This window comes from Planococcus sp. TJ-201, from assembly GCF_058268495.1.
Window position 1 is genome coordinate 1 of the sequence record NZ_JBZDOG010000010.1, and the last position, 57671, is coordinate 57671.

At 43.8% G+C, this 57671-nt stretch carries 57 protein-coding genes and 1 other annotated feature (1 of these 58 running past the window's edge); of the genes, 43 read left to right on the forward strand and 14 right to left on the reverse strand.

The features are described 5' to 3' along the window. Positions 1 to 165: 165 nt before the first annotated feature. The gene (locus AC4EG4_RS17425; protein ID WP_490988534.1) at positions 166 to 369 is read right to left on the reverse strand and encodes a hypothetical protein; all 204 of its coding nucleotides are present in this window, start codon (positions 367 to 369) and stop codon (positions 166 to 168) included. Between the two features lie 54 nt (positions 370 to 423). After that, a complete protein-coding gene (locus tag AC4EG4_RS17430) occupies positions 424 to 1128 on the reverse strand; it encodes a type 1 glutamine amidotransferase domain-containing protein (RefSeq protein ID WP_490988535.1) in 705 nt (234 codons plus the stop codon). A gap of 105 nt (positions 1129 to 1233) precedes the next feature. Between AC4EG4_RS17430 and ytvA the strand changes: the two genes are divergently transcribed. The 4 genes from ytvA to AC4EG4_RS17450 all read left to right on the forward strand — a co-directional run bounded on the left by ytvA (position 1234) and on the right by AC4EG4_RS17450 (position 3862). Next, the gene (gene ytvA, locus AC4EG4_RS17435; RefSeq protein WP_490988536.1) at positions 1234 to 2079 is read left to right on the forward strand and encodes a YtvA family blue-light photoreceptor; all 846 of its coding nucleotides are present in this window, start codon (positions 1234 to 1236) and stop codon (positions 2077 to 2079) included. Positions 2080 to 2142: 63 nt separating this feature from the next. After that, positions 2143 to 2562: an organic hydroperoxide resistance protein gene (locus AC4EG4_RS17440; RefSeq protein WP_490988537.1), complete on the forward strand. Its 420-nt coding sequence runs from the start codon at positions 2143 to 2145 to the stop codon at positions 2560 to 2562. A gap of 169 nt (positions 2563 to 2731) precedes the next feature. Beyond that, positions 2732 to 3001: a hypothetical protein gene (locus AC4EG4_RS17445; RefSeq protein ID WP_490988538.1), complete on the forward strand. Its 270-nt coding sequence runs from the start codon at positions 2732 to 2734 to the stop codon at positions 2999 to 3001. Positions 3002 to 3043: 42 nt separating this feature from the next. Next, positions 3044 to 3862 carry a manganese catalase gene (locus AC4EG4_RS17450; RefSeq protein WP_490988539.1) on the forward strand — a complete coding sequence of 273 codons (819 nt, stop codon included), beginning with the start codon at positions 3044 to 3046 and terminating at the stop codon, positions 3860 to 3862. Between the two features lie 139 nt (positions 3863 to 4001). On the opposite strand, the gene AC4EG4_RS17455 is transcribed toward AC4EG4_RS17450, so the two are convergent. The 5 genes from AC4EG4_RS17455 to AC4EG4_RS17475 form a co-directional block, all read right to left on the reverse strand. Continuing rightward, positions 4002 to 4877 carry an SDR family oxidoreductase gene (locus AC4EG4_RS17455; RefSeq protein ID WP_490988540.1) on the reverse strand — a complete coding sequence of 292 codons (876 nt, stop codon included), beginning with the start codon at positions 4875 to 4877 and terminating at the stop codon, positions 4002 to 4004. A gap of 181 nt (positions 4878 to 5058) precedes the next feature. After that, a complete protein-coding gene (locus tag AC4EG4_RS17460) occupies positions 5059 to 5700 on the reverse strand; it encodes a superoxide dismutase family protein (RefSeq protein WP_490988541.1) in 642 nt (213 codons plus the stop codon). 99 nt (positions 5701 to 5799) lie between these two features. Then, complete coding sequence (locus AC4EG4_RS17465) at positions 5800 to 8379, reverse strand: YfhO family protein (protein WP_490988542.1); 2580 nt, start codon at positions 8377 to 8379, stop codon at positions 5800 to 5802. Between the two features lie 19 nt (positions 8380 to 8398). Continuing rightward, on the reverse strand, positions 8399 to 8794 hold the full coding sequence (locus AC4EG4_RS17470; protein WP_490988543.1) for a GtrA family protein: 396 nt from the start codon (positions 8792 to 8794) through the stop codon (positions 8399 to 8401). Continuing rightward, complete coding sequence (locus tag AC4EG4_RS17475; RefSeq protein ID WP_490977198.1) at positions 8784 to 9722, reverse strand: glycosyltransferase family 2 protein; 939 nt, start codon at positions 9720 to 9722, stop codon at positions 8784 to 8786. The genes AC4EG4_RS17470 and AC4EG4_RS17475 overlap by 11 nt, the downstream gene beginning before the upstream one ends. A 279-nt stretch (positions 9723 to 10001) precedes the next feature. On the opposite strand from AC4EG4_RS17475, the gene AC4EG4_RS17480 reads away from it, so the two are divergent. The 12 genes from AC4EG4_RS17480 (at position 10002) to AC4EG4_RS17535 (ending at position 23434) form a co-directional block, all read left to right on the forward strand. Next, on the forward strand, positions 10002 to 10616 hold the full coding sequence (locus tag AC4EG4_RS17480; protein WP_490977199.1) for a TerD family protein: 615 nt from the start codon (positions 10002 to 10004) through the stop codon (positions 10614 to 10616). 15 nt (positions 10617 to 10631) lie between these two features. Beyond that, on the forward strand, positions 10632 to 11210 hold the full coding sequence (locus tag AC4EG4_RS17485; RefSeq protein ID WP_142826889.1) for a TerD family protein: 579 nt from the start codon (positions 10632 to 10634) through the stop codon (positions 11208 to 11210). Between the two features lie 107 nt (positions 11211 to 11317). Continuing rightward, a complete protein-coding gene (locus AC4EG4_RS17490; protein WP_490977200.1) occupies positions 11318 to 12463 on the forward strand; it encodes an HpcH/HpaI aldolase/citrate lyase family protein in 1146 nt (381 codons plus the stop codon). Next, on the forward strand, positions 12396 to 13766 hold the full coding sequence (locus tag AC4EG4_RS17495) for a phosphoribosyltransferase family protein (protein ID WP_490988544.1): 1371 nt from the start codon (positions 12396 to 12398) through the stop codon (positions 13764 to 13766). Before AC4EG4_RS17490 ends, AC4EG4_RS17495 begins: the two co-directional genes overlap by 68 nt. Next, complete coding sequence (locus AC4EG4_RS17500; RefSeq protein ID WP_490988545.1) at positions 13763 to 14872, forward strand: cysteine protease StiP family protein; 1110 nt, start codon at positions 13763 to 13765, stop codon at positions 14870 to 14872. Before AC4EG4_RS17495 ends, AC4EG4_RS17500 begins: the two co-directional genes overlap by 4 nt. After that, complete coding sequence (locus tag AC4EG4_RS17505; RefSeq protein WP_490977203.1) at positions 14869 to 15684, forward strand: HAD family hydrolase; 816 nt, start codon at positions 14869 to 14871, stop codon at positions 15682 to 15684. The genes AC4EG4_RS17500 and AC4EG4_RS17505 overlap by 4 nt, the downstream gene beginning before the upstream one ends. Positions 15685 to 15708: 24 nt before the next feature. Next, entirely contained in the window at positions 15709 to 17322 is a 1614-nt protein-coding gene (locus tag AC4EG4_RS17510; RefSeq protein ID WP_490988546.1) for a YceG family protein, read from the forward strand. Positions 17323 to 17342: 20 nt separating this feature from the next. Then, positions 17343 to 18425, forward strand: a complete 1083-nt coding sequence (locus AC4EG4_RS17515; RefSeq protein WP_490988547.1) for a toxic anion resistance protein — start codon at positions 17343 to 17345, stop codon at positions 18423 to 18425. An 18-nt stretch (positions 18426 to 18443) separates the two neighbouring features. After that, positions 18444 to 19022: a TerD family protein gene (locus AC4EG4_RS17520; RefSeq protein WP_490977206.1), complete on the forward strand. Its 579-nt coding sequence runs from the start codon at positions 18444 to 18446 to the stop codon at positions 19020 to 19022. 263 nt (positions 19023 to 19285) lie between these two features. Then, the gene (locus tag AC4EG4_RS17525) at positions 19286 to 20452 is read left to right on the forward strand and encodes a M20 metallopeptidase family protein (protein ID WP_490988548.1); all 1167 of its coding nucleotides are present in this window, start codon (positions 19286 to 19288) and stop codon (positions 20450 to 20452) included. A 124-nt stretch (positions 20453 to 20576) separates the two neighbouring features. Next, a complete protein-coding gene (locus AC4EG4_RS17530; RefSeq protein ID WP_490988549.1) occupies positions 20577 to 22106 on the forward strand; it encodes an AbgT family transporter in 1530 nt (509 codons plus the stop codon). A 29-nt stretch (positions 22107 to 22135) separates the two neighbouring features. Further along, positions 22136 to 23434 (forward strand): amidohydrolase, encoded by a 1299-nt coding sequence (locus AC4EG4_RS17535; protein ID WP_490977209.1) that lies wholly within the window; start codon positions 22136 to 22138, stop codon positions 23432 to 23434. 52 nt (positions 23435 to 23486) lie between these two features. On the opposite strand, the gene AC4EG4_RS17540 is transcribed toward AC4EG4_RS17535, so the two are convergent. Beyond that, a complete protein-coding gene (locus AC4EG4_RS17540) occupies positions 23487 to 24920 on the reverse strand; it encodes a M20 family metallopeptidase (RefSeq protein WP_490977210.1) in 1434 nt (477 codons plus the stop codon). A 236-nt stretch (positions 24921 to 25156) separates the two neighbouring features. Continuing rightward, positions 25157 to 25384: a binding site (T-box leader), on the forward strand. Between the two features lie 89 nt (positions 25385 to 25473). Between AC4EG4_RS17540 and AC4EG4_RS17545 the strand changes: the two genes are divergently transcribed. Together AC4EG4_RS17545 and serA are read left to right on the forward strand one after the other, a co-directional pair. Further along, a complete protein-coding gene (locus AC4EG4_RS17545) occupies positions 25474 to 26637 on the forward strand; it encodes a pyridoxal-phosphate-dependent aminotransferase family protein (protein ID WP_490988575.1) in 1164 nt (387 codons plus the stop codon). Continuing rightward, positions 26634 to 28220, forward strand: coding sequence for a phosphoglycerate dehydrogenase (serA, locus tag AC4EG4_RS17550; RefSeq protein WP_490988550.1), 1587 nt, complete (start codon positions 26634 to 26636; stop codon positions 28218 to 28220). Before AC4EG4_RS17545 ends, serA begins: the two co-directional genes overlap by 4 nt. A 40-nt stretch (positions 28221 to 28260) precedes the next feature. Here serA and AC4EG4_RS17555 read toward each other — a convergent pair whose 3' ends face one another. Continuing rightward, positions 28261 to 29046, reverse strand: coding sequence for an HAD family hydrolase (locus AC4EG4_RS17555; protein WP_490977212.1), 786 nt, complete (start codon positions 29044 to 29046; stop codon positions 28261 to 28263). Between the two features lie 138 nt (positions 29047 to 29184). Between AC4EG4_RS17555 and AC4EG4_RS17560 the strand changes: the two genes are divergently transcribed. The 10 genes from AC4EG4_RS17560 (at position 29185) to AC4EG4_RS17605 (ending at position 38762) form a co-directional block, all read left to right on the forward strand. Then, a complete protein-coding gene (locus tag AC4EG4_RS17560) occupies positions 29185 to 30288 on the forward strand; it encodes a nitric oxide synthase oxygenase (protein WP_490988551.1) in 1104 nt (367 codons plus the stop codon). A 13-nt stretch (positions 30289 to 30301) separates the two neighbouring features. Further along, positions 30302 to 30517 (forward strand): hypothetical protein, encoded by a 216-nt coding sequence (locus AC4EG4_RS17565; protein WP_490988552.1) that lies wholly within the window; start codon positions 30302 to 30304, stop codon positions 30515 to 30517. A 213-nt stretch (positions 30518 to 30730) separates the two neighbouring features. Continuing rightward, complete coding sequence (locus tag AC4EG4_RS17570; RefSeq protein ID WP_490988553.1) at positions 30731 to 31450, forward strand: YebC/PmpR family DNA-binding transcriptional regulator; 720 nt, start codon at positions 30731 to 30733, stop codon at positions 31448 to 31450. Between the two features lie 205 nt (positions 31451 to 31655). Then, entirely contained in the window at positions 31656 to 32882 is a 1227-nt protein-coding gene (locus tag AC4EG4_RS17575; protein WP_490977216.1) for an acyl-CoA dehydrogenase family protein, read from the forward strand. 212 nt (positions 32883 to 33094) lie between these two features. Next, entirely contained in the window at positions 33095 to 34498 is a 1404-nt protein-coding gene (locus AC4EG4_RS17580) for an MBL fold metallo-hydrolase (RefSeq protein ID WP_490988554.1), read from the forward strand. Between the two features lie 58 nt (positions 34499 to 34556). Then, entirely contained in the window at positions 34557 to 34931 is a 375-nt protein-coding gene (locus tag AC4EG4_RS17585; RefSeq protein WP_490988555.1) for a rhodanese-like domain-containing protein, read from the forward strand. 165 nt (positions 34932 to 35096) lie between these two features. Continuing rightward, the gene (locus tag AC4EG4_RS17590) at positions 35097 to 36341 is read left to right on the forward strand and encodes a dicarboxylate/amino acid:cation symporter (protein ID WP_490977219.1); all 1245 of its coding nucleotides are present in this window, start codon (positions 35097 to 35099) and stop codon (positions 36339 to 36341) included. A gap of 160 nt (positions 36342 to 36501) precedes the next feature. Next, on the forward strand, positions 36502 to 36771 hold the full coding sequence (locus AC4EG4_RS17595; RefSeq protein ID WP_490988556.1) for a hypothetical protein: 270 nt from the start codon (positions 36502 to 36504) through the stop codon (positions 36769 to 36771). Between the two features lie 245 nt (positions 36772 to 37016). Continuing rightward, the gene (locus AC4EG4_RS17600) at positions 37017 to 37970 is read left to right on the forward strand and encodes a dipeptidase (RefSeq protein WP_490977221.1); all 954 of its coding nucleotides are present in this window, start codon (positions 37017 to 37019) and stop codon (positions 37968 to 37970) included. 24 nt (positions 37971 to 37994) lie between these two features. Beyond that, the gene (locus AC4EG4_RS17605; protein ID WP_490988557.1) at positions 37995 to 38762 is read left to right on the forward strand and encodes a class I SAM-dependent methyltransferase; all 768 of its coding nucleotides are present in this window, start codon (positions 37995 to 37997) and stop codon (positions 38760 to 38762) included. Between the two features lie 55 nt (positions 38763 to 38817). Here the strand turns inward: AC4EG4_RS17605 and AC4EG4_RS17610 are convergent, their stop codons facing one another. The 3 genes from AC4EG4_RS17610 to AC4EG4_RS17620 form a co-directional block, all read right to left on the reverse strand. Then, positions 38818 to 39723, reverse strand: coding sequence for a YihY/virulence factor BrkB family protein (locus AC4EG4_RS17610; RefSeq protein WP_490988558.1), 906 nt, complete (start codon positions 39721 to 39723; stop codon positions 38818 to 38820). Between the two features lie 137 nt (positions 39724 to 39860). Beyond that, positions 39861 to 41165 (reverse strand): hemolysin family protein, encoded by a 1305-nt coding sequence (locus AC4EG4_RS17615; protein WP_490977224.1) that lies wholly within the window; start codon positions 41163 to 41165, stop codon positions 39861 to 39863. A gap of 88 nt (positions 41166 to 41253) precedes the next feature. After that, entirely contained in the window at positions 41254 to 41883 is a 630-nt protein-coding gene (locus AC4EG4_RS17620; RefSeq protein ID WP_490977225.1) for a YfbR-like 5'-deoxynucleotidase, read from the reverse strand. A 128-nt stretch (positions 41884 to 42011) separates the two neighbouring features. Here AC4EG4_RS17620 and AC4EG4_RS17625 point away from each other — a divergent pair, with 128 nt between their 5' ends. The 3 genes from AC4EG4_RS17625 (at position 42012) to AC4EG4_RS17635 (ending at position 44566) form a co-directional block, all read left to right on the forward strand. Then, the gene (locus AC4EG4_RS17625; RefSeq protein WP_490988559.1) at positions 42012 to 42488 is read left to right on the forward strand and encodes a metal-dependent hydrolase; all 477 of its coding nucleotides are present in this window, start codon (positions 42012 to 42014) and stop codon (positions 42486 to 42488) included. Between the two features lie 63 nt (positions 42489 to 42551). Continuing rightward, on the forward strand, positions 42552 to 42740 hold the full coding sequence (locus AC4EG4_RS17630) for a hypothetical protein (protein WP_490977227.1): 189 nt from the start codon (positions 42552 to 42554) through the stop codon (positions 42738 to 42740). A gap of 179 nt (positions 42741 to 42919) precedes the next feature. Further along, positions 42920 to 44566 carry an SLC13 family permease gene (locus AC4EG4_RS17635; protein WP_490977228.1) on the forward strand — a complete coding sequence of 549 codons (1647 nt, stop codon included), beginning with the start codon at positions 42920 to 42922 and terminating at the stop codon, positions 44564 to 44566. A 26-nt stretch (positions 44567 to 44592) separates the two neighbouring features. Here the strand turns inward: AC4EG4_RS17635 and AC4EG4_RS17640 are convergent, their stop codons facing one another. Together AC4EG4_RS17640 and AC4EG4_RS17645 are read right to left on the reverse strand one after the other, a co-directional pair. Next, positions 44593 to 45792 carry an MFS transporter gene (locus tag AC4EG4_RS17640; RefSeq protein WP_490988560.1) on the reverse strand — a complete coding sequence of 400 codons (1200 nt, stop codon included), beginning with the start codon at positions 45790 to 45792 and terminating at the stop codon, positions 44593 to 44595. Positions 45793 to 45968: 176 nt separating this feature from the next. Next, on the reverse strand, positions 45969 to 46400 hold the full coding sequence (locus AC4EG4_RS17645; protein WP_191715016.1) for a hypothetical protein: 432 nt from the start codon (positions 46398 to 46400) through the stop codon (positions 45969 to 45971). A 317-nt stretch (positions 46401 to 46717) separates the two neighbouring features. On the opposite strand from AC4EG4_RS17645, the gene AC4EG4_RS17650 reads away from it, so the two are divergent. From AC4EG4_RS17650 to AC4EG4_RS17705, 12 genes are all read left to right on the forward strand, one after another. Continuing rightward, entirely contained in the window at positions 46718 to 47395 is a 678-nt protein-coding gene (locus tag AC4EG4_RS17650; protein ID WP_490977237.1) for an SOS response-associated peptidase, read from the forward strand. 22 nt (positions 47396 to 47417) lie between these two features. Next, positions 47418 to 48266, forward strand: coding sequence for a patatin-like phospholipase family protein (locus AC4EG4_RS17655; protein ID WP_490988561.1), 849 nt, complete (start codon positions 47418 to 47420; stop codon positions 48264 to 48266). Between the two features lie 145 nt (positions 48267 to 48411). Further along, the gene (locus AC4EG4_RS17660) at positions 48412 to 48768 is read left to right on the forward strand and encodes a GNAT family N-acetyltransferase (RefSeq protein WP_490977239.1); all 357 of its coding nucleotides are present in this window, start codon (positions 48412 to 48414) and stop codon (positions 48766 to 48768) included. A gap of 52 nt (positions 48769 to 48820) precedes the next feature. Beyond that, positions 48821 to 49270 (forward strand): Lrp/AsnC family transcriptional regulator, encoded by a 450-nt coding sequence (locus tag AC4EG4_RS17665; protein WP_490977240.1) that lies wholly within the window; start codon positions 48821 to 48823, stop codon positions 49268 to 49270. A gap of 405 nt (positions 49271 to 49675) precedes the next feature. Beyond that, on the forward strand, positions 49676 to 50617 hold the full coding sequence (gene nikB / locus AC4EG4_RS17670; protein WP_490977241.1) for a nickel ABC transporter permease: 942 nt from the start codon (positions 49676 to 49678) through the stop codon (positions 50615 to 50617). A 15-nt stretch (positions 50618 to 50632) separates the two neighbouring features. Then, a complete protein-coding gene (locus tag AC4EG4_RS17675) occupies positions 50633 to 51520 on the forward strand; it encodes an ABC transporter permease (RefSeq protein WP_490977242.1) in 888 nt (295 codons plus the stop codon). A gap of 22 nt (positions 51521 to 51542) precedes the next feature. Beyond that, positions 51543 to 53102, forward strand: coding sequence for an ABC transporter substrate-binding protein (locus AC4EG4_RS17680; protein ID WP_490988562.1), 1560 nt, complete (start codon positions 51543 to 51545; stop codon positions 53100 to 53102). Between the two features lie 7 nt (positions 53103 to 53109). After that, on the forward strand, positions 53110 to 54126 hold the full coding sequence (locus AC4EG4_RS17685) for an ABC transporter ATP-binding protein (protein ID WP_490988563.1): 1017 nt from the start codon (positions 53110 to 53112) through the stop codon (positions 54124 to 54126). Then, a complete protein-coding gene (locus tag AC4EG4_RS17690) occupies positions 54089 to 55087 on the forward strand; it encodes an ABC transporter ATP-binding protein (protein ID WP_490977245.1) in 999 nt (332 codons plus the stop codon). Before AC4EG4_RS17685 ends, AC4EG4_RS17690 begins: the two co-directional genes overlap by 38 nt. Before the next feature lie 62 nt (positions 55088 to 55149). Beyond that, complete coding sequence (locus AC4EG4_RS17695; protein WP_490988564.1) at positions 55150 to 56754, forward strand: gamma-glutamyltransferase family protein; 1605 nt, start codon at positions 55150 to 55152, stop codon at positions 56752 to 56754. Positions 56755 to 56795: 41 nt separating this feature from the next. Further along, positions 56796 to 57347, forward strand: a complete 552-nt coding sequence (locus AC4EG4_RS17700) for a chromate transporter (RefSeq protein ID WP_490977247.1) — start codon at positions 56796 to 56798, stop codon at positions 57345 to 57347. After that, positions 57344 to 57671, forward strand: partial view of a chromate transporter gene (locus AC4EG4_RS17705; RefSeq protein ID WP_490977248.1) — the 5' portion only. 206 nt of this gene lie beyond the right edge of the window; 328 of the gene's 534 nt are visible here — the first part of the coding sequence; it begins with the start codon at positions 57344 to 57346; its stop codon lies beyond the right edge, outside the window. The genes AC4EG4_RS17700 and AC4EG4_RS17705 overlap by 4 nt, the downstream gene beginning before the upstream one ends.

The window sequence follows — 57671 nt, forward strand, 5'->3', positions numbered from 1 at the left end:
GCGTAAGCGCCCGTGTAGCTCTGCCGGGCATAAGGCAGACCGGTGAAGCGGCATGTTTTCGGCCGCACTGTGTTAAAAATGAGTATTATAAAAATTTAAAAAAGGCTTCCCGAGTAGTGGGAAGCCTTTTTTATGGGAAAAATTAAAAATTATGCACTTCGGAACTTAGCTGAAAACACCGAACCAATCAGTAGCAATCCCAAATCCGACAATGATAAGAATCACAACAACAAAGATAATAATGCCGAGCTGCAATGGTTTGTAACCGGTAGTTCTTGGTTCTTGGATTCCTTCTTTGTCTTCAGGCGGACGGCTTTTGGCCTCTGCTTCGGTTTCTTTCATGTAATCTTCTTTATCGCTGTTGCTCATTTAATTGCCTCCTCGAACTTACTTATAGTTATATTTACCCCAAATAGCTGAGGGTTAATCCTGAAACTTTTCTTCTGTCTGCAATTCACGTTGAGATAGCTTTTGTGCCAACTCACGGCCAAACAGCTGAGAAGATTGTGGATCGCGTCCCGTAAGAATTTGTTTGCTGCCCCAGACAACATAAGCGTCCTGTTCTTTTTCTTCGTGGTAGTCTGCAATTTTTTTCAATTCATCTTCTAAGCTAAATGGCAATAGATCGACCACTTCTTCCGGCTCATTGTCGTTTGGATAGCCAGTGACTTTAAGTCCATCGAGAATTCCGCGGCCTTCTTTGGTTTTTGTATATACAAGAGGTGCTGGGCCATGGCAAACTGCCGAGACAATCCCACCTAAGTCGTGGACGATGTTGATGACTGCATGCAAGTCTTCGTTATGTGCCAGGTCAAACATCGCGCCATGTCCGCCAACTATCATGATGGCATCGTATTCACTGGCCTTAACGTCAACAATTGGCGTTGTTTTATCTGCCATGCCTGACTCGTATTGCTTTTTATAAATGCCATCTGGATCGTAATCTGCGCTAAGGCTGATTGGGTCAACAACAGGCTTGCCGCCGTTGATGGATGCCAGTCGAACAACATGCCCTTCTTTTTCAAGTTCTAACGCAGGCGCAAAAAGTTCTTCTGCCCACCAGCCGGTCACGTAATTATTTTCTTCATCCGTATAGCCATTTGATAAAACTGCTAATACTTTTGCCATCATATCTTCCTCCCACTAATAAAACATCCTTGTTTCTTCATTTACCCTGTAGGAAAAATCTTGAAACGTCGCAGTTAGCATGGACTTGGAAATGAGTGAAAAATTATGCTACATTTATTAAATGAAACGAAAGAAGAGGTGGACCGCTTGAAAGAGCTAACCCAAGAAACCCAAGTAACTTTGCTTGAAGCAATGATCGATGGAAGTAAAGTAGGTACAATAGTGACGGATCCATCACAACACGACAATCCAATTATTTATACAAATAAAACTTTTATTGAAATGACAGGATATACTCAAGAAGAAGTGATTGGGCGCAACTGCCGGTTTTTGCAGGGACCTGATACAGCCAGAGAAGATATCGAAAAGATGAAAAAAGCAATTGCCAATGAGGAAAAAATTATACTGACTCTACTAAATTATCGGAAAGACCAAACTCCGTTTTGGAATCGGTTGGCAATGGAGCCTGTCCGAATAGATGGCAAGCTTTATTTTATCGGCACGCAAACTGATATTACCTTGGAGCGTTCTCAGCAGCAGGCCATTATGGCCAGTGAAAGCGAAATTGAGAAACTCATGCTGCCTATATTATCTATTCAGGAGAATGTTGCGACTGTTGCGCTAGTCGGTACGATGAATTTCCAGCGCTTTGAGACGCTGAAAGTGAAAATTTGTGAATATGTTCAAGAACATCGAATTGAACATGCCATCATTGATATTACTGGTTTGTCATGGACAGAAAAATCACCGCTTTACTGGTTTACACAAATTTATGATGCGCTGCGTATTATGGGAAGCAAGCTTTATGTAACAGGCATTTCCCCAGCAGCGGCCCAGCAATTCGCGACTGATTTAGATCGCGATAGCCGACTGATTACGTTCTCGACAATTGAGAAAGCATTAAACTTTATTACACTACAATCTGTTGAAGAAAACATATCAGTTGACTAAGGATTGTGATAAGAGGTAAGTTTTACCTGTTCCCAAATACAAATCAGGAAAGAGGTTGGAAAAATGTCAGCATTATTTACAACAACAGTTACAGCAACTGGCGGCCGTGAAGGCAGAGTGATTTCCGAAGACAATGTATTGGATCTTCAATTAGTATCGCCAAAAGAATTGGGCGGTCCAGGCGGAGAAGGCACGAATCCTGAACAATTATTTGCAGCAGGTTATTCAGCTTGTTTCGATGGTGCATTAAACTTGATCATCAAAAGAGAAAAAGCGGAAGTTTCCAGCACTTCGATTAAAGCCGACGTTCATTTCTTGAAAGACGAAGCTGATGGCGGATTTAAAATTGGTGTTACTTTGAATGCCCATTTAGAAGGTGTGGACGAAGCGACAGCAAAAGATCTTGTTGAAAAAGCTCACGCGTTTTGTCCATATTCCAAAGCGACTAGAGGCAACGTTGACGTAGAATTGAAAATAGTATAAGAAAGCCGAAAAAAGCCGGAAAGCAAAATCTTTCCGGCTTTTTTTTATGGGCAATCATAAAAACACATGTTGAGAAAAACTGGGAAAATACAAAATATGGTTTTAAAAAGAAACAGCTGGGTAAAAAAAGAGTGCAGAGTTATTAAGTTTTGAGGAGGAGGATGGCGGAATGGGTGAAAAGCAAAACAAACAGCAGAATTCCCTGGAAAGTGAACCTGCTTCAACAAATTCGAAACACAATGATCGACAATTTAATGCAGGCGGAAACGGGTCTGATTACGACGGCGGACATCCTGAGGATGCTTCAGCTCAAAAAAACAAATCCAATAACAAACAGCAAGAACATTCGACCAGCAATTCCTACAACTCAGGTGGAAATGACTCTGATTATGATGGTGGGCATCCAAAAGGTGCCATTCCAAAGAACGAGGACAAGTGAGCTCCAACGATAAAAACTAAAATCAAACAGGAGGTTTTATTTATGTTTTTTCACACAGGAGAATTACAATATCATGCTAAACCGGACTCTCCAGATCCGGTATTCGCAAAGCAAGTACAGGAACTGATTGGTGGACAATTTGGTGAAATGTCAGTTGCCATGCAATATTTATTCCAAGGGTGGAGCACAAGAGGAAACGAAAAATATAGAGATTTACTGATGGATACAGGAACACAAGAGTTGGGGCATATTGAAATGCTGGCGACTTTAGTAGCAAGACTCCTTGAAGGGGCACCTGTTTACGAGCAGGAAAAAGCTGCAAGCGATCCGATTGTTGGTGCCATCATGGGCGGCATGAACCCTCAGCACGCCATCGTTCATGGTCTAGGTGCTTCTCCAAAAGACAGTAACGGTGTTCCTTGGAACGCTGGATATATCGTAGCGAGCGGAAACTTATTGGCTGATTTTCGTGCCAACGTCAATGCTGAATCACAAGGCCGTCTGCAAGTAGCTCGTCTTTATAGCATGACAGACGATAAAGGCGTAAAAGACCTGTTTTCATTCTTATTGGCGCGTGACACGATGCACCAAAACCAGTGGCTCGCAGCTATTAAAGAACTAGAAGCAAAAGAAGGCCCAATTGTGCCTGGCACGCTTCCGCCGGAATGGGAAGCAACCGAATATTCACATATTCTTTACACGAATTCTGAAAGCAGCAAAGATTTGAAATGGATGCATGAGCCTGCACCAGATGGCCATGAATTCACATTCGGCAAACCAGAACCGCTTAGCGTGAAGCCAGAACTAAAACCGGCACCGTCACAAGCTCACAATTCATTGCCTGAAGACAAATTAAAATAATTTTTTGAGAGGCTGTCCCTAAGTCACGAACAATGGCTTTGGGGCAGCCTTTATTTTTGGGGTCATAGGCTTAAGAGTTAAGTGTTGGTTCTGGAACAAAGCGAAAAAAACCCCTGGCAAATTGCCAGGGGTTTTAAAATTATGAGCTGATAAAATCTCCGCCGTTTATATGAATGGCCTGTCCTGTCACATAAGTCGAATCTTTTGAAGCTAGATAAACATAAGCAGGCGCTACTTCAGATGGTTGGCCGCGCCGTTCCATCGGAGTGTCCCCACCGTGCTTGCCGACTTTTTCAGCCCCGAAAGTTGCCGGAATGAGAGGGGTCCAAATAGGGCCTGGCGCAACAGAGTTTACACGGATTCCCTGCTCCGCAATGTTCGCTGATAAAGAGCGGGTAAAACTTGTAATGGCACCTTTGGTCGCTGAATAATCAATCAGCTCTGGAGAGCCTCGGTAAGCTGTTACAGAAGAAGTGTTGATAATGCTGTCTCCTTTTTGGAGATGCGGCAAAGCTGCTTGTGTTAAATAGAACATGCTGAAAATATTGGTTGAAAAAGTTTCCATTAATTGATCAGGACTGATGGCTAAGAAATCATCCTGCGGGAATTGCTTTCCGGCATTGTTGACTAGAATATTCAATTGGCCGAATTCAGAAATAACGTCCACTACCAATTGGTTGCAATTTTCTACGTCGCTGAGATCAGTAGCAAATTTTACCGCTTTGACAGCATAGCCTTCAATTGCTTTTATTGTTTTGTCGGCATCTTCGTGTTCATCCAGATACGCAATGGCGATGTTTGCGCCTTCTTTTGCATAAGCCACTGCTACTGCACGGCCAATTCCGCTGTCACCGCCAGTGATAATGGCAACTTTTCCTTCTAATTTCCCAGAACCTTTATAGTCTTTATCATCATAAATCGGTTCAGGGCTCATTTGCTCCTCCGAACCGGGTTGTTGAGACTGTTCTTGTGGATCGACTTGCTCGTCAATTTCTTCGAATTTATCTTTAGTCATGTGAATCCTCCTCAGAATGTAAGTAGCTTTATGTTCCTTATTCCCGTTGAAGTTTCACTTAAACACATCTAAAACCTATTTGAATTTTATCAAAGGGATGTTGCTTTTTAAAAAAATATAAAACGAAAACCCCTTAATGGATAAGGTGTTTTCGTTTTATAGGAAAGTAAGTTCACCGTCGTTACGATTCTCCCGTGACGACACCACAAGCAATTCGATCTCCAGACGGGTCTGTTGCTTGATCATCTTCACTCTCGTGAATGACAGGCGCCGTACCGCCTTCTTTAAGCAAAGAATTGTCTTCGCCGGTAGCCAGTGTTACGTTCTCAGCTATAAATTCCTGCATAGCGGTGCCGTCATCTCCGACTTCAATATTTGGAAGATCCCCGGCATGTGGGCCATCGGAGTTGTCCATACCATGCATGGCATCAGTTGGATTAAAGTGGGCGCCTGCTGTTTCAAAGTCAGGAACTTCACACATTCCAGCCTCATGAAAATGAATGCCGTGAATGCCCGCTTCTAAATTTTCAACTTCAAGTACTACGCCAACTCCAGCGTCTTCCTGAGATAATTCTGCAGTGCCTATAGCCTCGCCGTTACTGTCCATCATCTCCACAGTCAACAGCAGTATTTTTTCTCCGCTATCTTCTGACTCTTCATCCACTTCATCTCCGAGCTGTGGCAAGTCGTCCCCATCCTCTTCAGGTTCTTGTTCTGTTGCTCCATCTGATTCTGTCGGTGGATCTTCTGTGCTCTCATTTCCGCAAGCTGCCAGAAACAATAAGAAGACCAGTGCAAAAACAAGTAAAAGCCAACGCTTCATTTGAACTCCTCCCTTGAAATCGTGTTACTCTACATTACACCCATCCAAAGTTAAATAAACGCAATTTTCTGTAAACGATTCTTTTGTAGGAGAAGAATCTTATATTTTTCTATTTCGGAAAATAAACCAAACGCCAAGCAGTGCAGAAAAAACACTTAAAATTAAAGTGGATTTAAAAAATGGCGGCCGGTAAGTTAAGGAAATCGTGTTGTTTCCTTCCTCTAAAGGAACAGCTGTAAACCCATAATCGGCTTTTAGCACCTCAGTTTCTTGGCCATTTACAAAAGCCCGCCAGCCCTGTTCGTAAGGAATCGACAACTTTAAGTATTCATCGTTTTCAGTGTTTGCATAATCGAGGCTGACTTTGCTGCCATCAATTAGCAGATTGCTGGATTTATCCGGCTTGTCAGCTTGATCCAATAGAGTTTCGTAAGTCTCTGAATAAAGCTCGATTTCGGATAATTCATATACGCCCTTAGGCAGTCGTATTTCAATTTGTTCATCGGCAGAAACACGGATCGTGAGATCATCAACAAATGTCTTGTAGACAGATTGATTGGACTTTCTGGTTGTTTCATAGTTGTTGACCATGAGCGTAAACCCTTCGTCAGCAGCTTGATTTTCCAAGTGGAAGGAGACAAACAAATCAATAATGGAGTCATCCAAACTCTCCACATTCAAGTCCAAGCCACCGAGTTCTTCTGTGACTTCAAGCGTGCTGCCGTTATAGGAGGCGCCAACTTCTGTTATTTCATAGCCGACTGTAATCTCTTCTGTTGCGCTTATGGTCCCAGTACCTTGCGTCTGGTCAAGCACCATACCTGTGAGCATTGCCTGTTCACGTATCAGCACAGACATCTCAGCCAGCTGTTGCTCCTGATAAACAGTGGAAGTAGAACGCGCAAACGGCAAAACGTATTCATTTTCATAGACGGTGTAATTTTCGGATGCCTGAATTTCTGTAAAGCCAAATGGAATATTGTCATCATCAGTTGGCCGGATCAAGTATTTGCCTTGCAGCATACTGTAAAGGTTTGCCCGATTTCCCAATGTGGCATAACGGCTGACGCTTTCGCGTTTCATATCGATTTCGAGATCATACAGATAAAAGAACAGTAAATTTTTATTTAAAATACTGGAATAAGCACTCAACCCCTGAAAATCTTGAACAATTGGTGTGTTATTGCGCACACCTTCCATCCATTCAATACGGTAAGGGCTGCCAGTTTCTTTAGTATGAATAAAATCTAGAAGTTCAACGATTTCCGGATCGTCATATTCATCACCGGTTATCAATTCCTCATTAACTTGAGCAATATCTCCATCCTCCAGAATTTTCTCCAATTGATAGAGGTTAGCAAACAGCAAAGCCCATGCAAATAAGGACGTCATCAATAATGCTTTGAGTGCGGGCTTTTTGTATTGGATATACAAAGATAGCAGTAAAATCGTCAGCAACAGACTGCCGACCGCAAGAAATGAAAATTGCGAATCAATTTCAAAATATTCATCTTTGAAGGCATACAATTTAAAAACAAAAGCGGCAAAAGCTGATGCAGTCAATAAACGCAGAATCGTGAATTTATGAAGTTGGTCGAGTGCAACAGCTACAGCCCCTCCAACCATCAAGGATAAAAAGTATTCCCATCGGTATTGAGGAGCAGAAAATCCATTAAAGGCACTGCCGATCAACGGACTATGGTGCATCATAATCCCGGCAATTCCGAGAAGTGCAAAGAGGCGGAAAGTTTTGTGGCGATACAAAAAGCCGCAAAACAACAGCAGCACAAAAATGGCTGGCAGGACAATCAAGCTGCTGTCGAACAAAATATTGTCCGTCACATCAATCCATGGGATTTCCTGTTGAAAAGCAGGCCTATGATTATTCAAGTATGCATAGACAGCAGGTATAAAGGAAACTGCACTGATACCAGCACCGATTAGGCCGGCAATTCCAAAACTCATAATCGCTTTCATTTTGTCCTGCTCATTGGGTTGAAGCGGGATGAACAACCTGAAAAGAATATAGAGGGCAGTAAGCAAAAAATTGATGTAAGCAAAATAGAAATTGTCGATCATCGACACAGCGACAGCCGTTAAAAACCAACCAGGTTTTTGTTCACGAAAAATCTTTTCGACCCCAAGCAAGAGAAGCGGCAGCCATAGAAAAGCATCAGCGAAAAATTCCCAATACGTGACATGCCGGAAATACATGCCGGAAATTCCATAAAGAGATGCCCCAAGCAAAGCTGCCGGTTTTGAAATGTTCATGTACATGAACAAACGTGTTGTGATGAACAAGACGGCAGCCAAACGAATCACGCTAATAAAGACGGCTGCGTTTGCCCAAAACAGTACATCTGTTGTCTGAACAATGTTGGCTATTTCCAGCACGAACACAACGAGTACAGAAATCAGGAATACGATGGATGTTGAAAAATAATAAGACAGTTCACTGAATGTACCCGCTCCTAAACCAAAGTCAAACGAATAGAAAAATTCTCCTTGGGTATATTGCGTATATAAAAGATGCTTAAAGGGCATCATTTGGGAAAGACCGTCATTAATTCCCACCATGAAATGGCCACGTGACCATTGAAAAAGAAAAACAGCGTGTCCAATTGCTGAGAGTAGCACGCTAAAGAATAACAGCAGAAGGGCAGAGCGTAACTTGTGCATAGGGTCACCGTCTTTTTGCTTATTTTGGATGTGCTGTATCTTTAAGAATTTTTCCGGATACGACAAAGGTTATGGGAATCGTAAACAGCACTGCCGCAAAAGGTGCGATATTGCTGTTTAGATGAAAAAATTCAACGAACATAAAAATCAGAGCAGTAGATACAGATATATTAACGACCTGTGTTAAAGGAAAGTACAAGTACTTTTTGAAAGTGGGCTTAATTCGGTAAGTGACATAGCAGTTCAAGAAAAAAGAAATGTTCAAACTGATCAAAAACCCAATGATATGCGCTGCTAAATAAGACCAAGACAACACATTATGAAGCAGCAGGTAAATGCTGTAATAACTTACTGTATTCACGACACCGACAAAAATAAAACGGGTAAATTCAGTGTTTAATACCTTAACGTTCATCGTATTCATCCACATTGCTGATATCCACCAGAAAATGCGGGCGTTGTTTGGTTTCGTTGTAAATGCGTCCAATATATTCCCCGATGACGCCAAGGCTGATTAATTGAATGCCTCCAAGTAAGAGAATTGCCGTAATTGTTGTAAAGTAGCCTGGAGCTCCGACGCCTTCTTGCATAATGTTATAGAGCGTGAAGAAGATATAGATAAGTGACAGGAACAGAACCAGAAACCCTGTATAAAAACAAATGCGCAAAGGCTTCATATTAAATGAAATGATTCCGTCAATTCCATAGTTGACAAGACTGTTAAATGACCATTTTGAATCGCCATCAGTGCGCAGCACATTTTCGTAGTTGATCGTTTTTTTGCTGAGCCCGATCCATGAGAACAGCCCTTTGGAAAAGCGGTTGCTTTCACTCAATGCCAAAATTGCGTTGATGGCTTTTCGGCTTAATAGACGGAAATCGCCTTCCCCATCTTGCAGGTCGACATCGGTAATCGAGTTAATCAGTTTATAATAGAGGGAAGAAAACAAGGAGCGAACTTTGGAGTCACCGGTGCGGGACCGTCTAGCGACAACTTGGTTAAAGCCTTCTTCGTATCCTTCCACCATTTCCTTTATCAGAGTGGGCGGATGTTGCAAGTCACTGTCCATGACAATAGCAGCGTCTCCTTTGATGCGTTTTAAACCGGCGAGCATCGCGGATTCTTTCCCAAAATTCCGGGTCAACGAAATATATTTTACGCTATCGTGTGCTGCGGCCAGCTTTAAAATTTCCTCGAGTGTCCCGTCGTTGCTGCCATCATTGATGAACATAATTTCATAATGGTATGGAAGCGAATCAAGTTCTTGCGCCAACCTTTCGTACATAGAAGCAATATTTGCTTCTTCGTTATAGGCTGGAACAATGATGGATATAAGTTTCATTCGTTTGCCCCCTTTCGAGCTATCAATAAAATCTCTTCATGCTGTATTTACCCGTGCCATTTAAGAAGTATGCCTTGCGAAAATGAAACTTCCCAGCGTTACATACGTATTAGTATACGACAGGTGTTTTAAGAAAACATTTGTCTGAAAATTCAGCGTGAGCGGGCTCCTATTAGCGTTTCTTAACACCAGATTTACAAGACCTTATTCGTTGAATTTTACATGTTGGACCTATACCTTTAAAATAGAATACATACTGATGAATGGAGAGTGTTAAGAATGGCGATTAATCTCGTAAAAGGTCAAAAGATCGATTTAACAAAAGGACGTTCATCTCTTTCAAGCATTATGGTTGGCTTGGGCTGGGACCCTGTTGCAACCAAAAAAAGTGGAGGCTTTCTAAGCGGCCTATTGGGCGGCGGAGGCGGCGGTGCTGATGTTGACTGTGACGCATCCGTCTTGTTGCTTGATGAAAACGGCAAGCTGACGGCAAAAGAAAACCTCATTTATTTCGGCAATAAGAAAAGCAAAGACGGCAGTGTTGTCCACTCAGGCGACAACTTGACTGGCGAAGGCGAAGGCGACGATGAAACGATTAATATCGACTTAAAGCGCATTTCACCTTCTGTTCATCGTTTGGTCTTCGTCGTTAACATTTATAATGCGAAACAAAAGAAACAAGATTTCGGCATGATTGAAAATGCGTTTATTCGTTTGGTTGATAATCAGTCGAAGGAAGAACTTGTCCATTATAATCTGACGGACAATTATGCAGGACAAATGTCGCTGATTACTGGTGAGCTTTATCGCCAAGGCGCAGAATGGAAGTTTTCTGCAGTCGGTGAAGGCGCATCAGAACCAGATATTGGCTCAATTGCAAACAAATATTCTTAAGGAGTGATTGGAAAAATGGCTATTAACTTATCAAAAGGACAAAAAGTAGATTTAACGAAAACTAATCCTGGTTTATCTAAAGTAATCGTAGGTTTAGGTTGGGATACCAATAAGTATGATGGAGGACAAGATTTCGATTTGGATTCTTCCGTGTTCCTTCTAAATGGTGAAGGCAAAACAGCTTCCGAAGCTGACTTTATCTTCTATAACAACACAACAGGTGCTGCTGGAGCTGTGGAACACACTGGCGATAACAAAACCGGTGAAGGTGATGGCGATGATGAGCAAGTAAACGTTAACTTATCTGCTATTCCAGCTTCGATTGAAAAAGCGACTTTTGCCATAACAATTCACGATGCAGAAGGACGGAGCCAGAACTTTGGCCAAGTAAGCAATTCATATGTCCGTATCGTCAATGGGGACACAAACGAAGAATTGATCCGCTATGACTTGGGTGAAGATTTTTCAATTGAAACGGCAGTCGTAGTCGGGGAACTTTACCGCCACGGTTCAGAGTGGAAATTCAATGCCATTGGCAGCGGTTATCAAGGTGGCTTAGAGTCTCTTGTGAAAGACTTTGGCTTAAACAGCTGAGTAAACGATGGAAAAGCAAGGAGACTGTCTCCTTGCTTTTTCTCCATTCATATACGAAATGATAATTTGAACGGGCTGTAGCAGCAGCATGCCGGGAGGGACCACGCATGAGACATTTTAGCGGATTGACAGATTCTGATTTAAAAACTTTTTTTAAATACTACCCGGCAGAATTTAACCGTGATACGGAACGGGAAACCCTAGGCCTGGCATTAGGTGCAGCACTTTATACACCAGGATCCAGATTGAATTTTGCGCAAAAAATAATAAGCGGAGATTATAGCAGTGGTGCGTTTTCCGGTTTAACCACATTGATTATCTGTTTGGAAGACGCAGTAGCCGACTCAGAGTTGGAACAAGCAGAAAAGAATGTGGTGAGCGAGTTTAAAAAACTGGCCGAGGCAAGTGCGGAACAGCTGGCATCCGGTCCAGCCTTGTTTTTGCGAATTCGTACGCCCAAACAACTAGATAAATTAATCAAACAGGCAGGCGTGTCATTGAACATATTGACTGGCATTGTATTCCCGAAATGCTTGCCCGCTACGTTGCCGTTGTTTTTTGATGCATTGGATCGTGCCAGTGCAGCGGCTGGGAGAGAGTTATATGCACTGCCCCTGCTTGAAACGAAAGAAGTGCTGTACAGTGAATCGCGTGAACAAACTTTAGCGGAATTGCACAAAATTATGAAATCTGAAGCTTACCGTGTTTTGACTGTTCGTGTAGGCGCAACAGATTTTTCCAGTCTTTATGGCTTACGTCGTCCCGCAGAGCGGACCATTTATGATGTTCATATCATCCGTGATTGCCTGACCTCTATTTTGAACCGTTTCAATCGTGCAGAAGATGGTTTTACGGTTTCTGGTCCAGTATATGAACATTTTTCAGGTGGGGAGCGGTTATGGCTTTCCTCAAAACCAGAGCAAACGCTATGGGAAGAAGTTCAATTGGATGTTCTGAACGGTTTTAAAGGAAAAACCTGTATCCACCCGTCTCAAATTTCCATCGTCAATGCCGGCCATATTGTATCGCTTGAAACTTTTGAAGATGCCAAATTGATCCTCAATCAAAGTGGCAAGCGGAACGGTGTCCTGCAAAGTCCTAAACGAAACAAAATGAACGAAGTAAAACCGCATTTGAGTTGGGCAAGAAAAATCGCTGCTCAAGCGGAAGTCTATGGGGTGCTCAATGAAAACTATCAACAAATCGACGTCCTTAACCACATCCGGGCAAACCAACTTTCAACTCAATACTAAGTTGTGGGACAACCTGGATATTCGTATTTCGATCGCAAGTTCCTATGCTGAACTTTCACCGGAATCGCTTTTTTCGGTAGCTTTACGTGTCAATAAAAAGCGCCAATTCCTCTTCGTCAGCAAACTTATTGCAAAACACCTCGCTGTTGATCCAGCTGTGGCTCTTGGAACTGGCACGTTGTTAGCTTCGTTGCTGATGGAAAGAGCAGGGCTTGAAGGGCATCCGGATGCAGCCGCATTGGTTGAAATGATTGAAACTGGGAAAATAGATCGAAAAGCAAGTGTGAAATCGCTCCAATTTAAAAAAGCGCTGCCTCAAAAAACAGTGTTCATTGGCATGGCAGAAACCGCAACGGGCCTTGGGCACTCGGTTTTTCAGCATTTTGAGGACGCGGCTTATATTCATACAACACGTGAAGAGATTGTTGGGATTACCCCGTCTTTTGTCTTTGAAGAAGAGCATTCCCACGCAACGTCCCATAAAGTATATGCACCTGCTGGTATGCTTGAAGAAGCAGAAGCCATTGTTTTAATCGATGATGAAATTTCGACTGGCAATACCCTGCTGAATCTGGTTTGTGCATTGGACGAGCAATTCCCTGGAAAGCATTACGCTTCTCTTTCTATTCTTGATTGGCGAAATGATATACAGAAAGAGAAGTTGGAAAAAATGGCGGACGATCGGAATATCAGTCTGAAAATTATGTCTTTAATGGCTGGCGAGTTTGAGCTGGTTCACAGTAAAGCCCCTGAAGAACCTGAACTGGTTTCATTGACTAGTTTAGGCTCCAGGTTGCCGGATATTGAATTGCCAGGCGAGCAATTGGCTGCTCGTTCGAAAACGGCACAGCAGTATATATCTCATACAGGCCGTTTCGGCATTACCAGCAAGGAGCACGATGAAATAGAAGGCTGGGCAGAATCGGCAACCAAATTGCTTGAACAAAAAAGCGATAAGGCGTTAGTTATTGGTATGGGAGAAAATATGTACCTGCCATTGCGTTTTGCTTCAGCTTTAGGAGGCAACCCGGTTGTACAGACTACAACACGCAGTCCGATTTTCGCTTCTCTGACAAATGGCTATCCGATTAGGGAAAAAGCCAGATTTGAACTGCCAGATGCAGAGGGCATTAGCCAGTTTATCTACAATCTCAATGAATTGGATATTGACCGCATTTATTTGCTTGCAGAATCTGTCATTGAGAAATCTGACTGGCAACCACTGCTTACATATCTGGAGAAAAAAGCACCAGTAGAATGGATTTCCCTGACAACCAGTAAAAGGAGTGAAAAGATCGAATGATAGCAACGGGTTTAGTGAAAACGAGTTATCCGAAAAGAGACATCACCTTCCTATTGAAAGACGTCAGCGATGAATTTGTTGAAAGTACCTTGGAGGAACGGGAAAAAGCGGTCCAGACGGGTGCACATTACGCAGAGCGGCTGCCGATGGAATACCGTCCTTCTGATGAGTACACAAATCTCTATCATGAAACGGTAAAGAAGACCAAGCAGCAATTAAGCTATTTGGTGGGATTAGTAACACGCCGTATTTTCATGAATGCAGGCACAGATGACGTTGTTCTAGTATCTTTAGCGCGTGCTGGCAGCCCAATTGGCATCCTTATCCGCCGTTACGCCGAACAAGTGATGAAAATGGACTGGCCGCATTACAGTGTTTCTATATTGCGGGATAAAGGAATTGATGAAAAAGCGATCGACTCGATTCGGGCTGCACATCCGGTAAGCCGCATCCAATTTGTGGACGGTTGGACCGGAAAAGGAGCCATCCAAAAAGAATTGACCAAATCGGTCAACAGCCTTAATAAAGAAAAAGGCCTAGACCTGCACGATGATATGGCGGTGTTGGCTGATCCTGGTGCCTGTGCAGTATTATTCGGGACACGTGACGATTTTCTTATTCCGAGCGCTTGTCTGAATGCAACGGTATCCGGTTTGGTGAGTCGAACCATTCTTAACAAGTTGTATATTGGCAAAAATGATTTTCACGGAGCCAAGTTTTATGGCGAGTTGCTTGAAGAAGATTTGTCCAATGATTTCGTCGATCAAATTACAGAGTGCTTTGCGGAGACGCGTGAAAGAGTCGAGAAAGACGCGGTTTCGACTCCCGTGACAGCTGAAAGAACTTGGCAGGGCATGAAGGAAGTTGAAGCAATCGGCCAGCAGATGTACAGTGAAACGGACTACCACCTAATCAAACCGGGAGTTGGCGAAACAACTCGTGTTCTGCTTCGCAGAAGCCCGTGGAAGATTTTGGTCAACAGTTTGGATAATCCGGATGTCCATCATATTTTGATGCTGGCAGAAGAAAAAGAGGTGCCGGTGGAAGTCGTTCCCGACTTGTTCTATCGCGCAATCGGCTTGATCCGATCGGGTAAAGAAATATGACGGTTTTATTCGCCAGTGATTTGGATCAGACTTTAATTTATTCCCGCAATTCCATGGGCATGGACGTGACAGAAGAAGAATTGGTCGAAGTTGAGCGTTACGAAGGCAAACCGTTATCCTTTATGACCCAAAAAAGCCAATCTGAATTGTGGAATATTAGTGATTCTGCATTCTTTTTGCCGGTTACTACGCGTACACAGGCTCAATACGAACGGGTGACAGGGATTTTTAAAGGGCAGCAAGCGCCGCGTTTTGCAGTCATATCCAACGGTGCGGTCATATTGGAAAATGGTCAACCAATCAAGGAGTGGTCGGACGGGATTCGTCAGCAATGCGTTAGCCGCAAAACGATTATTCAGGAATTGCTTCCAGAAATTGAACGCCATTTCTCAGAAGACTGGGTGTTGAAAGTGCGGCAGGCGGAAGATTGGTTCGTTTACCTGATTGTCGACCGGGACCGTTTTCCTGAAAACAAACTTGAATTTTACACAACAACCTTCAAAAAGCTCGGATGGGGAATGTCTTTGCAGGGCCGGAAACTTTATTTTATGCCGGAAAGCATCACAAAAGCAGCAGCTATGGAATACGTGAAAGAACGATTGGGAGCAAGCTATGTCTTTGCTGCCGGAGATTCATTGCTGGATCTCGATCTACTGGAAAGTGCAGACTACAGCATGCTGGCTTCCCATGGTGAAGCAGTGAGAAGTGCGATTCCGGTATCTGAGCATATTCGCAGAACCGATTATCACGGCATTAAGGCAGGAGAAGAAATCTTGGCTCGTGTTGCTGAGATTTCATTGCAACGCAAGTAAGCAACAAAGCAAGGAGAGATTCCGATGGTTCAATTGCATCCGATCCCCGCAAAAACCTGGGATCCGGAAAAAATCGGGGAATGGCTGAAAAAACCGATTGTGGATCACAGCGAAACCAAAATTGAAGAAAATCAGATTACGTATCCACAGTTGCTTGGACAAGTCACAGGCATGCCGCTTGATAGCGACGAGTATTTTGCCGGCATCTACGATGTCATCGAAGCTGCGGATGGACGATTAATTCGGCTTTCCGATAAGATGAACAAACATATCGAACAAGATCGTCTCCGGACATTACAGGATTTGTTCGAAATGAATAAAAAAGAAAATGGATTGTCGCCAAACCGTATGGTGGCATTTCTCGATGGTAAAGGACTGCTGCCCCGATTGAAAGATTCTGATTTGAATCGGCGCCTTCGGGTAGTACTGATTGATATTTTAAAAGCTTTTCAGGAGCAATCGGGAGGAAGTACCACCCATTCTTCTTTCCGGCGCGTTACGACTGACTTGGTCAAGTGGATGTTCAATCACTTGGAACCTGAAATTGAAAAATTGTCGTTGGAAAAAGGACTGCCAGGCTTTTTGTGGTATGGCAGCGCTTCAGAAAGTGAAACTTGGTTTTTGAAGCTTTCCGCAACTTTTGGTTTTCATATCATCGTTTACGATCCTAAAGGAGAAGGCTGGTTCGAGCTGGCAGTTGGAAAAGAAGGGCTTCACAGCCACAGTTTCCAAGTAAATGCTCCAACACTCTTGCCTTTTCCGGAAGAAAAGCCGAAACGTGTTGGGACGGTTGCCTACCGCGCAACTCAGGAAGTGGACCGGTTGTTGCATCACGATGATTCAGGGCTTTATAAGCCCTTCCAGTTCAAAGCCTATTTGACCCGTTCGGTCCGGCTTAAAACGACAATGGATGAAGCGTTCATGCTGGCCAAAGAGCGTGCGATGGTTCGGCCATCGTTTTCGGTTGCGGGAGGCAGCGTTAACATTCCAGTCGTTTTCTCCAAGCTCATGGGCATCGAGAAAGACCGAAGACGCTTTTGGGAAAACGTCCATAATTTAACTGAGCGTGAAGATACAAAACTAATCCGAAGCTTTCCGTTTATCGAAGAGCGAAAAGGCAATCAGCAATTCCATTATCGTGCTGCTCTTGGAAGAGATGGCCTTCTGGATCCGGAAAAAATGAAAGCTGCACATTGGTGGAGATATAATAAATTGCCGGATGGTGTTCAAACTGCGATTGCAGCAGCGATTGCCCGACATGTAGAAAAGCCGATCTTGTTGCCTCAGAACAATGAGTCGCACGAAGAATTACAACTTTATGCTTTTTCACAATGCATGTCGCTGCCGGATTCGGTGATTCAATTGATCCAACTGTTTGATTATCCGCAGTTTGTACCGACCATGCTGTTTTATAACGAAGAAAAAGACGGTGAGTTGAGCCGTGCAGATGCCAATATGATCGCCTTGATCCACATATTCGGACTTGATGTCATCATCATTAACCCACAAGGGCATCAGGATATCGAACGTTGGGTAGATCCCGAATCATTTGATACGCATTGGCTGGACGAACGCAGCTTTAACGAGCCTTATCGTGAACCCTCAGTGGTGAAAAAGATATTCAGAAAATGGCTTTAGCCAAAAAGGAGTGAAATCGGATGACCAATATGCCAGATCAAATTGAACAACAGGAATTGGTAATGAAAGATGAAAATCAATTAAAGGTTCAGTTGAAAAAAGATCCTGAAGTTCTCCAGCTAGCTGCCAAGATTGATCCGAAAAACCAAATCGCTTTATTGGAATTTGGCCGCGAACCTGCAAATGAGATTTCGGCCTTTACAGGAAAAGTCTTAAATTCTGTCCAGGCAAGCAGCATGGAAGAGTCCAGTGAATTGCTGAAGCAACTCGGCAAAATTATGGATAAGTTCGATAAGAAAGATTTTGTTGAAAAGAAAGGCTTTCTCAGCAAAATGTTCAACAAAGGCAATAAAGTGATTGAACAGCTCTTCAACAAGTACCAGACCATGGGGAGTGAAATCGACAAAGTTTATGTCGAAATCACAAAGTATGAAGGCGAAATGAAAAAATCAACCACAACATTGGAAGAGCTGTACAACCAGAACTTCAATTACTTTATGGAACTGGAAAAGTATATTGCTGCAGGTGACATTAAAGTAGAAGAACTGAGAGCTAAGGAGCCTGATGTCCGGGCAAAAGCAGAGTCAGGCGATCAACTGGCACTTATGGAATTGAACTCGCTGCAAAATGCCATCGAGCTTCTGGAACAGCGCGTCTACGATCTTGAAATGGCCAAGCAGGTTTCTTACCAGTCAGCACCACAAATCCGTATGCTGCAGCGTGGGAATACGAAGCTGATTGGAAAAATCAATTCGGCTTTCGTTACTACCATTCCAATTTTCAAAACTGGCTTGATCAATGCCATCGCAGCAAAACGCCAAAACTTGGTAGCTGAGTCAATGAGCGAATTGGATCGCCGCACCAATGAAATGTTATTGAACAATGCCAACGACATTTCCCGCCAAAGTGTTGATATCGCAAGAATGTCGGGACAACCGAGCATCAAGATTGAAACCATTGAGCAAACATGGGAAACTATTATGCAGGGGATGAATGACACGCGCGAGATCGAGCAGGAAAATCGCAAAATGCGTGAAGAAGGACGTCTCCGCATCGAAGAATTGCAGAAGAAATACGAAGACACGCAACGTAAAGCTAATTAATCGGAGGAGGAAATCAATATGTCAACAATCAACCTTTCAAAAGGACAGAAGATCGACTTAACGAAAACAAATCCGGGCCTAACAAAAGTGGTCGTCGGTTTGGGCTGGGATACCAATAAATACAGCGGTGGCGGAGATTTCGATTTAGACGCTTCAGTCTTCCTTGTAGGAGAAAATGGCAAATCACGCGGACCTGAAGATTTTATCTTTTACAACAATCTTGTCGGGGCGAATGGTTCGGTTACCCACACTGGCGACAACTTAACAGGCGAAGGCGAAGGCGATGATGAGCAAGTAATTATTGATTTGCCAAATGTACCTGCTGATGTCCATAAAATCAGTTTTACCGTAACGATCCACGAAGCAGAAAGCCGCGGACAAAACTTTGGCCAGGTTTCAAATGCCTTTATCCGCATTGTTAATGAAAGCTCAAACGAAGAATTGATCCGCTATGATTTGGGGGAAGATTTCTCGATTGAAACAGCGTTAGTGGTTGGTGAATTGTACCGCCACGGCAGCGAATGGAAATTCAACGCAATCGGCAGCGGCTACCAAGGCGGCCTTGCAGCATTAGTAAATGATTACGGCTTAGGTTGATCGTAATTAAAAAACCGTTTATCAGTTTGCAAACTGATAAACGGTTTTTTGGGTTTAAAAATGAAAGAGTAGCTATATCTGACTAAATCTAGTTTACAACACAATATTAGTAGGATTCAGTGGTCCTGCTTATGCATAGTTTTGATTAAGTGATAGCGCTTCAGTGTAGTAAAATTGTCATTAAATTATGAATACTCGACATAGATTTTTTTATCTATGCTATCCTCAAAAGAAGATATAAAACTAGAGAGGATGAAAAAACGATGGCAATTATCGATCATGTAAAAGAAATTAGAAGAGCGTTGCATCAAAATCCGGAATTGGGTGGAGAGGAATGGGAAACGTCAAAACGGATACAGGAAGAGCTGCAAAAAGCAGGAATTTCCTTCAAAACTGGTTTTGCGAAAACGGGTGTTCTCGGTGTGATTGAGGGCAGCGGTGAAGGTGGAACAGTAGCATTGCGGGCTGATATTGATGCGCTTCCGATTTTAGAAAAGACGGTTGTCGATTTTAAATCCAAAGTGGACGGAAAAATGCACGCCTGCGGACACGACGCACATACTTCAATGCTGCTTGGGACAGCGTTCAAGCTACAAGAAATGAAAGAACAACTTTCAGGCCGTGTCCTGCTTGTTTTTCAGCCAAATGAAGAAGCATCGCCGATTGGAGGAGCAAGACCAATGATGGAAGATGGGCTTTTTGATGAATTTAAGCCCGATGTTATCTTTGGCCAACATGTTTGGCCAGATTTGCCTGTCGGCCAGATTGGTGTGCGCGACAAAGAAATGATGGGTGCATCTGATACCTTGTCTTTCACCATCAAGGGAGCAGGCGGACATGCCAGCATGCCACATCAAGGAAAAGATGCGATTGTTGTAACAGCTGAGTTTATCTCAAGTCTGCAGTCGATTGTCAGCCGCAATATAAACCCACTGGAATCTGCTGTCATTACCATCGGCACAATCAACGGAGGTTACCGCTATAACGTGATAGCGGATCAAGTAGTGTTAAAAGGGACTGTCCGAACTTATAGCGAGAAAGCCAAAGCAACCGTAAAACGCCGACTGGAAAATCTTGTGAAGGGCTTCGAAATGGCTTATGAAGTAGAAATCGAATTTGATTATGTTGACGGTTATGGTGCTACGATCAACACTCCTGAATGGGCAGAGTTGGTACGAGGCAGTGCGACTCAATTGTTGGGAGAAGGCGCATTGCCAGAAGTAGACCCTTCGATGGCGGGAGAAGATTTTTCACGATTTTTGGAAAACATTCCGGGTGCATTTTATTGGCTTGGCTGCTCGAAAGCAGACGAAGAATCTCCCAAACCCCTGCACGATCCCGAGTTCTTTTTTGACGAATCTGCTTTGGAAGTAGGAGTCGAAACCATGGTGAAAGTAACTGTAGATGCACTGAATAAATTAAAAGGATAATTAAGGGAAATGCGTATAATTATTAATAAAAGTGAATTAATTATCGGAATCGCTTGATTATTAGCTGTTTTTTTGCCTATAATATTAAAAAAGTTAAGATTTTAAAAGAGTGAGGAGGAGAATTATGAAAAAGCCAGAGCAAAATGGAGAAAAGAAAGGGTTTTTTATTCGTTTCTTGAATGTTGTCGAAAAACTGGGCAACAAGTTGCCAGATCCATTTATGATTTTTGTCTATTTGGCAGGTTTCGTCATAATTGCATCATTTATTTTTAGTTTGTTTGACGCTTCTGTTGTTCATCCAGGAACTGGAGAAACCTTGGCAATTGAAAATTTATTGTCTTGGGCAGGGTTGCAGTACATAATCACTTCCATGTTGACCAACTTTACTGGTTTTGCTCCTTTGGGAACTGTTTTGGCCATCATGCTCGGAATTGGACTTGCAGAGAAAGTAGGATTATTGGAAGTTGCTATCCGCAAAACCATAATGAAAGCTCCTGCTTCAATCGTTACATATGCAATTGCTTTTGTAGGCATCATGGGGAATATCGCATCCGATGCTGCCCAAATTTTAATTCCTCCATTGGCTGCAATGGTATTTTACAAACTGGGAAGACACCCGCTTGCTGGATTGGCTGTTGGATTTGCCAGTGCGGGAGCCGGGTTTACGGCCAATCTCTTGATTGTTGGAACAGATGCGTTGCTGTCTGGGATTTCGACAGAAGCTGCTGCTATTTTGGATGACACGCTAATTGTCACACCTGCAGATAACTGGTATTTCAACATAGTATCGGTATTTGTTATGACCATTGTAGCGGGACTTGTAACAGAAAAAATTATTGAACCAAAACTTGGCAAGTACGAAGGAACATCAGTTATCGATGTCAGTGCTAAAGAACATCCGAAAGCCAATAAAGGATTGCGCAATGCCGGTTTGGCTGCTCTTGCCTATATTGCTGTTCTGGTTCTGCTGATTGTTTGGCCGGGATCTTCTCTTCGAAATGAAGAGGGGGGCATGATTCCTTCGCCATTCTTAACGGGAATTGTTCCGATTATTTTAGGGCTATTCCTGGTTCTGGGAATTGCTTACGGAAAAACAGTTGGCGCCATCAAAAATTCTGGAGATGCAGTCGGCTTTATGGCTGAATCCATCAAGGATATGTCAGGGTTTATTGTGTTGATCTTTGCGGCGTCTCAATTTATTGCGTACTTTACATGGACCAATATTGGAACTTGGATTGCTGTAAATGGAGCAGAGTTTTTAACGCAAATCAACTTTACAGGCATTTACCTGATTGTCGGCTATATTTTATTCACGGCGTCCTTAAACTTCCTGATTACTTCAGGGTCAGCAAAATGGGCTTTGGAAGCTCCGGTATTTATTCCATTGTTCATGCAATTGGGGTACCACCCAGCGTTTACCCAAATGGCGTATCGCTTGGGCGACTCTTCAACGAACATTGTGACACCGCTGAATCCATACTTTATTGTGGTACTTTCTTTCCTAAAAGAGTATGACAAAAAAGCGGGTATGGGAACGTTGATTTCATTGATGATTCCGTATACTGTGTCCTTCTTGGTTGTCTGGATTATCCTATTCTTGATTTTCTTCTTTACCGGCTTGCAATATGGACCGGGAATTACTCCATATCTATAACAGATAACTCAAAATGAGGAGGGGAAAAATTGGCAGAAAAATTAATCGACGAGCACTTGCAGGAACAGATGATCCAATGGCGGCGCGACTTGCACCAGCATGCAGAATCTGGTTTTTTGGAAATGCGAACGGCTTCGCTGGTCGCCAAACGCTTGACGCAACTTGGCTACCCGCTGAAAATGGCTGGAGAAGTAATGATAGCCGACCAGCGGATGGGTGTGCCAAGCCAGGGAATTTTGGCGGCACATTATAAATGGGCCGAAGCGAACGGAGCTGACTTGGAATGGCTGCCGAACTTTAAAGACGGTCTGACAGGAATCGTTGCCGTACTGGAAACTGGAAGGCCAGGTCCGACCTTAGCGTACCGCTTTGATATGGATGCCCTGGACATACAGGAAGAGCTGGCTGAAGGCCATATTCCATTTGACCATGGCTTCCAGTCTATCAATGCAGATAAAATGCATGCCTGTGCACACGATGGCCATACATCGATTGGGCTGGGATTTGCTGAAACGCTAATGACCAATAAAGATAAGCTGGCAGGAACCATCAAGCTGATTTTCCAACCGGCAGAAGAAGGGACACGCGGAGCAAAATCTATGGTAGCGGCAGGAGTCGTTGATGACGTAGAGGTCTTTATCGCGATGCACTTGGGGACGGGTGTGCCGACAGGTGAATTTGTGTCGGGCAATGCCGGATTTTTGGCTACTACCAAGCTGGACGTGGTTTTCAAAGGAATTGCGTCTCATGCAGGCGGTAAGCCGGAGGAAGGGCGCAATGCCTTGATGGCTGCTTCTTCTGCAGTTCTCGGGTTGAACGGAATTCCACGCCATTCGGCCGGAGCTTCCAGGATTAATGTTGGTGTTCTAAATGCAGGATCCGGACGCAATATAATACCGGCAACTGCTCAAATGAAAATCGAAACCCGTGGAGAAACTTCTGAAATCAATGATTATATTCGAGCGCAGGCGTTTGCGGTTCTCGAAGGCGCCGCGGCAATGTATGGAGTCGAAGTAAGCACAGAAGTGGTCGGTGAAGCCAAGAGCAGCATTCCGAGCAAAGAATTGGTGGAAACCTTGCATGCTGTGGCACAGTCCTCTCCTTTCTTTACGAAAACCATTGATTGGTCCACTGATTCGGCTGGATCTGAAGACGCGACTTATTATATGGAGCATGTAAAATCACGCGGGGGACAAGCAACTTATTGCATCGTCGGCAGCGATTTAGCGGCCGGCCATCACAATGAACGATTTGATTTTGATGAAGCATCGATGCTGGCGGCAGTTGACGTGTTGTATCGATCTGCACTGAAAATAAGCAAGGCATAAGAAAAAGACGGCGGGGATTTCCTGCCGTCTTTCTTATGGCTAAAAAACTTTGTTATTTTACAGCTGAAGGCTGAACGCCTTCAGGAATCGGGCAGCTATAGGCTTCTTTTGCCCGTTTTGCTTCGTGTTCAGCTTTAATGGCCTGCAGGTCTTCTGGATGATGGTATAAATGGATGGCTGTGTTCGCCATGGCTTCAGAAGACAGCAGCATGCCGCTGTGGGCAAACGAACCGATGCCTTGTGTCACCATTTGCCATGTGTGAAGAGGCGTACCGATAGCCGAAGTGGCAGTAGTCAGTTGAGCGGTCGGAACAATCCAGCTGACATCCGAAACATCTGTAGAACCGGCCATAACCTCATTGGAAGGAGCGTAATCTGAAATGATATCCGCTAGATACTTTCCTTCGAATTCATTGCCGTCCCCATTGTATCCAAAAGTTTTCATACCGGCGAGAAAATTGTTTTTTTCGCCCTCGGACAAGGTTTGCCAAATCCCTGCAGCAAATTCCTTTTCTTGCTCAGTTGGTTGGATGGCTCCGGCTTCCTGCAGTTTTTCGTTCAGAATGGTTTCCAGCATCCGGTTCGGTTCATAGTTGGAACAGGCTTTATCGAAGACAATAGTCATCTCGGTTTCGGTCATTAGCGCAGCGCCTTGCGCAATTTTACAGACGCGTTTGTAGATTTCATCGACTTGTGCAACTTTGGGGGCGCGGATCAAATACAAAACTTCCGCTTCGGATTGCACAACATTTGGCGAGAAACCGCCGCTGTTGGTGATGGCGTAATGCATGCGAGCTTCTTGCACGACGTGCTCGCGCAAGTAGTTGACGCCGACATTCATCAATTCGACTGCGTCCAATGCGCTGCGTCCCAAGTGAGGAGAATTCGCCGCGTGCGACGCCACTCCTTTGAAACGGAAATACACTTGGTAATTGGCAAGGCTCGACAAGCTCATGATGGAGTTGGAGTAAGAAGGGTGCCAGGTCAAAGCAATATCCAAACCATCAAAGACGCCTTCCCGTACCATGAAAGTTTTGCCCGAGCCGCCTTCTTCGCCGGGGCAGCCGTAAAATTTTACGGTTCCACTAATGTTGTTATCAGTAAGATAAGCTTTTACCGCATATGCCGCCGCCAGAGAACCGGTCCCAAGCAGGTTGTGTCCGCAGCCGTGTCCGATGCCGCCTGGATCAATCGGTTCCTGCTTGGTGAGATTGGCTTTTTGGCTGAGTCCGGATAAGGCATCAAATTCACCTAGAAATCCGATGACTGGCTTTCCTGTGCCGTAACTTGCTACAAATGCGGTTTCAATTCCACCAACTCCGCGTTCGACTGAAAATCCCTCTTTTTCCAATTCATCTGCTAAGAAAGCGGCAGATTCAAACTCCTCGTATCGTGTTTCGGGATGCTCCCAAATATATTGACTGATGGATTCAAAATGCTTCCTGTTGCTTGTTAAGTAGTTGCTGACTGCAGAATCAATTGCCATCCCAGTTCCTCCTTAAAAATAAATTCATCTTTAGTATAACAAAATTATGTCGTATTCTGAAAACAAGTCAGAGTGGATCTGCTTTATCGAATTGTGAAAAAACTTTTATCTTTTTTTATACCTTACGGCTTCTGGGTTTGCAATAATGGAAACGGTTGCAAAGAAATCTAAATATTTTTTATATATTGACAATGGATTTTGGACTGTATATGATGGAGTCAATTCAAATATACAGATTAACTATATTGATGGAGATACGCTTTATGCAAAGAAATCTCAAGAGAGCTGATGGTTGGTGAAAATCAGTGGTTTCGGCATTTTGCAGCACTCCTGAATAGATGGATTGAATACCCCAGTAGGTCCATTCGCTTCATGTCCGTTACGCATGTGAACCAATGAGGCTGTCGGGTTGCTGACAGTGAATTAGGGTGGTACCGCGAAACAGAAGACTCTTCGCCCCTTGCATCTTTATGTAAGGGCGGAGAGTCTTTTTTGCGTCTCATACAATTACTGCCCGCAAAAGCGGGAAATCGAGAGGGGAATGAATTTTACTATGCTGACAGACCAACAAATTTTACGAATCCCAGGACCAACGCCAATTCCGCCAAGCGTGCAGCGTGCCATGGCACAACCGATGATTGGGCACCGCGGACAAAGTACATCCGAAATGATTAATGACATCAGACCTAAGATGAAACGCGTTTTTGGAACCAAGCAGGAAGTGCTCATTTTGACAGGCAGCGGTACCGCTGCTCTCGAAGCAGCGGTCGTTAATACGGTTGCTCCTGGCGAAGAAGTTTTGGTTCTTGTAACCGGCGCATTTGGAGATCGTTTTGCGAAAATTTGTCAAGCATATGAAATTCAGACCCACGTATTCGAAGTGGAATGGGGGCAGGCGGTTGATCCGGAAGCGGTAAAAAACTTTCTTCTGGAACATCCTGAAATCAAAGTGGTCTTTTCGACATTCTGCGAAACTTCAACGGGTGTTCTGAATCCCATCAAAGAGCTGGCCGCTGCTGTGAAAGAAGTATCAGAAGCCTTGGTCATCGTCGATGGTGTATCCTGTGTAGCAGGTACGGAAACCGAGATGGACAAATGGGGAATCGATATAGTCGTTACTGGCTCACAAAAAGCCTTCATGCTTCCGGCCGGCCTTTCGTTCATTGCTGCGAGTGACCGGGCTTGGAAGAAAATCGAAGCCAATCCACAGCCACGGTTTTATTTGGACCTCAAAAAACATAAAGACAATATGTTAAAAGATACAACACCGTTTACACCGGCTCTTTCCATTTTATTCGGATTGCAGCAAGTGCTCGAATTGCTGGAAGAAGAAGGGCTGGAGCAGGTATACGCCAGGCATCACTTGATGAAAGACATGACACGTGCGGCTTTCAAAGCATTGGGCATCCCATTGCTGACTTCCGATAAAGATGCATCCCCGACAGTGACAGCCGTGAAACCGAATGACTTTGATCCGGAAGAATTCCGGAAAGTGATGAAGAAAGAATTTGCGTTGGAAGTGGCAGGCGGCCAGCAGCATTTAGCGAAAAAGATTTTCCGCATCGGCCACATGGGTTATTGCTCTCCGGCTGACATGTTGCAAACGTTGGCAGCCATGGAAATTGGTTTGATCAAAGTAGGGAAAAAAATCGAACTTGGCAAAGGAATCGCCGCTGCACAACAAGTGTATTTGACAGAAGGGAAGGAAATTAAATGACTTTTCACGTTTTGATCAGCGATCCACTTAGCGAAGAGGGAATTTATCCCTTGCGCCAGGCAAACGGCGTAAACATTGTCATGGAAACCAACTTGACGCCGGAACAATTGGGCGAGCGCATTGATGGTTTTGATGCGCTGCTTGTCCGGAGCCAAACACAAGTAACACGCGAATTAATTGAAAAAGCTTCGAACTTGAAAATTATTGGGCGCGCAGGTGTTGGTGTCGACAACATCGATTTGGAAGCGGCTACCGAGCACGGAATTATCGTTGTCAATGCACCGGACGGCAACACCAACTCGGCCGCTGAACATACGATGGCGATGCTGATGTCAATGGCGCGCAAAATCCCTCAAGCGTTTCACGCGTTGCGCAATCAAAATTGGGACCGCAAATCTTATGTGGGCGTCGAATTGAAAAACAAGACCCTTGGAGTAGTCGGATTCGGCCGAATTGGCCAGGAAGTGGCAGCGCGTGCGAAAGGACAGCGAATGAACATCATTGCATATGATCCTTTCCTGACAGCTGAAAAAGCAGAAAAGCTTGGCGTGGATTTCGGTTCTGTGGAAGATGTACTGAGAGTGGCGGATTTTGTGACGGTCCACACGCCTTTGTTGAAAGAAACCAAGCATTTGATCAATAAAGAAGCATTTGCCATCATGAAAGACGGCGTGCAGATCGTCAACTGTGCACGCGGCGGCATTATTGATGAAAATGCATTGTTTGACGCAGTAAAATCAGGGAAAGTAGCGGGGGCTGCGCTTGATGTGTTTGAGCAGGAACCAATGGTCGATTTTCGGCTTTTGGATTTACCCGAAATCATCGCCACGCCGCATTTGGGCGCCAGCACATTTGAAGCCCAGGAAAGTGTCGCAGTAGATGTCAGCATGGATGTTGTCAGCTATTTCACAACAGGAACTGTCCGGAATTCAGTGAACTTGCCGTCTGTACCGAAAGAAATCATGAAAAAAATCGAGCCTTACTTTGATTTATCAGAGCGTTTGGGTGCTTTTTTGACCGATTTGACCGGTGCAGCCGCAGAAGAAGTGACGGTTCGCTATGCTGGCGATTTGGCCAATATGGAAGTGGGGCCTTTGACGCGCAATATGCTGAAAGGCATGCTCAAGCGCCACCTCGGCAAGCACGTCAATGATGTCAACGCGATGTATATCGCCAATCAAAAAGGCATTGTCGTCAGTGAACAAAAAACGACCGAATCAAAAGGGTTTACGAGCCTGATCACGGTGGAAGTAAAAACGGCAAAAGGAACCAGAAAAGCTGCGGGAACTTTGTTGAACGGACAAGGCGCACGCATCGTTAAAGTGGATGATTATTTGGTGGATGTTGTGCCAGAAGGACATCTGCTGTACGTTCGCCACAATGACCGTCCAGGTGTTATCGGCCGTGTCGGCACCCTGCTTGGTCAGGAAAATGTCAACATTGCCACAATGCAGGTAGGACGTTCAATTGTTGGTGGAGACGCCATCATGATGCTGTCCATCGATAAACCTGCAGAAACAAGCAGTTTGGAGCAACTTGCAAAATTAGAAGAAATTGAGGGAGTTACTCCCATCAATTTATAGAAAACACAAAAGAGGTCCTCATAGCGAGGACCTCTTTTGTTTAAATTTGTTCCAGCAGCTGAAGCAATTCCTCCAAATGCTGGATTTCGTATGTTGGAATGATGGATTCATGCGGTGCCTTTTGTTCCCGGTTGACCCAGACAGAGCGGATTCCTGCTTTTTCAGCACCGATAATATCCGTCATTAAGTTATCACCGACCATCAACACTTCACCCGCAGATAAACCGAATTTCGATAAAGCATGGTGAAAGATGGTGGGATCCGGTTTGCCTTTTCCAAATGCCCCTGAGACGACAATATGATCAAAAAAAGGAGCAATCTCCGGTGTGATTTCAAGCTTGGTCTGCTGCAGACTTGGCGATCCATTGGTCAACAACAGCAAGTGGTAATGGCCTTTCAAATCTTCCAGTACCTTTAAGCTTTCTTCATACAAAATGGGATTTCTTTTTCGAGCTTCGGGAAAATATTCTGCAAGCTGACCACCGATTTCTGGGCTGTCGATTCCCATCTTTTTCAGGCCGAGCGTCCAGGCGTCCCGGCGATAAGCAGGAACAATCGTTTTCATTTGCTGAAAATCTGTTCCTTCGTCATCAAATGTTCCCCATAGCCCCTCGAACGGATTAATGCCGATCATTTTGGTGAAATCATATGTATTGTATCCGGCATAAAGCATAGTAGCTGCAGCTCTTACCGCTTCTTCCAGACCGGAACAATCTGAGCCTGTTAGTTCTTCTGCCAACGTGCACGTTTCCTGGAATGCTTTCTCCACACTCTTCTTGTCCCATAACAAGGTGTCATCTAAATCGAAAAAAATCGCTTTGACCATTGGTGTGAGTTCCCCCTGACAATAATGTTGCTTGGCTCTAGTGTACTGGAAAAGCTTTTAAAAACATAGCGTGTTCAGAGTTCTGTCACTGAAAAAAATAGAGACTGAGTGCTATGATATGGACAAGGAGTGAAAACAATGATGATAAGCAATTCGACGATGCTTTTATTGGAAGATGCTACTGAATATATAGAAATTTGCTACGATGAGCTGGGGAAAAATGAATACCAGAAAGCTGAAAGGCTGCTTGAAATTAAATCAGAAATCGAGCAAACCGGAACTTATACACACAGTTTCGAGGAGTTAGAGCACGGAGCACGTATGGCGTGGCGCAACAACAATCGCTGCATTGGCCGATTATTTTGGAATTCACTAACGGTCTTTGATGAACGCCACCAAACAACGGCAGAAGGAATCTTTGATGCATTGGTCCAGCATATTGATTTTGCTGGCAATAATGGAAAAATCCGTCCCACAATTACTGTTTTTCGTGCAGCAAAGGAGCAGGAAGAATCGCTGCGTTTATGGAATCACCAGCTGATCCGCTATGCAGGATATGAAACTGAGGCCGGCATCATTGGAGATTCCAGTTCAGTGGAACTGACGAAGCTTTGCCAGGAACTTGGCTGGCAGGGAGCAGGAACGGCTTTTGATATTTTGCCTTTGGTCATTCAATTGCCGGGTGAAGAACCTGTTCTGAAGGAAATTCCGCGGGAGTCCATTATGGAAGTCGAAATCGGGCATCCTGAAATCCCCGAACTTTCAAAGCTTGGCATCAAATGGTACGGAATTCCAATCATTTCAGACATGATGCTGGAAATTGGCGGCATTGCATACAAGATGGCGCCTTTTAATGGCTGGTATATGGGCACAGAAATCGGTGCCAGAAATTTGGCAGATGAGGATCGATATAACCTTCTGCCTGCAGTAGCAGAACTCATGGAATTGAATACACAATCAAATCGTTCTCTATGGAAAGACAAAGCGTTAGTCGAATTGAATATCGCTGTTCTGGAGTCGTTCCAGGAAGCAGGTGTGACCATCGTCGATCATCACACAGCAGCGAAGCAATTCAAAAATTTTGAGAAAAAAGAAGAAGTGGAAGGGCGCGATGTCACCGGAAATTGGGCGTGGCTCATTCCGCCAATGTCTCCCGCCACAACACATATTTTCCACAAGCCTTATAAGAACAATGTGGTTAAACCAAATTATTTTCATCAAAAAGCTCCCTATCAATCATAAGGAGAGGATACGAATGAAAGAATTCAAAATAACCTACTTTTTTGATGAAGAACATTATATCCGCCGCTTTATTCACATGGAGTCACAGGAAGAAGCCGAACAATTGATACAAAGCGAACGGGATCAATACATTTCGTTTCATGACAGCCGCGGAATCTATCATGAACTGAACACGCGGAACGTTCGGGTCATTCAAGTTTCGGAATATCATCGGATGGATAAATTCTGAAAAAGCGCAGCCTGCAGTGGGCTGCGTTTTTATTAGAAGGGTTTGGGGTTATAATTAGTTGAAACTGTGGAAAGTTGCTGATATGCAAAGTATTGGATCAGACAAAAACTGTGGTTTTTAGCTGTAAAATGCGTTACTTCGGAAAGATTTGTACTATAATAGTACATAGTGAACTTCATAGAAATTGAGAATTTATAGAGAGAAGGAAATTGAATGGGACGCAAATGGAACAATATTAAGGAAAAGAAAGCATCTAAAGATGCCAACACAAGCCGGATTTACGCAAAATTCGGACGTGAAATATATGTAGCTGCCAAACAGGGCGAACCGGATCCAGAATCAAACCAAGCTTTGAAAGTAGTTTTGGAACGTGCAAAAACCTACAGCATTCCACGAGCGATTATCGACCGTGCAGTGGAGAAAGCTAAAGGCGGCTCGGAAGAAAGCTATGACGAATTGCGCTACGAAGGATTCGGACCGAATGGTTCTATGGTCATCGTGGATACGTTGACAAATAACGTCAACCGCACCGCATCAGACGTCCGCGCGGCGTTTGGAAAGAACGGCGGCAACATGGGAGTCAGCGGATCTGTTGCTTATATGTTTGACCATACGGCAGTGTTCGGAATCGAAGGAAAAACTGCTGACGAAGTGCTGGAACTGATGATGGAAGCGGATATCGATGTCCGCGATATCATGGAGGAAGAAGACGGTGTCATCGTCTATGCTGAACCGGACCAATATCATTTGGTGCAGGAAGCATTTAAAAATGCAGGAATTACTGAGTTTACAGTAGCAGAGTTGACGATGCTTGCTCAAAACGAACTGCCGCTGCCGGAAGATGCGCAGGCACAGTTCGAAAAAATGATTGATGCTATCGAGGATTTGGAAGATGTTCAGCAGGTCTACCACAACGTAGATTTAGGTGAGTAGCATCAAGAGAAGTTTTGATTAAATCAAAACTTCTCTTTTTTATGGATGGAATTCTGATAATTAGAAATTTGGCTTGTAATTCAAAAAAACAATGCCTATACTAGCTTTGAATCTATAGAAGAATCAGTTTGGTTAAAAATGCAAGGGCTCTCATTTGTGCAAAGATTTTCATCCGAAAACATATTGGGAAATTGGAGGAAAGCAAATGTTGAAAGAATTATCACCAAAGGCCGAAGAGTTGCGAAAGAAATTAATCAAATTTATGAACGACTATGTTTATCCGAATGAATCAACTGTCGAAAAATACTTGCAGGAAGCAGAGGACCGGTGGACGATTCCGCCGATTATCGAAGAGCTAAAGGAAAAAGCGAAAGAGCAAGGCTTATGGAATTTGTTTCTGGATCATCCGGAATATGGAGCAGGATTGTCAAACTATGACTACTCCCATTTATGCGAGATCATGGGCCGTTCTTTGATTGCGCCAGAACTGTTCAACTGCAATGCGCCAGATACGGGCAACATGGAGGTTTTTGTAAAATACGGAACTGAAGAGCAGAAAAAACAATGGCTGGAACCTTTGCTGCGTGGGGAAATCCGGTCCTGCTTCTCAATGACAGAGCCTGCAGTCGCTTCTTCTGATGCTACTAATATCCAAAGCAGCATTGTCCGTGACGGCGACGACTATGTCATCAACGCGAAAAAATGGTGGACAACCGGAGCAATGGATCCCCGTTGCAAAATTGCGATTGTGATGGGAAAAACAGATCCAAATGCAGCAAAGCATCAACAACAGTCGATGATCTTGGTTCCATTTGATACGCCTGGAGTAGAAATTATCCGTCCGTTGACGGTCTTTGGCTATGACGATGCACCACAAGGACATGCCGAAGTCCATTACACCAATGTGCGGGTGCCAGCTTCCAATATGCTGTTGGGCGAAGGGCGTGGATTCGAAATTGCACAGGGTCGTTTAGGACCCGGAAGGATTCATCATTGCATGCGCGCCATTGGAGCTGCTGAACGAGCACTGGAGCTGTTGTGTGAACGCGCTGATAGCAGGGTAGCGTTCGGATCCACCTTAGCAGAAAAAGATGTTATTAGAGAGATTATCGCTGAAAGCCGGATTGAAATTGAACAGGCGCGTCTGTTGACTTTGCATGCTGCTCATAAAATTGATAGGGAAGGCGCCAAAGCAGCACGCAAAGAAATTGCGATGATCAAGATTGCAGTACCCCGGGTTACACTGAATGTCATCGATCGCGCCATGCAAGTTTTCGGGGGTGCCGGTTTAACGGAGGACTTCCCATTGGCAGCTCACTATGCTTATGCTCGAACGCTTCGGTTGGTTGATGGTCCGGACCAGGTTCATCTGCGTGATGTTGGGCGTCTGGAACTGAATGATCAGTTGAAAGAAAGTTCCAAAGTGACATAAAGAACAACACTGGTTAAAAATTATAAGCTCCCTATTTATCGATAAACAAAGTAATAAAGAAAATATCCAAGACTGTGTCTAAACGTCATGCAAATGGCTTTTGAGATGCAGTCTTTATTTGTGTAGCATGAATCTCTCTAAGCATAATAGTTTACTCAATATACCCCTAGTGGTATATTGAGGTTAATAAGAAACTGAAAGGGATTGATGAGATGTTATTGCGATATTTCTACGACGAAAATTTAGCGCACGCTTCATATGTAGTAGGCTGCCAAGCAACGGGGGAAGCGGTAGTAATAGATCCAATGCGTAATATTGTGGCTTATGAAGAGCTTGCTGCCAAAGAGAACCTAAATATTGTAGGCGCTCTTGAAACGCATATTCACGCTGACTTTGTTTCGGGATCGCGCGAATTAGCAAATCGTTTCGGAGCTACCTTGTATTTGTCCGATGAAGGCGACGCAGAGTGGAAATATCAGAACATCAATCACCTAAAACATCAATTATTGAAGGATGGAGACCAGTTCAAGATCGGAAATCTTGTGTTTGATGTGATGCATACGCCAGGCCATACACCTGAAAGCATTTCGTTCTTATTGACGGATCGCGGCGGTTCGGCAGATAAGGCAATGGGTATTTTCACAGGAGATTTCGTATTTGTAGGAGATGTGGGAAGACCTGATTTGCTTGAAAAAGCAGCAGGCATGAAAGGAACTTCCGAAGCAGGAGCAAAAGAGTTATTCAAATCACTCGAACGCTTTAAAAAATTGCCTGATTATCTTCAGGTGTGGCCAGCACACGGAGCAGGAAGTGCCTGCGGCAAAGCACTCGGCGCCGTCCCTTCTACTACTGTCGGGTATGAGAAGTTGTTCAATTGGGCTTTGCAATACGATGATGCCGAGGCCTTCCAGAAAGAATTATTAGATGGACAGCCTGAACCGCCCTATTATTTTGCGGTTATGAAATCGGTCAATAAAACAGGTGTGGAACTATTGAAGGATCTTCCTGAGCCCAAATTAGTCGAGTCAGTAAAAGAACTGGAGGCATTAATTGCAGATGGTCAGCAAGTTCTGGATTTGCGTCCTGCATCTTCATTTAGCAATGGCTACATTTCAAGAACCATCAATATTCCATTTAATAAATCGTTTGCCAATTGGGCAGGATGGATTGTGGATTACAAAAAACCGCTGTACCTCTTGCTGGAGCCCCAATTTCTGAATGAGGTGCTAGAGGTCTTGCATTCAATTGGGATCGATGATATAGCCGGCTATGTGGATGCCGAAAAGGCGATCAATGAAGCAGCGCAACTGGATTCATACAAAAACGTCTCTCCGGAACAGGCAAAGCAGATGATCGAGGATGGAGAAGGCTACGTACTCGATGTTCGCAGCCAAACCGAGTATGATGAAGGACATATCAAAGACTCTGATCATATTATGATAGGCACCTTAAAAAATCGGTTAGATGAAGTCGAATCGGACAAAACCGTAATCGTCCAATGTCAGGCGGGCGCACGTTCAGCGATTGCAGCGAGCATTCTCAAAGCAAATGGCTTCGACAACCTAGTGAATCTCACGGGCGGCTATTCAAAGTGGAAAGAAGAAATACTGGTTTAGTGAATAGGAAAGATAGTTAAAATTTAGATTTAACTGATATAAAAGAAGGAGAAATAAAATGATTACATGTGTCTTAGTGATTGGAGTACCGCTTTCTTTAACCGTTTACGGAGCATATAAACGGTATATTCCAGTTGCCGGATTAAAACAGGAGCAGCTCGATCACCTGGATGACAAATCCTTTGCTTTGCTGGATGTCCGAGCTTATAATGTGTCCGATAAAAAAACAGTTCCAGAAGCTTTTAAGCTTCCGATTTCATATTTTACGAGAGGGTATCAGGAAATACCAAAGAAACCGCTGCACCTAATCGCCGAAACCGAGCTGGAAAAAAACTTGGCAGCTCGCCTGCTTCGTCAAAAAGGATTTCATGTGGCAAGTTATAGTTTAATAGGACAAAAAAGACTGGGCAATTTGGATAAGGCTTGTTGTTAAGCTGAAACCTATGTAAATGGATATTCATTTACATAGGTTTTTCTATTGCGAAAAAATATTTTATTTAGAATACCCAGTAGATTTGGTGAATTAATTAAAGCTTGTACCAAACAGATACTTTCCTATAAAATAGTTTTTATGTCTAGAAACGAAAGAGGGAACTGAATGAAAAAGCCTGGATTAACTGTAAAAGTACTAACTGGACTGGTCTTGGGAGCAATTGTTGGTTTACTGATCAATCTATTCGCACCCAATTCATTTGAAACGTTGAATACATACTTATTTGTGCCGCTTGGCCAAATATTTTTAAGTTTAATTAATATGCTCGTTGTTCCGCTCGTATTGTTTTCTATTATTTTGGGAACTGCGGGACTGGGCGACCCAGCCAAGTTGGGGCGGATCGGCGTTAAAACGGTCAGTTATTTTCTAGTGACTACCACCATTGCGATTCTAATTGGATTGTCTTTGGCAGCAGTTATTCAACCGGGTCTTGCAGGTGACTTCGACCTGGCAGCAGCAGAGTTTGAAACAGAAGAAGCACCATCTGTTGGCGAAACTTTGTTGAATATGATACCAACGAACCCCATTGCCTCTTTGGGTGAAGGCAACATGCTGCAAATTATTGTGTTTGCTGTCTTTATCGGCTTGGCATTAACAGCGCTTGGCGAAAAAACCAAAGGCTTGGTTCATTTGTTTGAACAAGGCAATGACGTCATGATGTACTTAGTAGGCATTGTCATGAAGTTTGCTCCATACGGCACGTTTGGTTTGATTGCTACAGCTGTGGGTTCTCAAGGGTTCTCAGCCATGAAAGCAATGGGCTCTTACATGCTAGTTATTGTGGCGGCCCTTTTAATTCATGCGATTTTCACGTATGGAGGAACCGTAAAGTTTTTAGCGAAGAAAAGCCCAATCTGGTTTTTCAAAAACTTTGCACCTGCAATGAGTGTTGGTTTTAGTACATCGAGCAGCACGGCGACTTTGCCGATTTCGATGGAAGTGGCGCAAGACAAGCTGGGTGTGCCAAAGTCTGTCAGTTCGTTCGTGCAGCCTTTGGGGGCTACAATCAATATGGACGGAACAGCTATTATGCAAGGGGTAGCGACAATGTTCATTGCACAGGCTTATGGCATTGAATTGTCTGCGGTAGATCTGGCGACAGTCGTCTTGACGGCCGTACTCGCAAGTATCGGTACAGCTGGTGTTCCGGGTGTTGGACTCATCATGCTGGCCATGGTATTGAGCAGTGTTGGACTTCCTCCTGAAGGAATCGGCCTTGTCATCGGGATTGACCGTTTGTTGGATATGACACGAACAGCTGTTAATATTTCAGGCGATGCTGCATGTGCAGTTTATGTTGCAGAGACAGAAAAAGACAGAGACGAACGATTGGAAAATATGAATGCATAAATAAGAAAAGTTCCCACAATTTTGTGGGAACTTTTCTTGAAGGAATAGAAATATTTGTCTTCAACTATTATTAAATATAACTCTCGTCATTCTCTGTGCAATGTCGATTGTTTCTTTCTCTGTTATACTTTTATGAAAAGCAGGAACAGGGGGCCAACGTATGAGGGATGTATGGACAGTAAAGTATGGTGAACATGTGATTCGCGTCGTTACTACATGGACCAATCAACAACTATTTGTGGATGGGGTATTACAGGATGAACAAGTAGGACTGCATTTGTCTGCCCGTTTGTTTGGGAAAATAAAAAATGGAAACAACGAATTTGAAAAAATTAAGGTATCAATCGGATTGGGTTTTTGCATGATGGAATGCCGTATTTTTGTAGGAGACAGCTTAATTTATACGACAAAACTGCAAACAGGCGGATGAGCTCAAGGTAGTGGCATCAGATCCAAGCAATTGAATATTTATTAGATTTAGTAGAAACGGGAAGCTCACAAGCTTTCCGTTTTTTTCTTTGCAATCTACCACTAGCACTAACGGGTGCTGGTATTCCGTCAGAAAGTTCTGTATGTTTGGTATAGACAAATTTTACAAACGGGATGATTCCTAAAATCTTTAGTATCCGTAGAGGAGAAGTTCGATCTAAATGTACTGAAAAAGGAGAGAAACAAATGAAGATTTTTGACACACATTGCGATGCACTGCTGAAGCTGCAGGTGGCGAAACGCAATGCGTTATTCAAAGGAGAATTGCTGGACTATCAAAATTCACGTGAATTAGATACCAATTTTGAACGTCTGCAGGTTGGGGGTGTGAAAGTTCAATTCTTCGCAGTCTTTGTCCACCCGGAATTGCCATCTGATGAAAAATGGCAGCATGCACTAGAACAAATAGACTTGTTTTACAGTGAGATTCTGGGTAAAAATCCATTAATGATACATATTAAAAACTGGCAGGACATTGACCGATTAAAAGTACATGAAATTGGCGCTGTGTTGACCCTGGAAGGAGCAGATGCGTTCGGCAATGACTTAATGAAACTGCATCAGTTGTATCGGTTAGGCGTGTTATCGATTGGTTTGACCTGGAACAATGCCAATCTTTGCGCAGATGGTGTCGGCGATCCGAGGGGCGCCGGTTTGACGGTATTCGGAAAAGAAGTGGTCCGCTTAAACAATGAACATCACGTATTTACTGATGTATCGCATTTGTCGGTAAAAGGATTTTGGGAAGTTATAGAACTGGCCGACTACCCGATTGCGAGCCACTCCAATGCGCGTGCGCTTTGCGATCATCCACGTAATCTCAACGATCAGCAAATTCAGGCGATGTTCGCCAATAAGGGCATGATCGATGTGGTGTTCTATACGCAATTTATCAATAAAGATAGCGAGCAGGCGACCATCGCAGATTTGATTCGTCATATCGATCATCTTTGTTCGCTCGGCGGAATCGGTCAAGTCGGCATCGGATCCGATTTTGACGGGATATCTTCTTATATTACAGGACTCAGCAACGCCTCAGAATTTCCAAACTTGATCAATGAGCTGCAGAAGCATTATACAGAAGCGGAAGTAGAAGGGTTTGCGTACCGCAATTTCCTGAAGCATCGCCCAGGAATGTAAGTCAGAAAGAAAAGGATGGATAAGATGACAAAACAAAAAGTAAAAGAAGTCTTCGGTAAAAATGCCGATAAGTACGTTACTAGCGACAGTCATGCCAAAGGAGATGATTTGTCCAAGCTCGTCGAATGGCTCGAGCCGGAGAAGGTGTGGACGGTCCTTGATATCGCAACCGGTGGGGGACATGTAACAAAAACAATGGCTCCTCATGTGGGAACAGTGTTTTCTACAGATTTGACGGAAGAGATGCTGGAAAATACCGCGCAGCATTTGCGGTGCAGCTTCGACAACATCCACTACGTGTTGGCCGACGCTGAAGCATTGCCTTTTTTAAAAGACACCTTTGATGCAGCCATTTGTCGAATTGCACCTCACCATTTCCCCAACCCGGAAAGATTTATCGCCGAAATGTCGCGTGTCTTAAAGAAAGGCGGCCGTTTCATCCTGATCGACAATGTCGCTCCCGCTGATTCAGAGCTGGCTGAATTTATGAACAAGACCGAAAAGCTGAGGGATGACAGCCATTCGCGGTGCCTTACTAAAGAGGAGTGGACTTTGCTGCTGCAGGAAAATGGAATGGTGGAACGAAAGTCTGCCGACCGCCGGAAAACATTCGATTATCCATCGTGGGTAGAACGCACGACTGAAAATGACGATCAGGTAGAGCGAGTTTCTCTGCATTTGCTCAACGCAGAGGAGAAGGCTACTGATTATTTTGCGATAAAAGTCCAGGAAGGCAAGGTTAAAACCTTCACCATTGATGAATGGATGGCGCTATATGAAAAAATGGATTGACTAATAGATAAATTTAAAACAAGCCCCTCACCAAATTGGTGAGGGGCTTGTTGGTTTAATAATTGTTCATAGATGACTCAGTGTTTTTCGCTTCTTTTTGGTTTGCTTCGCTTTGTGCAACAGGATCAGACGAAGCTCCTGCTTTCGCATTTCTTCTTCTGTGGAGAATGGCATTAATTTCAGCCCCAATTACCAAGATCAGGCCGGTCAGGAAGAACCATAACATCAGAACAATAAGTCCTCCAAGGCTGCCATACGTAGCAGAGTAGCTGCCGAAGTTGGATACGTAGAATGAAAAACCGAGTGAAACGACTTGCCACAATACTGTTGCGATTACTGCTCCAACAATAACTTCTTTAAATGGGAAGTGTTTGTCAGGAGCAAATTTGTACATGAATGCCAAAACAATACTCATAACTGAGATGGAAATCACCCAACGCAAAACTTGGAAAATGATTTCAGTCTGCTCAGGAAGGCTTAGGGTCGTTTTGATCAAATCGATAATTGCACCACCGAATATCGGCAAGATCAGCGCAACAATGACAGCAACTAACATACCAAGCGTTAAAATAATGGCTGTTGCTTTCAGTTTGATGAACGAACGAGTTTCTTCAATGCCGTAAGCCTGGTTGGTGGCATTGATAAAAGCAGTTAACGCGTTAGAAGCGGACCAAAGTGTACCCAAAATACCAAATGTCAACAGACCGCCTGATGGAGTCGTAACAACGCTGACGATTGTGTCCTCAAAAGTTGAAGCTACTTCTCCCGGGAGAATGGTGCCGATAAAATCTACGGCTCTCTGCGGGTCGATCTGAAGGTAAGGCAGGATAGCCAGCAGCAAGATCAATAAAGGAACGATAGCTAGAAGATAGTAATAAGCTTGTGCTGCTGCAAGGGTTGTTGCATTATCTTTCTTGAATTCACCGCCAAGTTCTTTGGCGAAGTCTACAGATTTACTCATGTGACAACCTCCTTTTTTTCTATATTGGTCACTCTTTATATGCCCCGTTGTGCCGCCTGCTAATCCTAAAATGATAAACAAACGCCTATTATATTTGCATATAAAAAAGAGTGGCCATCCACAGGCCACTCTTTTCACTATGATTTTGGCAGCAAATCGCAGGCCACTTTTAAAATATGATGATTCTCCATTTCAACGATGGACCATTGGCAATCTTCTTTGATAAAGCGATCACCGGTCTCGGCTTCAATTAGCTGATGCTGAATCCAACCGGCAATTGTATCAATATCTTCACTGTCTTCAAATTTAAAGCCAAAGCGTTCCTCCAGATCTTTTAAACGGACACGCCCACTTAAAAGGTAACGCGCATCGCTTTCTTTCACTATTTCTTCGTCTTCGTCTTCATCAAATTCATCACGGATTTCTCCGACAATTTCTTCCAATATATCTTCCATCGTAATCAATCCCGAAGTGCCGCCGTATTCATCAATGACCAAGGCGATGTGTGTACGCTCTTTTTGCATTTTCACCAAAGCACTTTGAAGCGGTGTTGTTTCGTGGAAATAAGGGAGATCATGGATAAGTTCCGACATTTCAAACTGTCCGTTAACGGCATAATGTGTCAATACTTCTTTGGCGTTGATAAAGCCAATCAAATCGTCCTTATCGCCGTCCCTCGCAATGGGGTAGCGTGTAAAGCGATGTTCACGGATTTCAGTCAAAAGTTCATCATTCGTCAAATCGTCTGAGAAGGCAACCATTTGAGTGCGTGGAATCATGACGTCTTTGGCACTGCGTTCGTCAAAAGCAAAAATATTCTGCATGTAAGACAACTCAGTTTGGTTGATTTCTCCACTTTGAAAGCTTTGGGCCATGATGATTTTCAAATCTTCCTCAGAATGGGCTTGTGATTCTTTGGCTGGTTCTACACCAAAAATTCGCAGAAGGACACGAGCTGCACCATTTAGAATAAAAATGAATGGATACACGAGCTTTCCAAATCCATACAGAAAAGGTGACAGCAACAGCGTCATGTGTTCAGAGAACTGAAGAGCTAATGATTTCGGTGCCATTTCTCCAAAAACGACATGGAGAAAAGTTACCAGTGAAAAAGCCAGCGCAAATGAAATGACAGTAGACGCTGCAGAAGGAACATCGAGCATTTCGAACAAAGGACGTAAAAGCCTTTCGACGGTTGGCTCGCCCAACCAACCCAATCCAAGGGCACTGATGGTAATGCCGAGCCGACATGCGGAAAGGTAATAGTCAAGATCACTGGTGATCTTTTTGACCAATACAGCTTTTTTATTTCCTTCATCAATCAACTGGTCGATGCGCGACATCCGGACTTTAACGACAGCGAATTCCGAGCCGACGAAAACAGCCGTTAACGCGATTAATAAGAAGAGCAGTGCTAAATTCAATATCAGTATGGGGTCCAATAAATTCCCTTAATTAAGGGATTCACCTCCGAAAGTATTTCTTGGTGTTAAATTTACCATAATTTGACCGTGAAATATAGAGCGGAGACTAGTGCTCAGCAATGATTTGGCGTGTGATTTCTTTAACATCAATAGCCGTATCTTCATTAATTACATCATCGAGCATGACATTTTTAAAGTACCCAACGCTAGCAGGCAATGGAAGATCCAGCAGTTTCGTTAATGCAACTCGGTACATGACCACAAATTCCTTGTCGGTATTGCCGCGTTTCAACTCTGCAAAGGCCTCGTAAAACTGATCCAACTTGTCCGCCATCTCAAGCAGTCTTCCTTCAATGGTTGCATCTTTTCCTTCTTTCATGCGATTAAAAAAGACTTCACGAAATTCTTCGGGTATCTCCCGAAGAATGAACTTCTCCATCATGCCTTCTTCTACTTTTGCGATCATTTCCTTTAATTCGGGTGAAGCATACTTGACGGGTGTTTTAATATCGCCAATAAACACCTCAGCAAAATCGTGGTTAATGGTTTTTTCATATAATGATTTCCAATCGATTTCACGGCCTTCACGTTCTTCGATCGTGGCAAAGAACATCGCGTACTGGCTTACTTTCCACGAATGGGCTGCAACATTATGTTCTTCGAATTTAAACATGCCCGGTGCCCGAATAATTCTTTCCAAATCATTCAATGAAGTAAAAAAACGGTGAATGCCCATAATGACGCCTCCTTGTGATTGGGTTAAACTAAACAAGTATTAATAATCAAAGATGCTATCTTCAGCATACATGATTTTTAGTATAATAAAAATGACAATGATATCGCGCGATAAAGGAGAAGGAAAGTATGACAGGCAAGACTCACATCATAGGAGGCGTAGCAGCAAGCCTTGCATTTGCACAAATCACAAATTACGAACCGGGTCTCTTGTTGGGAGCGGGCGTAGTGGGCTCACTAATTCCAGATATTTGCCACGGCAGCAGCAAAATTGGCCGTGCTTTGCCAATCATATCTAAACTTATTAATGGTCTTTTCGGTCATCGCACATTTACGCATAGTTTGCTGTTCTTAATTATTATTGCAGTTCTGCTGCATAATTTTATGCCTATCGAAGATATTTCGGCCGGATTGTTGGTAGGAATGGCCAGTCATATTGTATTGGATATGGCGACCAAAAGAGGGGTTAAACTGTTTTTTCCATTGAAATGGAATGCTCGTTTCCCATTGACAGCTACAACTGGAGGTACTTCAGAATACCTGGTTTTTGCCATTTTGTCGCTTCTTTGTGTCTATTTCGGATACGGAGTAATCTTTTCACTGTAAACGTTTTACTCTTTGACAGAAGGGAAGTGTACAAGTACACACTTAACTAGGAGGAATGATTTTATGTCTAACAATGATTTTTCTAAGGACGCAAATCCGCAAAGCAGCCACAACCGGAGACAGCGTGAAGAATTTGAGAGCATTGATCAGGAGTCAAGAGAAGACGGCAGGAAGATGGACAAAAGGGGCGCCCATAGCAATACAGGAGTCGGCGATGAAAAAAACCAAATAGGCGAATCCGAAGAAAAGTAAGATGGAAAGCCGAGTAGATAAAAAAACGATTAAAACCAGGAGCGGGAAGCTCTTGGTTTTTTATTTTAAAAAGGTAAAAAAATCCATCTTATTCTGTCTTGTTAAACATGATATTAACAGGTACACTAATAAAGATAATTATTGAAAAATTCTTTTTTTTAAGACAATGGAGGGATCAAATGATTTCAGCAACATGGAACTGGATGTGGGAAAAGCATGATCAGGCAAAAGATACATTTCGTCTGTTTACCAACCCAGGGTCCGGTATACCCGATGACCGCGATCGGGCAGAAGACGCCGGATCCTATGACGAACGCAAGAAAAACCGCAGTTATAATACCCCTCAATTAATTGGTCTGTTTCTCGGACCACTGCTCTTCATTTTAACCTTGCTATTTTTTAATCCCGATGGGCTGCCTCCTGAAGCGAAAGCGATACTGGCCAGCACAATCTGGATTGCTACTTGGTGGATTACGGAAGCGATTCCGATTCCGGCCACATCGCTCTTGCCGATTGTTCTATTTCCAATGACTGGCGGACTAGATGTAAGCGCTACAACTTCTTCGTATGGCAACGACACAATCTTCCTGTTTATGGGCGGATTTATGATTGCCTTGACTATGGAGAAATGGGATTTACATAAGCGAATTGCTCTTACAATCATCTCCTTGATTGGGACCAATACGGAACGTATTATTCTTGGCTTTATGGTTGCCACTGGATTTTTGTCCATGTGGATTTCCAACACAGCAACGGCGATGATGATGGTGCCGATCGGCTTAGCAATCATCTATCAAGTATCAGATGCATTGAAGGACGACCCTTCAATTGATACTACAAAAGAAAATTTCGGCTTTGGTAAAGCCCTTATGCTAGGGATTGCTTATTCCGCTTCACTAGGCGGAATTGCCACTCTGATCGGAACTCCACCAAATACGTTATTGGCAGGTGCGGTCAACGAAATTTATGGAATTGAAATTACGTTTGCACAATGGATGATGTTTGGTGTGCCATTAGCTTGGATTTTCATTTTAGTCGCCTGGGTTTACTTGGTGAAAATTGCTTATCCGCAAAAGTTGAAAAACTTGCCGGGCGGCAGTGAAGTAATCTATCAACAAAAAGCAGACTTGGGGAAACCCTCGTATGAAGAAAAAGCTGTCTTCGTCGTTTTTGTAGCTGTAGCACTCGCTTGGATCAGCCGTTCGTTTGTTCTGGATGCTTTTGCGCCAGACTTGGAAATGACAGATGCAATGGTTGGATTGATCGCTGCAATGATCCTATTTATCATTCCTTCAAAAAACAGAAAAGGTGATCACCTGCTTGATTGGGCGACAGCCGTGAAGTTGCCTTGGGGAATTTTGCTGCTGTTTGGCGGCGGATTGGCGATTGCAGCTGGTTTTACAAACTCCGGTCTGTCTGAATGGATCGGCAATCAATTGATCGGGCTGCAAGGTGTTAATGTCTTGATTATTGTCCTCGTAGTGGCTGCACTCGTATTGTTCTTGACTGAAATCACGTCCAATACAGCAACCGCTTCAATGATGTTCCCAATCATGGCATCTCTTGCAGTTGCTCTCAGCATTCATCCGTATGCATTGATGGTGACTGCTGCAGTAGCGGCATCGTGTGCGTTCATGCTGCCGGTCGCTACACCTCCGAATGCCGTTGTCTTTGGTTCTGGATATTTGAAGATCTCAGACATGGCAAAAGCGGGATTGGCTCTTAATTTATTCGGCATTTTCTTTGTCGGACTTGCGGTATTCTATTTCCTTCCGCTTGTTTGGGGAATTGACTTATTGTCGATACCACCTGAATTTCTTGAGTAAAATTTAATCATTAGCAAAAAGCAGGCTCACCTTCCGGTTGAGCCTGCTTTTTTTCTATATAACGTGATTGCCAGTATATAAAGAAGCGGCAAGATGGCTGTGAAAAGAACCAAGCCTGTCCAGCCGACAGAAGTCCACAGAGGACTTAACAGGGAACTGCCTGCAGCGACGCCAATGTAGTAAGCGACCAAATATAAACTGGAAGCACTGCCTTTATGATGATTGGCTTGTTGGCCAACAGAGGCGGCAGTCAAAGAATGGGAAGTGAAAAAGCCAAGACAGGTTACACAAAGGCCAATGACAATGATCCAAAGGTACGGGCTGAGTGTCATAAAAATGCCAACTGATAATAAGAATACTCCTGCCAGGCGAACATTGCGCAAACCAAATTTTTCAGCTGCACGTCCTGCCATAGGGGAACCAATGACGCCAATGCCGTAAGCAAAGAACAAATACGATATCGCCTGCAGCGACATAGAATATGGTGGAGCTTGCAAATAGAAAGGCAAGTAGGTCCAAATACCAGTAAAGGAGATCTGGAGAACGGCACCAAGCCCGAAAACGACGAGAAGGGCCGGGTTTTTCAAATGGAACAGGAATCCTTCAATGTCTTTTGCGAAACTTAATTGGGTAGAATAGAAGTTTCGGGACGGTGGCAGCAAGTAGACAACCGCTGCGAATAATAGAAGTCCTGTCACTGCAAATACATAAAAGGAGGTTTGCCAGGAAAAATGATCCGTCAAATAGCCGGTTAAGAAACGGCCGAGCATGCCTCCCAATGCATTGCTCGAAATATAGAGAGCCGTAGCATAGGCAATGTTTTTTCTGTCAATTTCTTCGCTAATATAGGCGAGCGCCGCAGCAGGAACACCTGCCAGCGCAAACCCTTGGATGAACCGGAGAAGCAACAGAACGGTGAAGGAGTCGGTCAGCGGAATGATGAAAAATGGAATCGCTGAACCGAGCAATGAATAAATGATATAGGATTTTCTGCCGTTGCGATCAGAGAAAAAACCGAGAATAATTAAGCCGACTATTAAACCAACGATGGTCAAAGACAGTGATAAGCTCGCTGTTGAAACGGAGACTTGAAATTCATCGACGAAAACAGGCAATAAGGGCTGAACGGCATACATGTTCGCAAAGATAAACAAAGAAGCAAACAGGAGGCTAAGTATAATTTTCCAAAACTCTCGATCTTTTACGGTATAGCGCTGAGGTTCCATAGTCCACATCCATTCACTAATCACTGTCATGCTATTTGTTAGTTTACCATTACCAAACAAGCAATCCATATAATTGAAAAGAAAGTATGGATAATCGGGAACTCCGGCTAGATCGAGCTCGTTTAATGGTAGGACGGAACAAAAAAACCCGCGTGCGCACAGGCAGCGGGAAAAATTTATATTTTCTTAAAGAAAGAAGCGATTTGTTTTTTTGTCGGTTCCTGCAGTCTGTAACGCAGTTCCTTGTTTTGAGTATTAACGATATGATAGGCCGGGTTTTCAGCAACTGTGAATTTCCAGTGCGGTTTTGTATTTTTCTTTTTGATTTGAAGTTCAGGAAGCATCATTTTTTTCGTGAAGCTTTCAAGTTTTGCCATTAAAAAGGTATCCATGTACCGTACGAGCAAAAAGCCTTGTTGACGTTCCGGATCGAACTTTGCCAAATTAAATTCACTGACATCAAATCCTTTTTCATATCGCTGAACAGATGGGGATAAGACAAAACAATCTTCATTCATAAAGATAGTTGAGTTTCCTTGTTGTTTCAGCCCTAATTCTTCAACCAGAAAATCCTTGTTGACGAGACTCATTTCGCGTGCAGTAGCCATGTGATTCCTCCTAATATAACTCGTTGTTCTTCTATTATAACACTATTTAGCCATTTAAGGGACCTTAACGAATTTTCCATGAATTTTGAGTCTAAGCGAGTGCAGAGGCTTAGGGCTATGGATTTAACAGAATAAAGATAGGTGCTGAAATTAATAGAATGCCTAGACTGAAGGTTAGTAAAAATGCCAATAGCTTTTATTTTAACGAACGAGAAATTGTCTGAATATTTTCGGGTACAAAGACAATAACGCGGAAATAAATAGAATTATCTGTTATATTTAGGGTGAGCGAACCATTACCTAAAGGAGTGATGAGCGTGTGTGGAAGGTATTCGTTGTTTACGGATTATGCGGTAATAATTGAACGTTTTCATATTGAAAATACAACGGTACATGAAGATGAATATTCCGCCAGCTATAATGTTGCCCCTTCACAGCAAGTGTTGGCGGTTGTAAATGATGGAGATAAAAACCGCCTTGGTAAACTTCAGTGGGGACTGATTCCTCCATGGGCAAAAGACGCCAAAATTGGGTACAAGATGATTAATGCCAGATCTGAAACAGCGGCGGAAAAACCAAGCTTCCGCAATGCCTTCAAAAAGAAACGCTGTCTGGTGGTGGCTGACTCTTTTTATGAATGGCAGCGAAAAGACGGGGCGAAAATTCCGATGCGCATCAAATTGAAAACCGGAGAACCTTTTGCTTTTGCCGCCCTTTGGGAATCATGGCACTCACCCGAAGGAGAAATTATCAATAGCTGTTCGATATTGACGACTGGCCCCAACGCTTTGATGGAATCCATCCATGACCGGATGCCCGTTATCCTGACGAAAGAAGGCGAGAAAATCTGGCTGGATCCCCAGGTAGAGGATATTGAAACATTGAAAGACCTGATGAAACCATACAAAGCAGAAGAGATGGAAGCCTATCGTGTATCCGAGGAAGTTAATTCGCCTAAGAACAATAAACCGGAGTTGATTGAGAAAGTCGGTTAAATCAGCCTTAGGGGGGATTTAGATGAAGAGTGGCTTGATATTGGAAGGCGGCGGAATGCGCGGGGTTTATACCGGTGGCGTTCTCGAAAAACTTTTGGAAGAAAAGATTTTTGTCGATTACGTAATAGGCGTTTCAGCAGGAGCTTGCCACGCCTCATCTTACATCTCCAGACAAAATGGCCGCAATCGGGAAGTGACGATTGGTTATATTAATCATCCTGAATACATCTCAGTAAAAAATTTGCTTGTGAAACGGGAACTTTTTGGTATGGACTTGATTTTTGATCGAATTCCGAACAGTTTGGTTCCTTTTGATTATGGACGCTTTCAAGACGCGACAGAAGAGTTTGTGGTGGGCGCAACAGATTGCCTAACTGGTAAAGCCGTTTATTTCCAAAAGCCAAATCGGCCGGAAGATGTCCTGGCTATTGTTAGAGCTTCGAGTTCTCTTCCCCTCATGTCACGGCCAGTGGAATTTAACGGCAAACTACTAATGGATGGCAGCATTGCCGATCCATTGCCGATTCGGAAAGCTTTGTCAGATGGCGTGACGAAACCGGTAATTATCTTGACCAGAGAAAAGGGATACCGGAAAAAGAAAAGCCGATTTGCAAAAATCATGCCAGCATTTGTCCGCCAATACCCAGCAATCGCTAAAACAATGGAAAATCGGCATATGTATTACAACGAAACCATGGAATTTATTGAGATGTTGGAAAGCGAGGGCCTTGCTTTGGTGATACGGCCAATGAATTTATATAAAATTAAGGGCATTGAGCGGGATCCAAAAAAACTCGAAAATTTGTACAATCAAGGCTACCAGGATGCAACCGCCAGATTTGACGAATTGCTCCATTTTCTACAAAAATAAAAATTGTGAACCTCAGGAATCGCATCGTGGTAAAGTTAACATGAGGTGATGAATTATAATTCTCAAACTAGATCATCAAAACGCACAAATTGCCAAAGAAATTCAACAAATCCAGCAAGAAGCTTATAGGGTTGAGGCTGAGCTGATGGGCTTTGATGGAATTCCACAGCTTCATGAAACCTTTGCAGAAATTCAAAACAGCACTGAAATATTCACTGGCTATCTTGAAAGGCAGTTGCAAGGAGTAATATCATACCGAGTTAAAGAGGGAGTTGTCGATATCCATCGACTGGTCGTAAGTCCGAACCATTTTCGTAAAGGCATCGGCAAGAGTTTGGTGGAATATTTGCTGAAGCAATATGACGGCTATGAGTTTGCCGTCAGTACCGGCACTGCAAACAAACCAGCGATTAGCCTTTATAAAGCTTTGGGGTTCCAGGAACAGGGCTCAATAGAAGTAGCTCCTGGCATCCATTGCACGCAATTTTACTTAAACAATTAGATTTTCTAAGCAAAAAAATGAAAACGTTAAAATAAAAGCATGAGGTGTATTCATGAAATTAGATCAGATCGATCGAAAAATATTAGAGTTATTAACCATAAACGGTCGGATTTCATATGTAGATATTGGCAAGGAACTGAATTTGTCTCGCGTGGCGATTCGAGAAAGAGTCCATCAGTTAACGGAAGCCGGCGTTATCGAGAGCTTTACAGTCGTGATTAATAGCGAAAAAGTTGGGAAAAAAGTATCCGGATTTTTTGAAGTGGACTGTGAACCGGCTTCTTTGGTTGAAGTGGCTCAAACTTTGGCAGACAACCCAAGTGTCGCCAGCTGTTACCAAATGACTGGTCCATCTACGCTCCATATGCATGTCTTGGTAGATGATTTTGCCGGTCTCGAAAAATTTATCAATGAAGAGCTTTATGCTCTCGATGGCATCACCAGAGTGGAAAGCCATATTCTTCTCCGGCGCTTCAAGAGCAGAACCGGCATGAAACTATAAAATCTTGCATGTTACTAACTGTAGACAAACTCGATTCATACGAGTTTGTCTACAGTTTTTTTATGTGGCACGGAACAGTTCAACCGCTCTGGCCGTTTAGTTTCTTGGTAAATGGTCATGGTAGGGGGAAATTAGCCTGCAGCTAAAAAGCTGCAGGCTTTTAATATTGGCGATTGTATTTATGTTTACTAAATCGTTCGCTTGTGAAAAGTAAAAAATATACAATAAGTTGGAAAAAATAAAGAAAAACAGACTTTATGAAAGATATTTTACAAAAAAATAAACCTTTCGAAAAAATAGTGTGGATTTATTCGCAATCATGCTCTATAATCAAAATTATCAATTTATTTACTTTTAGAAAGTGAAATTAAATAAATGCTTAACAAATGATTAGGAGGTGGAGAATTGATTGCTTTAATAATACGTCGCGCTTTGCAGTTGTTGTTCTTATTGTTTGGTATTTCATTTCTGGTGTTTTCTTCCATGTATATCGCGCCAGGAGATCCAGCAGCAGTTATTGGAGGGCCAACCGCTACAGAATCAGACATTACTGCAATTCGGGACAACCTGGGATTGAATGATCCATTCCTCACACAATACGCAAGGTATGTAGGAAATGCGGTTCAAGGAGATTTTGGCTACTCGTATCAAACCGCTCAACCGGTCGCGGACGCAATTATAGTCCGATTCCCCAACACCTTGAAATTAGCCATCGCCAGTATGATCGTGGCGGTAATCATTGGGGTCATTACAGGATTGGTTTCTGCATTGAGGCAAAACTCCTTTTTGGATCTTTCAGCAACCACGTTTGCTCTTGCTGGGATTTCGATTCCGAACTTTTGGCTGGGCGCCTTGCTGATTTTGGTGTTTGCTGTAAATCTTCAGTGGCTGCCGGTTGGGGGGATGTCGAATCCCTTCTATACAATTGATGGCATTAAAGAATTGATTCTGCCGGCGATTACTTTGGGAACAGGGTCGGCAGCAATGATTGCCCGAATGACCCGATCGTCCATGCTGGAAGTGATTCGTGCGGATTACGTGCGGACTGCACGGGCAAAAGGGGTCAGAGAAAGAAATGTGATATGGATCCATACGTTGAAAAATGCCATGATACCCATCATCACAGTTATTGGATTGAATTTCGGTTTCTTGCTGGGCGGCACGATTATTACAGAAAAAGTATTTGCCATTAATGGTGTTGGCCGGTTAATGATCGATGCGATTGCAGCCAGGGATTTTCCAATGGTTCAAGGATCCGTGCTGCTCGTAGCAACCTTGTTCGTCATCGTCAACCTCATGGTGGATATCGTTTATACGTATATTGATCCACGCATCAAATATGAATAGGGAGGAGGGGGAGCTATGACAACAGCGGACACTGTCGAATTGAAACCGAAAAAAAGAGAAAAATACTACATTACAACAATTCGGCGATTGTTAAAAAATAGGTTGGCGATTGTTGGCCTGGCGATTGTCATTCTTCAAGTGCTAATTGCCATCTTTGCTCCATTTATTACGTTTCATGATCCCATCACACAAAATTTAGCAAACAGAGAGATGCCGGTTTTCAGTGAGGGGCATTGGTTGGGGACAGATAATTATGGCCGCGATGTCTGGAGCCGTATCGTCTATGGTGCACGAATTTCTCTTGTTGTAGGGAGTGTGGCCGTCGTATTGGGACTTGTAGGCGGCATCATCCTCGGCATGTTGGCTGGTTATTACCGGAAAATGGATGCTGTCATCATGCGCTTTGTCGATTTGCTGTTTTCATTTCCTGGTATTTTGCTGGCGATGCTGATCATTGCCATTCTTGGAACAAGCCTAGTGAACGTAGCGATCGCCATCAGTATTTGGTCGATTCCAACCTGTGCTCGTATTGTCCGAGGCTCGGTATTATCTATAAAAGAAAAAGAATACATTATGGCCATGCGGTCGATGGGGGCATCCGACTTGCGGATTATGGTCCGCCATATTTTGCCGAATGCTTCTGCTCCCATTATCGTTTTTGCTACGATGCGAATGGCTACAGCTATCTTATCGACAGCTGCACTCAGCTATTTAGGGCTAGGTGCACAGCCACCAACCCCTGAATGGGGAGCCATGATTTCGCAAGGACAGGATTTCATGTGGTCTTCACCTCATTTAACCATTGTGCCGGGAATCGCGATCATGTTGACTGTTTTTGCTTTTAACGTATTAGGCGACGGCCTGCGGGATGCGCTTGATCCGAATATGGATTTACAACAATAAAACATATAGGGGGACGTTATTGATGAAGAAACAATGGCTGCTTTTATTAACATTAATCGGATTGCTGATTTTAAGTGCATGTTCAGAGAGTACAATTCCTGAAGGCGCAGAAGGCGGAGGTGATGAAGGCGAAACATCTTCAGAAGCTGCTGAGCAGGAAGTAATTTATGCTTCTACAACGGACGCAGTAGGGCTTTCGCCAACTATGACGAACGACTCGGTATCTTCGAGTGTTATGTCACAGATCTATGAAAACCTGTTTGAACGCAACCCTGAAACAATGGAACTCGAGCCGCAATTAGCCGAGTCTTATGAAAATCCAGACGAGCTGACATGGGTTATCACATTAAAAGAGGGAATCGAATTTCAGGATGGTACCCCATTTAATGCGGAAGCAGTAAAGTATACGTTTGAAAAGTTGATTGATCCTGCTACTGCTGCTCCGCGGGCTTCTTTGCTGGAGCCAATCGATACTGTAACCGCAATTGATGAAACAACAGTAGAGATAAAAACGAAATATCCATATGGACCGTTGTTGGCGGCTTTGTCACACTCAAACGCAGCTATTATTTCACCAACAGCTGATGAAGCCCAAGATTTGATGCAAGAGCCAGTAGGCACCGGGCCTTTCAAATTCGCAAGCTGGAATCAGGGAGATCAAATTGTATTGGAGAAAAATGAAGACTATTGGGATGGCGCTCCAGATTTAGACAGAGTGACATACAAAGTCGTACCTGAAGTTTCTACAGCCATTTCCATGCTGCAAACGGGCGAAGTGAACTTTATCGATGCTTTGCCGTCAGAACAATTATCACGCGTTGAATCATTGGAAAATGTTGAAGTGACGAAAAAAGAAGGAACACCGGTTTATTACTTAACGTTCAATCATTCGACAGAACGCAACCAAAATCCGGATTTCCGAAAAGCAGTGGCAAGTGCAATCGATCGTGATGCATTCGTAGAGAACTTGAACGGACTGGGTGTCAGAAGCGACAGCGTTCTTGGGCCGCAAATTTTCGGCTATGACGAATCAGCAGACGACGCGGGAACTGCCTACGACCCAGAAGCAGCCAAACAATTAGTCGAAGAAAACGGATTTGGCGACGAGCCGATTAAGTTGCTTGCTGCTAACCGCGATAATTTTGTCTTAATGGCAGAAATTGTACAGTCTCAATTGACGGAAGCTGGATTTACAGTAGAAATTGAAACAATGGAATGGGCAACGTTCTTGGACACAGCTCGTGCAGGTGAATACGACTTAACATTCTTGAGCTGGTCAAACGTAACAAGTGACGGTTCTGAAATGTTCTATCCGAACTTCCATTCAGATAACGTCGGCGCATCCAACCGTGCACAATACAGCAACCCTGAATTTGATGAACTGGTCGAAGCATCACGCACGACAGTCGATCAGGAAGAGCGTGAAAATTATTTGGCACAGGCGAACCAATTAATGTTGGACGAGGATGTAGCAATTGTTATGTACCATGGTGTCGTGACGGCTGCTACTGACGAATCAATCCAAGGCCTTCAATTGGATCCAAACGGACAATGGTTCTTACAAGACGTAACAAGAGAGTAGGGAAAGTATGGCAGAGGCATTACTGGAAGTTAAGAATTTAGTAACGTCGTTTCGTACAGCGGATGGTTCATTACAAGCGGTCAGAGATGTCTCTTTTCATGTGAATAAAGGGGAGACTCTCTGTATCGTTGGAGAGTCTGGTTGCGGCAAAAGCATTACTTCTCTATCCGTCATGCGGCTGCTGCCCTCAAATGGCACGATTGAAAACGGAGAGATTTTACTGGATGGTGAATCTCTCCAAAAACTTTCGAATGAGCAGATGCGGCAGCTTCGCGGCAATAAGATGTCCATGATTTTTCAGGAGCCGATGACTGCTTTGAATCCGGTGCTGACCATTGGTTATCAGTTGCGCGAGCCGCTGTTCCTGCACCATAAACTATCAAAGACAGAAGCCAACAAACAAAGCATTGAATTGCTCAGGCAAGTGGGGCTGCCAAATGCTGAAAAACGGTTGAATCAGTATCCACACGAACTTAGCGGCGGGATGAGGCAGCGTGTCATGATTGCCATGGCACTTGCCTGCCACCCGAGCTTACTAATTGCAGACGAACCGACAACCGCTTTGGATGTAACAATCCAGGCACAAATTTTGGATTTGATCAAAGACTTGAAGGATAAAATGAATATGGGTGTATTAATGATCACACACGACATGGGAGTTGTGGCAGAAGTCGCCGACCGCGTCATGGTCATGTATGCCGGCAAAAAAATTGAAGAAGGACCCGTACGTGAAATTTTTGAAAACCCTCAGCATCCCTATACAATCGGCTTGTTGAATTCGGTACCGAATGTAGACGATCCAGAGTTTGAATTAGAACCAATTCCAGGGAATATGCCAGGGTTGAATGAAAAAATATCAGGCTGCCGTTTCCACCCTCGCTGCAAGTTCGCGATGGATAAATGCAAAACAGATGTGCCGCCGGAATTCAAGGCTGGAAAAGAGCATTATGCCAGTTGTTGGCTTGTAGACAAGGAGGTGGAGCCAGTTGACGACACTCAAAGAAAAATCACCCTCGAAGTCTGAAATTCTTTTGGAGCTGGACAGTGTTAAAAAATATTTCCCGATCAAAGCCGGTGTTTTAAAACGCGTAAAAGGGAATGTGAAAGCGGTAGAATCCGTTTCCCTGAAGCTCTATAAAGGAGAAAGCCTTGGAGTGGTCGGAGAATCTGGATGCGGCAAATCGACATTGGGCAGAACCATTTTAGGATTGGAAGAGCTGACCGATGGAAAAATTTTCTTTAACGAGCAGGAAATTCAAGATTTAAAGCGAAAAGAGAAGAAGAAGTTCGTCAAAGAAATGCAGATGATTTTTCAGGATCCATACGCATCCTTAAACCCACGCCAGCGGGTTGGACACGCGCTGGATGAGGTCTTTAAAATGCACACCAGCATGCCCTTGCAGGAAAGAAGGGATGCAGTGGAAGATTTATTGAAGGAAGTGGGTTTAAAGCCGGAGCATTATGACCGGTACCCCCATGAGTTCAGCGGCGGACAGCGGCAACGGATTGGAATTGCCCGGGCAATTGCTTTAAATCCGCAATTTATCATTTGCGATGAAGCTGTTTCAGCGTTGGACGTCTCGGTACAAGCGCAAATATTGAAGCTATTGAAAACGCTGCAGGAAAAGTACAATCTGTCTTATTTATTCATTTCACATGATCTTGGAGTGGTTCGTTATTTCTGTGACCGTGTATTGGTTATGTATTTAGGGCATACTGTAGAGATGAGTGATGTTTCAAAGATTTTTAAGAATCCACTTCATCCTTACACACAGGCTTTGTTGTCTGCGATTCCGCGGCCAACCGTAAATGCGAAAAAGGAACGGGTGCGTCTGGTGGGAGATATGCCAAATCCGTCAAACCCGCCTTCAGGCTGCCCTTTCCACACGCGCTGCCCTATCGCACAGGAAAAATGCAAAGTGGACAAACCAGCATTTATTGAACACGAAAAAGATCATTTTGCTGCTTGCCATTTTGCCGGATAACCATAAGCCGAATGCGGGAAGTGTTTCCGTATCCGGCTTTTATACTGACAGGAGGAATTTTCATGGACTATTTAAACCATCCGTTTGCATCACAACGCCATACCGTATTTTCAAAAAAAGGAATGGTGGCTACTTCTCAGCCGCTGGCAGCACAGGCTGGCATTGAAGTTATGCAAAATGGAGGAAATGCGATTGATGCAGCGATTGCAACGGCTGCTGCTTTAACGGTTGTCGAGCCAACTTCGAATGGAATTGGAGGAGATGCGTTTGCTTTGGTTTGGGTCAAAGACAAACTGCACGGCTTAAACAGCTCCGGCCCCGCACCCAAAAGCATTTCACCAGAAGCAGTCAAGGCGCTTGGATTTGATAAAATGCCGACATTTGGCTTAGTGCCAGTGACGGTTCCCGGAGTTCCGGCTGCGTGGGCAGAATTGTCGAAGAAGTTCGGCAAGTTGACGCTTGCTGAAGCACTGAAGCCAGCGATCCGTTACGCAGAAGAAGGATATCCGCTAACGCCGATTCTCGGGAAATACTGGAAAGGTGCCTATGCGAAATACAAAACCACATTTACAGGCGAAGAATACCAAGGTTGGTTCGATACATTCGCACCCGATGGCCGTGCACCTGAAGTGGGCGAAATGTGGTCATCTCCGGGACATGCTGCTACTTTAAAAGAAATTGGACAAACCGATGCGCGTTCATTTTATGAAGGGGCGATTGCTGATAAAATTGATGCCTTTATGAAAAAACATGATGGCTTCTTATCCAAAGAAGATTTGGAAGCGTTCGAGCCCGAGTGGGTTGAACCAGTCTCAGCAAAATATCGGGGCTACGAAGTATGGGAAATTCCACCAAATGGGCAAGGAATGGTTGCTTTGATGGCGTTGAATATTTTCAAAGAGCTCGGTCAGCCGAAATGGCAGTCTGCAGACACGTTCCACGAACAGATTGAAGCGATGAAACTGGCGTTTACGGATGGCAAAGCATTTATTACAGAACCTGAAAATATGCCGGTTAGTACAGAGCACCTGTTATCTGAAGAGTATGCTGCATCTCGTGCGAAATCGATCGGGGAAACTGCTTCAGACCCAGAGCCATATGAATTGCCTAAAGGCGGTACGGTTTACTTGTCTGCGGCAGATGAAGAAGGGAATATGATTTCTTATATTCAAAGCAATTACATGGGCTTTGGCTCAGGAATTGTTATTCCAGAAACTGGAATTGGCTTGCAAAACCGCGGAGCTGACTTTTCCTTGGATCCTGAGCATCCGAATGTACTAGAAGGCGGAAAGCGGACGTTCCACACCATCATTCCAGGATTTCTCACAAAAGACGGAAAAGCTGTCGGACCGTTTGGTGTAATGGGCGGTTATATGCAGCCGCAAGGCCATTTCCAAGTAGTGACAAATACCATTGATTATTTAATGAATCCGCAGGCTGCACTCGATGCACCTAGGTGGCAGTGGATGGAAGGGAAAACCATTCTTGTGGAACCAAGTTTCCCAAATTACCTAGTACAGGCTTTAGCCCGTAAAGGCCATCACATTCAAGTTGCAACAGATGGCGGCAGTTTCGGCAGAGGGCAGATTATTTGGCGGAATCCGGAAACAGGCGTTCTAGCCGGAGGCACCGAATCGCGGACAGACGGCGCGGTGGCTGCTTGGTAAGCGCTAGAAAAGCAGAGAAAAAGAAAAGGGAACACTCCAACTTGAAAACCAATAGAGATCTTTTTCTCGCTTTTTTCCGCGTCGGCCTTCTTGGATTCGGCGGCGGGCCAGCCGCTATCCCACTTTTTCATCGTGAAGCCGTTATCAATTATAAATGGATGACCGAAGATGAGTTTGGCGATACCTTAGCGTTAGGCAATACTATGCCGGGGCCAATTGCCACAAAAATGGCGGGCTACATTGGCTATCGTGTCAATGGGATGATGGGATGCCTGATCGCTTTGGCCGCTTCAGTTGTTCCGACAGTGGTCATGATGATTGTCCTTTTGGGAGTTTTGCAAAGGTACAAAGATCTTGAATGGGTCAACAGCATGTCAGCCGCAGTCGTGCCAGTCGTTGGCGTTATGCTGGCGGTAATGACATGGGATTTCTTTGAAAAGTCGGGCAAGTCTTTGGGGATGGGTCGCGCGATTCTGTTTACAGCCATTGCCATCGTCTTGCTGGAACTGCTGAATATCCATCCGGCGTTTGTCATACTAGGTGTTTTGATTCTTTCCTTAACTACCTTTAAGAAAGGGGTGGGGTCAAAATGATTTACTGGTCCATTTTTTTGGCATTTTTCATCCCTGGTATTTTAGGTTATGGAGGCGGACCTGCTTCGATTCCTCTTGTGGAAAAAGAAGTAGTGGACCGTTATGGCTGGATGACAACGCAAGAATTTGGTGAGGTGTTGGCTTTAGGAAACGCGCTGCCAGGTCCAATCGCTACAAAAATGGCGGGTTACATCGGCTATATGGAAGGCGGTATATTGGGGTCGATAGTCGCTTTGTTCGCTTCTGTGGCACCGTCACTTATTTTGATGGTCGCTTTAATGGTGACGCTTTTGAAATACAAAGATTCGCCGAAAGTCAAAAATA

What these genes read in the sequence shown, in the direction of transcription:
- AC4EG4_RS17425 (WP_490988534.1), bottom strand. Translation starts at nt 369, where the DNA reads ATGAGCAACAGCGATAAAGAAGATTACATGAAAGAAACCGAAGCAGAG.
- AC4EG4_RS17430 (WP_490988535.1), bottom strand. Translation starts at nt 1,128, where the DNA reads ATGGCAAAAGTATTAGCAGTTTTATCAAATGGCTATACGGATGAAGAA.
- ytvA (WP_490988536.1), top strand. Translation starts at nt 1,234, where the DNA reads ATGCTACATTTATTAAATGAAACGAAAGAAGAGGTGGACCGCTTGAAA.
- AC4EG4_RS17440 (WP_490988537.1), top strand. Translation starts at nt 2,143, where the DNA reads ATGTCAGCATTATTTACAACAACAGTTACAGCAACTGGCGGCCGTGAA.
- AC4EG4_RS17445 (WP_490988538.1), top strand. Translation starts at nt 2,732, where the DNA reads ATGGGTGAAAAGCAAAACAAACAGCAGAATTCCCTGGAAAGTGAACCT.
- AC4EG4_RS17450 (WP_490988539.1), top strand. Translation starts at nt 3,044, where the DNA reads ATGTTTTTTCACACAGGAGAATTACAATATCATGCTAAACCGGACTCT.
- AC4EG4_RS17455 (WP_490988540.1), bottom strand. Translation starts at nt 4,877, where the DNA reads ATGACTAAAGATAAATTCGAAGAAATTGACGAGCAAGTCGATCCACAA.
- AC4EG4_RS17460 (WP_490988541.1), bottom strand. Translation starts at nt 5,700, where the DNA reads ATGAAGCGTTGGCTTTTACTTGTTTTTGCACTGGTCTTCTTATTGTTT.
- AC4EG4_RS17465 (WP_490988542.1), bottom strand. Translation starts at nt 8,379, where the DNA reads ATGCACAAGTTACGCTCTGCCCTTCTGCTGTTATTCTTTAGCGTGCTA.
- AC4EG4_RS17470 (WP_490988543.1), bottom strand. Translation starts at nt 8,794, where the DNA reads ATGAACGTTAAGGTATTAAACACTGAATTTACCCGTTTTATTTTTGTC.
- AC4EG4_RS17475 (WP_490977198.1), bottom strand. Translation starts at nt 9,722, where the DNA reads ATGAAACTTATATCCATCATTGTTCCAGCCTATAACGAAGAAGCAAAT.
- AC4EG4_RS17480 (WP_490977199.1), top strand. Translation starts at nt 10,002, where the DNA reads ATGGCGATTAATCTCGTAAAAGGTCAAAAGATCGATTTAACAAAAGGA.
- AC4EG4_RS17485 (WP_142826889.1), top strand. Translation starts at nt 10,632, where the DNA reads ATGGCTATTAACTTATCAAAAGGACAAAAAGTAGATTTAACGAAAACT.
- AC4EG4_RS17490 (WP_490977200.1), top strand. Translation starts at nt 11,318, where the DNA reads ATGAGACATTTTAGCGGATTGACAGATTCTGATTTAAAAACTTTTTTT.
- AC4EG4_RS17495 (WP_490988544.1), top strand. Translation starts at nt 12,396, where the DNA reads ATGAAAACTATCAACAAATCGACGTCCTTAACCACATCCGGGCAAACC.
- AC4EG4_RS17500 (WP_490988545.1), top strand. Translation starts at nt 13,763, where the DNA reads ATGATAGCAACGGGTTTAGTGAAAACGAGTTATCCGAAAAGAGACATC.
- AC4EG4_RS17505 (WP_490977203.1), top strand. Translation starts at nt 14,869, where the DNA reads ATGACGGTTTTATTCGCCAGTGATTTGGATCAGACTTTAATTTATTCC.
- AC4EG4_RS17510 (WP_490988546.1), top strand. Translation starts at nt 15,709, where the DNA reads ATGGTTCAATTGCATCCGATCCCCGCAAAAACCTGGGATCCGGAAAAA.
- AC4EG4_RS17515 (WP_490988547.1), top strand. Translation starts at nt 17,343, where the DNA reads ATGACCAATATGCCAGATCAAATTGAACAACAGGAATTGGTAATGAAA.
- AC4EG4_RS17520 (WP_490977206.1), top strand. Translation starts at nt 18,444, where the DNA reads ATGTCAACAATCAACCTTTCAAAAGGACAGAAGATCGACTTAACGAAA.
- AC4EG4_RS17525 (WP_490988548.1), top strand. Translation starts at nt 19,286, where the DNA reads ATGGCAATTATCGATCATGTAAAAGAAATTAGAAGAGCGTTGCATCAA.
- AC4EG4_RS17530 (WP_490988549.1), top strand. Translation starts at nt 20,577, where the DNA reads ATGAAAAAGCCAGAGCAAAATGGAGAAAAGAAAGGGTTTTTTATTCGT.
- AC4EG4_RS17540 (WP_490977210.1), bottom strand. Translation starts at nt 24,920, where the DNA reads ATGGCAATTGATTCTGCAGTCAGCAACTACTTAACAAGCAACAGGAAG.
- AC4EG4_RS17545 (WP_490988575.1), top strand. Translation starts at nt 25,474, where the DNA reads ATGCTGACAGACCAACAAATTTTACGAATCCCAGGACCAACGCCAATT.
- serA (WP_490988550.1), top strand. Translation starts at nt 26,634, where the DNA reads ATGACTTTTCACGTTTTGATCAGCGATCCACTTAGCGAAGAGGGAATT.
- AC4EG4_RS17555 (WP_490977212.1), bottom strand. Translation starts at nt 29,046, where the DNA reads ATGGTCAAAGCGATTTTTTTCGATTTAGATGACACCTTGTTATGGGAC.
- AC4EG4_RS17560 (WP_490988551.1), top strand. Translation starts at nt 29,185, where the DNA reads ATGATGATAAGCAATTCGACGATGCTTTTATTGGAAGATGCTACTGAA.
- AC4EG4_RS17565 (WP_490988552.1), top strand. Translation starts at nt 30,302, where the DNA reads ATGAAAGAATTCAAAATAACCTACTTTTTTGATGAAGAACATTATATC.
- AC4EG4_RS17570 (WP_490988553.1), top strand. Translation starts at nt 30,731, where the DNA reads ATGGGACGCAAATGGAACAATATTAAGGAAAAGAAAGCATCTAAAGAT.
- AC4EG4_RS17575 (WP_490977216.1), top strand. Translation starts at nt 31,656, where the DNA reads ATGTTGAAAGAATTATCACCAAAGGCCGAAGAGTTGCGAAAGAAATTA.
- AC4EG4_RS17580 (WP_490988554.1), top strand. Translation starts at nt 33,095, where the DNA reads ATGTTATTGCGATATTTCTACGACGAAAATTTAGCGCACGCTTCATAT.
- AC4EG4_RS17585 (WP_490988555.1), top strand. Translation starts at nt 34,557, where the DNA reads ATGATTACATGTGTCTTAGTGATTGGAGTACCGCTTTCTTTAACCGTT.
- AC4EG4_RS17590 (WP_490977219.1), top strand. Translation starts at nt 35,097, where the DNA reads ATGAAAAAGCCTGGATTAACTGTAAAAGTACTAACTGGACTGGTCTTG.
- AC4EG4_RS17595 (WP_490988556.1), top strand. Translation starts at nt 36,502, where the DNA reads ATGAGGGATGTATGGACAGTAAAGTATGGTGAACATGTGATTCGCGTC.
- AC4EG4_RS17600 (WP_490977221.1), top strand. Translation starts at nt 37,017, where the DNA reads ATGAAGATTTTTGACACACATTGCGATGCACTGCTGAAGCTGCAGGTG.
- AC4EG4_RS17605 (WP_490988557.1), top strand. Translation starts at nt 37,995, where the DNA reads ATGACAAAACAAAAAGTAAAAGAAGTCTTCGGTAAAAATGCCGATAAG.
- AC4EG4_RS17610 (WP_490988558.1), bottom strand. Translation starts at nt 39,723, where the DNA reads ATGAGTAAATCTGTAGACTTCGCCAAAGAACTTGGCGGTGAATTCAAG.
- AC4EG4_RS17620 (WP_490977225.1), bottom strand. Translation starts at nt 41,883, where the DNA reads ATGGGCATTCACCGTTTTTTTACTTCATTGAATGATTTGGAAAGAATT.
- AC4EG4_RS17625 (WP_490988559.1), top strand. Translation starts at nt 42,012, where the DNA reads ATGACAGGCAAGACTCACATCATAGGAGGCGTAGCAGCAAGCCTTGCA.
- AC4EG4_RS17630 (WP_490977227.1), top strand. Translation starts at nt 42,552, where the DNA reads ATGTCTAACAATGATTTTTCTAAGGACGCAAATCCGCAAAGCAGCCAC.
- AC4EG4_RS17635 (WP_490977228.1), top strand. Translation starts at nt 42,920, where the DNA reads ATGATTTCAGCAACATGGAACTGGATGTGGGAAAAGCATGATCAGGCA.
- AC4EG4_RS17640 (WP_490988560.1), bottom strand. Translation starts at nt 45,792, where the DNA reads ATGGAACCTCAGCGCTATACCGTAAAAGATCGAGAGTTTTGGAAAATT.
- AC4EG4_RS17645 (WP_191715016.1), bottom strand. Translation starts at nt 46,400, where the DNA reads ATGGCTACTGCACGCGAAATGAGTCTCGTCAACAAGGATTTTCTGGTT.
- AC4EG4_RS17655 (WP_490988561.1), top strand. Translation starts at nt 47,418, where the DNA reads ATGAAGAGTGGCTTGATATTGGAAGGCGGCGGAATGCGCGGGGTTTAT.
- AC4EG4_RS17660 (WP_490977239.1), top strand. Translation starts at nt 48,412, where the DNA reads ATGGGCTTTGATGGAATTCCACAGCTTCATGAAACCTTTGCAGAAATT.
- AC4EG4_RS17665 (WP_490977240.1), top strand. Translation starts at nt 48,821, where the DNA reads ATGAAATTAGATCAGATCGATCGAAAAATATTAGAGTTATTAACCATA.
- AC4EG4_RS17675 (WP_490977242.1), top strand. Translation starts at nt 50,633, where the DNA reads ATGACAACAGCGGACACTGTCGAATTGAAACCGAAAAAAAGAGAAAAA.
- AC4EG4_RS17680 (WP_490988562.1), top strand. Translation starts at nt 51,543, where the DNA reads ATGAAGAAACAATGGCTGCTTTTATTAACATTAATCGGATTGCTGATT.
- AC4EG4_RS17685 (WP_490988563.1), top strand. Translation starts at nt 53,110, where the DNA reads ATGGCAGAGGCATTACTGGAAGTTAAGAATTTAGTAACGTCGTTTCGT.
- AC4EG4_RS17695 (WP_490988564.1), top strand. Translation starts at nt 55,150, where the DNA reads ATGGACTATTTAAACCATCCGTTTGCATCACAACGCCATACCGTATTT.